Raw genomic sequence first — 56598 nt, 5'->3', positions numbered from 1 at the left:
GTCGGATCGGTCAGGGGCCCGACGATCTTCAGCTGCTCGATGATCGAGCCGGGCCAGCCGTGCGTCACGATCATCGGGAGGGCGCCGTCGTGCCGCGACCTCACATGGATGAAGTGGATGTCGAGTCCGTCGATCTCGGTCACGAACTGCGGAAGGCTGTTGAGCCTGGCCTCCACACCGCGCCAGTCGTGGTGGTCGCGCCAGTACTCCAGGAGGTCGCTCACGACCTGCAACCGCACGCCCTGCGAGTCGTCGTCGACGGTCTCCCGCTCGGGCAGCCGGGTCTCGCGGAGCCGGCGCTTCAGGTCGTCGAGATCAGCCTGCGGCGTGTCCACATGGAAGGGTCGGATGGCGCTGGGGTCGTCGCTCCGGCCGGTGCCGGGGCGCTGGGTCGTGATGGACATGTCCGGTCTCCTTCAGAGTCCTCCGGCGCACGGCGTGCGCCGCCGGGAGACACACTGCTCCGCGCGGCGGCGCGCGGGTATACGGGACAACCCGCAACCTCCCCCGCCCACACCGGAGAGGTGAGGAGAACCCCTCAACTCCCGCGCCCGGCCGCACCGGCTCAGAAGAACTCGCCGTCCTCCTCTGCGCCGGTCGCCCACTGCTCCGTGCCGGCCGCGTAATCGTAGGGGAAGAGCGCGATCGCCACGGGGGAGGCCATGATCGATCCGGCGACGACCGGGAGCAGCGGTCCGAGGGCGCGCGGGAGGGTGCCCGGCCGAGCGGCCTCCAGGTCGGTCGCCACCCGCGCCAGGGTCTCCACGCGATCGTCGATGGGCCGGTCGGCCTCCGCGGCGATCTCGGCGGAGAGACGCGCCCGCAGGTCCACGCGCTGCTCGTCGCTCAGCTCGGCGAACGCCTCCTGGTGCACCCGGTAGACCTGATCGTGCTGGCCGGTCGCGAGCACGTACTCGTACCGGTCGATCGCCGCCCGGGCGTCGCGGGGGTCGCGGTGCTTCCTGGACACGAGACCCGAGTGTAGACGCGGGTGGGGTTGGGTGGGGAGGGTCAGGTGTGCGGGCTCGGCGGCGCCCGGCCCTGGCGCCGACGGGCACGTCGTTGTCGCCTTTCCCCCACGGAAAGTGACGACGACGTGCCCCTCGGTGTCCGTTCCGGCTACTTCGCCGGAGGCATCAGCACCGAGTCGATGAGGTAGACGGTCGCGTTCGCCGTGTGGACGCCTCCGCAGATGACGTTGGCGTCGTTGACCTTCAGGGTGTCGCCCGAGCCGGTGACGGTGACCGTGCCACCCTGGACCGTCTTGTGCGTGCCGACGATGTCCTTCGGCGCGATCTGCCCCGGGACCACGTGGTAGGTCAGGATGCTGGTCAGCGTGGGCGCCCCCGCATCCGTCTTCAGGGTGTCGATGGTGGCGGGGTCGATCTTCTTGAACGCGTCATCCACCGGCGCGAACACGGTGAACTGCCCGCTGTTGAGGGTGTCGACCAGGTTCACCTTGGTGTTGAGTTTGCCGGACACGGCCGCGACGAGGGTCGTCAGCAGGGGATTGTTGCTCGCCGCGGTCGCGACCGGGTCCTGTGCCATGCCCGCCACCGAGCCCGAACCGGACGGCACCTGCTTTGCGTACGCGGCGCAACCGGGGCCGACCAGGTCGGCGGCCGGGTCCATCGACGCCGAAGCCGAGGGGGACGAGGAGGGCATGGACGAGCTGGTGTCGGTCGACGACGAGCCGGCGCCCGACGAGCAGGCTGTCAGCGCGAGCGCTGCTGCGGCGAGGATGCCTGCGGCGGCGAGACGTGTGGTGGATCGCATGTTCTTCTCCTTCGAGAGAGTGCTGGATGGTGCAGATCGGATAGCCGCTCTTCGGCGGCCGACAATAGGGTTTCGGGCCGGTCGGCCGATCGGATTGGAACCGAATCGCGGACGGTCGGGACCAATCCGGCTGGCCGCACCGCACCGAACAGCACTCGTGAGCATTCGGAGAAGAACTCTCGGCACCGCGGGCTGGGCCGCACTGGCGGGGGCGGTGAGCGGCGCACTCTTCGTCGCCGTCGCCGATGTCGTGGCGTTGGTCGTCGCGCGCGACGCCAGCCCGTTGATCGCGGTCGGATCGTTCGTGGTCGACATCGTTCCGCGCTGGGCCAAGGAGCTCGCCATCGAGCTCTTCGGCTCGAACGACAAGCTGTTCCTGATCTCCACGGTCGGCGTCGCCGCCCTGGCGGCGGCGGCCGTCGCGGGCATCCTGGAGCTGTGGCGGCGGTGGGCCGGTGTCGCTCTGTTCGCGGCGGCGGGTCTGGCGGCGATCGCCGCGACGGTGACCCGTGCCGATGCGAGCCCGGTGGCATTCCTGCCTCCGGCGATCGGCGCACTCACGGGCGCCGCGAGCGTTCACCTGCTCGTGGGCGCGCTTCGGCGCTGGCGGGAGGCCCGCGAGCGGACGGACGCGGCGGTGCCCATCGACCGCCGCCGTTTCCTGCTGCTGACCGGCGCCGGCGCCGCCGCCGCCGTGCTGGCCGGGGTCGGCTCCCGGATCGGCTCGGCCGCGACCTCCTCCATCGCCGCCGTCCGCGCGGCGCTCCGCCTGCCGGCGCCCGCGTCACGCGTCCAGGTTCCGGCCGGCGCCGACCTCCGTCTGCCGGACCTCTCGCCGCTCTTCACTCCCAACGCCCACTTCTATCGTGTGGACACGGCGCTCACGGTGCCGGCGATCGACCCGTCCGCCTGGCGGCTCACCGTCGACGGGCTGGTGGAGCACCGCGTCGAGCTGGGCTTCCACGACCTGCTCGCGCTGGGTCTCGACGAGTACGCGATCACGCTCACGTGCGTCTCCAACCAGGTCGGCGGCGACCTGGTGGGAAACGCCCGCTGGCTGGGCGTCCCCGTGCGGGAGGTGCTGGCCCGAGCGCGCCCGCGAACCGGCGCCGACATGGTGCTGTCGCGCAGCATCGACGGCTTCACGGCGAGCACTCCCCTGTCGGCTCTCACCGACCCCGGCAGGGACGCCATCCTCGCGGTCGGGATGAACGGAGAGCCGCTGCCGCTCGAGCACGGTTTCCCGGTGCGCATGGTGGTCCCCGGCCTCTACGGCTACGTGTCGGCGACGAAATGGCTGACGGAGCTGAAGGTCACGACCTTCGCCGCCGACCAGGCCTACTGGACGCCCCGCGGCTACAGCCCGAGAGCCCCGATCAAGCTCTCCAGCCGCATCGACACACCCCGCATCGACAGGCCGCTCGCGGCGGGACCGACGACGATCGCGGGCGTGGCCTGGGCGCAGACGGTCGGCATCGCGAAGGTGGAGGTGCAGGTCGACGGCGGCGCCTGGCAGGAGGCCGTCCTCGCCGCGGCGATCAACGCCGACACCTGGGTGCAATGGTCGCTCGACTGGAACGCCACGGCGGGCAGCCACACCCTGGCCGTGCGCGCGACGGACCGCGACGGCCGGCTGCAGGAGGAGAGACGCACCCCGATCGCACCGAACGGGTCGACGGGGTGGCAGTCGACGTTGGTGCGGGTGGGGTGAGGGTGGGCGGTGGCCGCGGCCTCACCGATTCTTGAAGTAGCGGAAGAGGGCACTGTCGCGGATCGCGCACACGGTCAGCGCACTCGCTGCGAGTGCAGCGCCGCCCCCTGCCACGAGGAGGACCGCGCTCTGCTGGACGATCGGCATCCTGTCCTCGACCGGCAACCTCACCGCGACCAGGACGAGGGCGAGTGAGGCGACCGCGCCCACGGCCACCCAAAGCAGTACCTGCGCGGTCTGCGAGACGACCTGGGCGGCCCGCGCGACACCGACATGTCGGTCGGAGGCGAGCGAGAGCCGACGCCGAATCACGAAGGCGACTCCCAGGAGGCCTCCGGCTGCTGCGGCGAGCGGTCCGGCGACCGAGTGATCGAACATCGTCGCGGCGGTGAACTGCGAGCCGCGGGTCTGGTTCAACTGGACGAGCGTCGGACGTTCGCCGCTTCCTGTCGCGCCGGGGAGCACGGTGCGACCGAGCGCTGCGACAGCCTTCTCGTCGTGGGGCCAGATCAACACCCAGCACTGGTCGAAGGCCGCCTTGGAATGCGGGGCCTGCCCGATCGCCGCGAATGCGAGCAGCGGATCGCGGCCGTCGTCCGGGTAGTCGAAGACCGATGCGACTTTCGTCGTCCCCCTCGTCGTCGCCATCGGGTCTCCTGGTTCGAGCCCCAGCGTGTCGGCCACCTCCTGGGACAGACCGAGGCCGCCACCGCGCGCGTCGCCGGCGCCCCGCAGCAGATCGGGGAATCCGTCCGACGCCGCGAACAGCGAGATCTGGGTCTGCGGGAGCCGCGCGGACGCGACGCCCTCGGTCTCCTCGCGCAGCGCGCCGGAGGCGACGACGTTGGCGAGCATGGACATCGCGTCGCATGATCGACCGTCGATCCCACCCGTCGCCTTCATCACGAAGACGGCCGCGCCCGATGCCACGTACGCCCGGGCGTCACGAACGGCGGCCGCGGCCGACAGGGCCGAGGCCAGGACGATCCCGCCGACGAGTGCCGTGTAGACCAGCGCGAACGCCACCGTGCGGCCGGCTCCGCTCGCGACGTCTCGCCGGCTTTCTCGAAGGGCCTCCCCCAGCCTCATCCGCGCGCTCCCTGGGGACTCATCGAGGGCCCTCGAGTCGGATGACCTCGTCGCAGGCGCGACGCGTGTCGGCATCGTGGGTTGCGATCACGACCGCCGCTCCCGCCGTCGCAAGTCTCGCGATCACCGTGTTCACGTGCGCAGCCATCGGTCGGTCGAGCTGTGCGGTCGGCTCGTCGACCAGGAGCAGCTCCGGCGCTGCCGCAACCGCCCGGGCGAGCATCAAGCGCTGGGCCTCGCCACCGGAGAGCGCCGAGAACGGCACGTCAGCGCGGTCCGCCAATCCGAAGTCCGTGAGCAACCGCTCAGCGTCGAGGTCCGCGTCCCGCCGCCGCCGGCCGGCTGCCACCAGCGGCAGACTCACGTGGTCCAACGCCGATCGCCGGGCGACCCCGTGCGGGTTCTGGAAGACCCAGACGCAGCGATCACCCGAACGCGTCACCGTGCCCACGCTCGGCCGGATCATCCCTGCGGCGATGGCGAGCAGCGTGGACTTGCCGCACCCGCTCGGACCGACCACACCCGTGATGGTGCCCGCTGCGAAACTACAGCTGATCGGGCGGAACAGTGGTCGCCCCGGATGGAACTCGTGTGAGACCTCCTCGAACGTCACCGGCATGCGCGACCCGTCGGCGGAGTGGATCGCACCGCATCCGGAGCCCGCCCCTGAACCACCCGCACATACGACTGGCCGAGCTCGGACCCGAGCACCGCGACGAGAAGAGCCCCGCCGTCGGCGGCAGCCATCACGCACGCAGTACCGTCTCGGACGTCCCACAGCGCTGAGGGCGGAATCGCCAGCGCTGCGATCGGCTCTTCGAGGGACCACTGAACGGGTATCGCCGTATCCTCACTCGCTCCGGCGCCCGCTGCCAGGAACTCCGGAGCGGATCCGATGAGCGCCAATCCGGCTGCGTCGGTCACCGCACCGTCTCCCGACACGGGGATCGACACCGAGCCGATGCGGACGACCCGCGGGCCGTCGGCCGCCGACAGCGGAAGCGTACTCAGCCGGGCGGACACCACCGCCACGGGAAGCCCGACGAGGACGGCACCTGCCTCCACCGGCGTGCCGACCACTCCGGGGCATTCGCCGACGGTCACCTCGTGCGCGGGAATCCACGCGAAGTCGACGGGACTCACGACAGTGAGGTCGCGCGTCTCGGGAGGCGTCATCCCGCGCACCGCTCCGGCCGCCCGAATCGTGGCACGGCCGACGACGCCGTCGGCCTGAACGGGCTGCCCGAGCCGCGCGAGCTCGGTCTGCAGCGCACGGACATCGTCGCCGGTGTCGCCGGCGGTGAGTTCGCGCCAGAGCGGGATCGCCGTGGCCAGCGCGACGACCGGGCCTCCGTCGATGGTCGCGAAGGTCGTGCCCGAGCTGATCCGATCCCCGCTTCGGCAGGTGAGTGCAGTGAGCCGACCCTGGCGAGGTGCGACGACGGAGCCCAGCGGACCGGTGCTCACCTGGAGTTGAGCCTGCCGCTCGTCCGCGAACGCCCTCTCGGTCACCGGGACGACGGTGTCGGGGCGCGGTGTCGAGAGAGCGCTCGGCTCAGGGACGGGAACCCAGAGCGCGACGCCCGCCCCGGCGACGCTCGCCGCCACGATCGACACGATTCCGACGATCGACCAGCGAGGCTTGGGAGCGCACGCGCTCATCCCGAGTACCAGAGGCCGAGGGGGTCGAGCTCGCACTTCGTCGCGGGCCCGCTCCGGCGTTTGAACGGAAGGGTGTCGTTCTCGTTGTCCCGTCGCCATTGCGCTTTGGTGTAGGTCTTATCGATGAGCCCCGCGTTCCTCAGGCAGGTGATCTGAAGTGCGGCTTCATCCTGCTTCTGCGGGTTCCGCCGGATCTGCTCGTAGAGAATGGGGATCCATCCGGCCCACTTCGACTCGCATTCCCGGAGGATCGGGTCGGAGCGCTCGAAGAATCCGTCCGGGTACTGGCCGTTCTTCGCGATGAGCGCGAAGCCGCCGCGCTCATCCCAGTCGATCCCGAGGCCGGAGTCGGCAAGACACGACCGGACATGGTTCCTCGACTGCTCGTACTCGGCCGCAGTGATCTCGCCGTCGGCCAACACCTCCCGCACATAGTCACTCTTCGCGTGCGCGTGTGCAGTTCGAAATTCCGAGGCCCACGGCCCGGTGATGGAGAGCGGACTCACGCTCGGTTGAGGAGCGTCGGCGCCCGAGCAGCCGACGAGACACCCCGCTGTCACGATAAGGATGCTGGCCGCTGCACCGGCCGCTCGGACGCCCACGGCCTACGCTGCCAGCGAATAGCCGTACGAGACGACGTTGGGCCAGCATGCGGCCTGGACCGACCAGTTTCCTGCTTTCGCCCAGTTGCCGTACTTCGGGGTGCTGTTCTTGATCGCATCCCAGTGGCGTGCCGGAACACCGGCGCATTTGTTGTAGGCCTGCCACTTGCTCACGTTCTGAACGCACTCGACGGCCGCGACTTCCGGCGCTCCGGTCGTGTCGACGGCAGCGCCGATCAGCAACGCGGCGGCGGCGGTGCTGCCGGCAAGCAGCTTACGAATGGACATGATCATTCTCTCCTTCGCGAATGGCTTAACTCGTAGAGAGCAATCTAGCATTTACAATTTTACTTGCATTTTCTCCCTTCCCCCGCGACCACCCCTGCGCCAGAATGGCCGCGTGACCGACGCGACCCCGACCACCGACTCCGACAAGGAGACCCGCCGCCAGCAGCGCGCGTGGCGGCGGCAGGCCGCGAGCTACGACGGCAAGGTCGAGCGAGCGGAGCGGACCATGCTCGAGGGCAGTCGCGAGTGGATGGGCGCGCGTGCACACGGGCGGGTTCTGGAGGTCGCGGTCGGCACCGGGCGCAGCCTCCCGTACTATCCGCGGGGGACCATGTTGGTCGGCATCGACCTGAGCCCGGAGATGCTGGCGATCGCCCGGGCGAGGGCAGACGGCGCCGGAATCCCCGCTGAACTGCGCGAGGGCGATGCCGAGGCGCTGCCCTTCGGCAACGGAGAGTTCGACACGGTCGTCTGCGCACTGGCGCTGTGCTCCATCCCGCGCCCGGGCAGAGCCCTCTCCGAGATGGCGCGAGTGGTGCGTCCGGGCGGCTCTGTCGTCCTCGTCGATCACACGCGCAGCGACCGCGCGCTCGTCTACGCGGGGCAGTGGGTGATTGAACGGTTCACCATCCCGCTACAAGGCGAGCACCTGACGCGCCGCCACCGCGGCGAGGTCGAGGCCGCCGGACTGAAGGTGGTCGAGCACGAGCGCCTGCGCTCCGGGGCTGTGGAGCGCATCCGCGCGACCAAGCTGACGGGATGATCGAAGGGCACGTAGACGCCCCCAAAACGCGCGGATAGGGGCGCTTGCGTGCCCCTCGGCGAGCCGCAGGCGCGCGAAAGCCCGCCCGGTGCGCTGGATGGCTGGACGCACCGGGCGGGCTGGTGTTTCACCGAGCGGGCGGGAGCGGGATCAGCCGTCCGCCCCGGCGGGCGTCGTGGTGGTCTTGAAGCCCTCCAGCTTGTTCGCCGCGTCGGCGTACTTGTTCGTGAAGGTGTCGGAGATCTTCACCTTCGAGGTGTCGACGCCGATGGTCTTCTCCATGTCGAAGATGACCTTCGGGCCACCGGCGGGCATGATGCCGTCGGGCAGGAACTGTCCCTTGTCGGTCGTCAGCCCGTCGATGTACTGCTGCTTGGTGATCGTGCTGTTCTGCACGAAGTCCTGCGGCAGCTTGTTCGCGATGTCGGCGGCCGAGTGGCTCGCGATCCAGTGCATGGTCGCGACGAGGGCGTCGACGACCTTCTGGGCCTCGTCGCCGTGGGTCTTCACCCAGCTGGCCTGCGCGAGCAGACCCGCTGCCGGCCACGCGCCTCCCAGCGCCTTGGTCGCGCCCTTGGTGGTCGCCATGTCGACGGCCGAGACGGCGAGCTTCTGCGAGGTGAGCGCGCCGACGGTCGGCTGGGTCGTCATGACGCAGTCCGCGCTCCCACGCTGGATCGCAGCGATCGCAGTGGAGCCGGCGTGCACGGCGATGGTGTTGTACTGCTTCTTGTCCACACCCGCCTTGGCGGCCAGGAACTGGGTGAGCTCGTCGGTGCCCGACCCGAGGTCGGTGACGCCCATGTTCTTGCCCTTGAAGTCCGCCGCCGAGCTGACGCCGCTCTTCGGGCTGCACATGACGCGCTCCCCGGGAGCCCCGGACAGCTGGACGAGGTTGACGACGTCCTTGCCCTTGGACTGGAAGTCGACGGTGTGGATGTACCAGGCGCCCGCGAGGTCGACCTGACCGGAGGCCATGGCGTCCTCCGCACCGACACCGCCGTTCTGCTCGGTCGACAGCTCCATGTTGATGCCGTACTTCTTGTAATAGCCGAGGCTCTGGGCGAGCTGGTACGGGAGATAGATCTGCTTGTCGATGCCACCGACCATCATCTTGACGGTGGGCAGCGGGCCGGAGCTGCTGCCTCCGGCTGCCGCCGTGCCGCCTCCACCGCCGCTGCAGGCCGCCAGGCCGAGGGCCACGACGCCCGCTGCCGCGATGGCTGCGATGCTGCGCTTCTTCATGGATGTGTTCCTTTCATCGTGCCGGCCGGGCCGGCTCTGCTTCATTGCAGGACTGGGTGGCGGGAGATCCGCCTAGATCGCCTGGGCCTCGGAGCGGCTCGGCGGACGCCACTTGAGGAGGGACTTCTCGAGGAGGGTGATCAGGTACTCCGCCACGAGCGTGACCACGGCGACGATCACCATGCAGGCGAAGACCGTGTTCGGGTCGAAGTTGCCCTGCGCCTGGCTGATGATCAGGCCGACACCGTGCTGGGCGCCGAGCACCTCGGCGACCAGCGCGCCGATGATCGCGAAGCCGAACGCCGTGTGGAGGCTCGCGATGATCCACGTCATCGCCGAAGGGATGGTCACGTGCCGCGCGACCTGGAACGGCGACGCGCCGAGCACGCGCACGTTCGCGATCAGGTTCTGGTCGACCTCCCGCACGCCCTGGAAGGCGTTGAAGAAGACGACGAAGAAGACCAGCACGGCCGCCAGCAGGACCTTCGGGAAGACACCGAGGCCGAAGGCGACGATGAAGATGGAGCCGAGCACGATGCGCGGGATGGAGTTGACGACCTTGATGTACGGGCCGAACACCGACGCGAGGTACCGGTTGGAGCCGAGCAGGATGCCGAAGACGACGCCCAGCGCGGTGCCGAGCAGGAAGCCGAGGAAGGCCTCCTGGACGGTGATCCACAGGTTCTCCCAGATGGTCCCGAACGCGGTGCCCTGCGTGAACAGGTGCACCAGGCTGTCCCAGATGCCGGACGGCTGGCCGTAGAAGAACTTGTCGACCCAGCCGACCGCGGTGAACCACTGCCAGCCGCCGAGCACGACGACCGCGACGGCCACGCGACCCGTCCACACCCAGGCGGTGCGGCGACGGTGTGTGCGCCGGGCGGAGGCCTTGAGCTCGATCTCCCGCTCCGCGGTGTTGGGGGTGAGGTTCTCTGCAATGGTCATGGTGGTCACGCCGCCGCTCCTGCCGTCTGCTCGTACGCCCTGGTCACTTCGTCGCGGAGCGACTCCCAGATGCGCCCCTGGATTTCGATGAACCGCTGCTCGTGCCTGATCTCCTGCACGTCGCCGCGCGGCCGGGGGAGGTCGATGTCGAAGACGTCCTTGACCGTGCCAGGGCTGCTGGTCATGATCACCACGCGGTCGGAGAGGGCCACGGCCTCGTCGAGGTCGTGGGTGATGAAGAGCACGGAGGGCCGCAGCTCCTCCCACAGCGTCAGCAGCTCGGTCTGCATGATCGCCTTGGTCTGCACGTCGAGCGCACCGAAGGGCTCGTCCATCAGCAGGATGCGCGGGTTGTTGATGAGCGCCGCCGCCATCGCGACGCGCTTGCGCATGCCGCCCGACAGCTGGTGCGGGTACCGGTCCTCGAAGCCGGCGAGCCCGACGCGACGCAGCCAGTCGAGCGCAAGGGCGGTGGCCTCCTTCTTGGGCGTGCCGAGGAGGATCGGGCCGATCATCACGTTGGCGAGCACCGTCTTCCACGGGAACAGCGAATCCGCCTGGAACATGTAGCTCACGCCGCTCGTGATCCCGTCGACGATGCGGCCGCCGACGCTGACGGAGCCGGCGCTCGGCCGCTCGAGGCCGGAGACCTGCGCCAGCGTCGTCGACTTGCCGCAGCCGGTCGGGCCGACGATGGCGCAGAACTGGCCGGGCTCGACCGTGAGCGTCACGTCGCGGATCGCGGTGAAGGTGTCGCCTTTCGGCGTCAGGAAGCGTTTCGTCAACCCGACGATGTCGATGCGCGCCGCCTCGTCCGCCGCGGTGGCGGCGCCGGGGGCGCTGCGGGGTCGGTGTTCACCCATGAGTCAAGACCTCTCTGTCTCTGGCGTTGCGGGGCGGCGGTCGTTCGTCGTCCGGCGCCCGTTGAAGACCGATGCTCGCCGAGCGCAGGGCGGCTGTCTCGCTTGAGGGCGATTCGTCCGGTTGTGTGCGTTGTCGCAGCTTTTGGGCGTTCTGCGCGCATGCGGTCACCAGCCGGAGATGACACAATCTCGGGTGATGCGACGACGGATCAGACGACTTTCGAGCCAGATACTGCTGGCTCAGCTGGCGATCCTGGCCGCCTCGATGCTGATCGGCTTCCTGCTCCTCGCCCAGACCGCCCGCGCCAACCTCGACGCCGACTACCAGGCGCGCGCCGCCGCGATCGCCCAGACGTTCGCCGGCATCCCCGACATCCAGAACTGCATGACGAGCGGCGGCACCGGCTGCGCCGCCACGGTCCAGGAGCTCGCCACGCAGACCGCGAACCGCACGGGCGCCGCCTACGTCGTCGTGATCGACTCGAACCGCGTGCGCCACTCGCACCCCGACGCTGCGCTGATCGGCAAGAAGGTGGAGGAGCCGCTGGTCGCGGCCGACGGCAAGGTGCACCTGGGCACCGACCAGGGCGCGACCGGCCTCAACGCCAACGCACGCGTCCCGCTCTTCGCCGCGGACTCCGACCGCATCGTCGGGGAGGTGTCGGTCGGCATCCGCGAGAGCTCGGTCGCGAGCGAGCTGCTGTCCGAGCTCCCCGCCTACGGCGCCTGGTTCGTGCTCGCGCTCGCGATCGGCGCGCTCGCGTCGTTCGCGCTCGCGAGCCTCCTGAAGCGCCGCACGTTCGGGCTCGAGCTCGACGAGATCGCCCGGCTGCTGCAGGAGCGGGAGGCCACCCTGCACGGCATCAGGGAGGGCGTCATCGCGATCGACCCGGCCGGCCGCATCACGGTCGTCAACGACGAGGCCCAGCGGCTGCTGCGACTGCCGGAAGGCGCGCGGGGCCGGCTGCTGAAGGACGTGCTCGTCGCCGGCCCGATCCGCGACACCCTGACCGGCACGACCGAGGTCAAGGACGCCATCGCCCTCACCGACGACCACATCCTGGTCATCAACCGGATGCCCGTCACCATCGGCGGCCGCCAGCACGGCGCCGTGTTCACCCTCCAGGACCGCACCGAGCTCACCGGCCTCACCCGAGAGCTCGACGGCGAGCGCAGCTTCAGCGAGTCCATCCGCGCCCAGCAGCACGAGTTCTCCAACCGCATGCACGCCGTCTCCGGCCTGCTCGAGCTGGGCAGGACGCAGGAGGCGCTGGAGTACCTCAACGAGATCCGCGGCACCACGGCCGACCTGGATGCCACCCTGCGGTCGCATATCGGGTCGCCGATGATCGTCGGCCTGCTGCTGGGCAAGGCGGCCGAGGCCAACGAGCGCGGCATCGACCTGGTGATCGCGCCGGACACGGATCTCGGGGAGGCGCCCGAGCGCGTGCAGGCGCTGACCACGGTGCTGGGCAATCTGATCGACAACGCCTTCGACGCGCTCGCCGGCGCACCGGCTCCGCGGCGGACGGTCGTGAGCGTCGTCGAGACGCGCGAGTCGGTCACGGTGCGCGTCGCCGACACCGGACCGGGCGTCCCGAGCGCCGAGCTGCCCCGGATCTTCGAGAGCGGCTACTCGACCAAACGCGGCTCCCTCGTGCGGCACAGCGGACTCGGGCTGTCGCTCGTGCACTCGACAGCGACCAAGCTGGGCGGGAGCGTGACCGTGTCGGGCGGGCCCGGCGCGGTGTTCACGGTGGTGCTGCCGCGGGCGACGACGGCGACGGCCTCCGGAGCGGCACGTGCCGGCGCAGGGTCGACCGGAGGCGCACGATGAGCGACACCGGCGCCGCCACGGCCTCCCCGTCGCTCACCGTGCTCGTGGTCGACGACGACTACCGGGTCGCCTCGGTGCACGTCGGGTTCGTGGAGGCCGTCCCGGGCTTCCGGGTGGCCGGGCAGGCGCACACTGCGGCCGACGCCCTCCGGCTCGCAGGGGAGCTGCGGCCCGACCTGGTGCTGATGGACATCTACCTTCCGGACGGCGACGGCCTCCAGGTCGTGCGGCAGCTGCTCGCGGAGCCGGCCGCGCCGGCGGTGATCGTGATCTCCGCCGCCAACGACGTCGCGACCGTGCGGCAGGCGGTGCAGCTCGGCGCGCTGCACTACCTGGTCAAGCCTTTCGGCTTCGCGCAGCTCGCCGAACGGCTGACGGCGTTCCGGCGGGCGTACGACGACCTGAACGGATTCCCCGCCGAGGCGACCCAGCACGACATCGACCGGATCTTCGACCTCCTGCGGCCCGGCACGCCGGCGCAGGCGGACGCGCTGCGCAGACTCGCACCGACCCTGCAGTCGGTCTACGACGCCATCGCGGCCAGCGACGGAAGCCTGTCGGCGAACGACGTCGCGAGCGCGATCGGGATCAGCCGGACGACGGCGCAGCGCGCGCTCACCCAGCTGGAGCAGAGCGACGTGCTCACACTGGAGCTCCGCTACGGCGCGACCGGACGGCCGGAGCACCGCTACGGCGTCAAGCGCCGCTGAACGAACGCCGCCGGGCGACGAGCGCATCGGCGGCGACCGCGGCGCCGACGACCACGAGACCGGCGACGAGTGCGCCCGCGACGAAGAGCAGTGTGCGGCTCGCACGCTGCTCGGTCGGCTGGAGGGACCTTCCGGCGACGATGACGCCGTCGCCGAGCGGCTGGGCCACGATCGCGAACCGGAGTCCCGGCTCTGGCTGCCAGCTCACGGCGTCCTCACCCGTGGCCTGCGCCGTCTGCAGCACGCCGTGCGGCACCCGGGCGAGCGACCCCCCGAGGTAGCCGTCCCCTGCGGTGGGCCTCCCGGCGGCGTCGTAGCTCACCCAGAACGTGCCGAGGTAGTGGTCGAGGTCGAGGTTGTTCGACCTCGCAGCGTTCGCGTCGGTCGCGCCCGCGGAGGTCGCGCCCGCGGAGAGGAGGGCGCGTGGCGCGTCCTCGACGGCGTGTCTGCCGTCCTGCTGCACGACGACGTAGAGCGTCGCGAGTGCGCCCGCGAAGAGCGCGTAGGCAGCCACCGCGACGATAATCCTCCTGAGCCACATGCACGAATCATGCGCCCGCGCGGTCGTCCCCGCATCCATCCCGCGACGGATCCCTCTCCCTCCTCCCCGGCCCGGGAACGCGTCCTCACTTCCTCCCGGTCGCGCTCGGCGAGTCGCGGGAGGAAGTGAGGACGCGATGGTTGGGGTGCGGCGTCAGTGTGCTGCGGTCAGCGCCTGCTCGACCTGGTCGGCGACCTGCTGGAGCTGCGAACCATAGCCGCCCGAGAGCGCGGTGGTCGCGATCCGCTGCACGTCGGCGGTGCGGTCGGCCGCGGGCGCCGAGGCGAGCTGCGACAGGTCGGTGCGCAGCGCGTCGGGGAGCTTCGCTGCGAGCTGGCTGTCGCCCGCGACGGCCGAGGCCACTCCCGCGGCGTCCGTGCCGAGCTGCGACGCCGAGCCGGATCCGAGGAGGTCGCCACCGCGCAGACCCTGAAGGAGGCCGCGGAGGTCGAGACCCTTCAGATCGACGCCGTGCTCGCCACCCTTGAGCTGAGTCGCGAGCTTCTGGATGGCGCTGCCGTAGCCTCCAGAGACCGCGGTCGACACGATCTTCTTCGCGTCGGCGATGCGGTCCTGGGCCGACGCGTGCGCGAGGGTCTTCAGGTCGCTCTGCAGACTGTCCGGCAGCAACGAGAAGACGGCGCCGTCGGAGACGATCCGCTTGGCGAGCTGCTGCGCCTTGGAGCCGTTGATGTGCCCGTTGAACAGCGCGTGGGCCTGACCCGCCAGCGAGAAACCGCGCGCGCCGTCGGACGGCGTCGAGGCGGACACGGACGCCGAACCGGAACCGGTCGCACCGGTGTCGCCGGTCGCCGCGAAGGCTCCCTGAGCCCCCACGCCGATGAGTGCTCCCGCCGCCACGACGGAGGCGGCGCCGATCACGAGGCGGCGGGCGCCGAACGTAGAGCGGGGGGAGGTGTTGCGTGCGGAGGTGTTCTGGATGGTGTTCTTCACGTGGATCCTTTCCGTCGCCCGCGACAGGGCCGGCGGGGGTGCCGGCCTGTTCCGACCGCGGGCATCCGGCGACGTTACGAGACGGTTCTGGGCCTCCCGTCCGTACCCTCTGCGAGGTCGAGAAGAGCACTTGAGGTGGCGGCGCGGTCGCGGTACAGGCGATCAGACCGCCCGGTATGCGCGGTGGCGCGCAGGGCAGGGCGGGGCGATGCTGCGACCCGGCGCATACGGGAGCCTTCGACCGAGGAAACCCTCTCCCGCCCTTGCACCGCCGGCGCGCGAGGTTCAGGATCGACGCCAGGAGGACGCAACCATGGACGATCTCGAAGGAACGGCGGCAGAACGCCTCGACCGGCTCGAACGGCTCGCCGACACCGACGGCGTCACGCCGGAGTGGACGCGCAGGCAGCTCGAGCGGGCGCTACGGGACTGGGCGCTCGACCAGGACACCCTCGCGGTGCTCGGCGAGGGGCGCGAGGACTACTGACACGCGTCCCCGCGGGGGCGGGGGCGGGGGCCGCGTGTTACGCGCGCGGTCCGAGGACCCTAGACATCCAGTGCGCCGCAGCGATAGCGTCCGAGAACGTACGTCCGTTCTCACCAGAAGGATCCAGCCGATGTCCAACTCCCAACCGTCCGCTTTCGCGTCGTTCTCCGTCAACGGCAGAGACCTGACGCCTGCGGTCATCAACAGCGTGCGCGTGGCGCTCGGGATCAGCGGTGCCGTCGCACTCATCATCGGCATCATCATCGTGTTCTGGCCCAAGACCGCGGCCGTGGGGCTCACGGTGCTGATCGCGATCTCGCTGCTCGTCTCCGGGATCGCCTACCTCGGCATCGGCATCTTCGCCAAGGGCATCGGCGGCGGAGCCCGCGCGCTCGACATCATCTTCGGCGTCCTGCTCGTGATCGCCGCGATCGTGGCGTTCGCCAACCTCGCCGGCACCACGGCCTTCCTCGCGGCCTTCATCGGCATTTTGGTCGGCATCGCGTGGATCGTGGAGGGCGCGGTCGCCCTCGCCCAGCTCGGCGACTCGACCTCGCGCGGCTGGTCGATCTTCTTCGGCATCCTGAGCATCGTGGCGGGAGTCGTGCTGCTGTTCAGCCCGCTGTGGGGGATCGTCGTGCTGTTCATCCTGGCCGGCATCAGCCTGATCGTGCTCGGGATCGTGCAGATCGTTCGCGCGATCACGTTCGGGCGCGGAGTGGCGACGCCGGCGGCGTGAGCTCCACCGCGTAGCGTCGGCGGTCGGTGCGACACTGAGGACGTGCTCCTCGACACGGTAGTCACCACCCTCGACGCGGTCGCGGCCACGCGGTCCCGGCTGGCCAAGGTCGATGCGCTCGCGGGCCTGCTCGGCGAGTTGCAGCCGGACGAGATCGCGCCGGCGGTCGGGTTCCTGGTCGGCAAACCGCGGCAGGGCCGCGTCGGCGTGGGCTGGCGCGGGGTCTCGGCCGCGATCGGTGAGCCGGCTGCCGAGCCGACGCTCACCGTCCTCGACCTCGACACCCTGCTCGGCGAGCTGGCGGCACTCGGCGGAGAGGGATCGGCACGCGACCGCAGTGCCGCACTCCGCGACTTCGCCGCGCGCGCGACGGCGGGCGAGCAGGACCTCCTCGCCCGCGTGCTCCTCGGCGAGATGCGGACGGGCGCGCTCGAAGGGGTGCTGATCGACGCGATCGCACGCGCGGCCGACCGGCCGGGCCCGAGCGTCCGGCGCGCCGCGATGCTCACGGGCGACCTCGGCGCGACCGCGGTGATCGCCCTGACCGGCACGGCCGACGAGCTCGACGCCGTCGGCCTGGAGGTCGGCAGACCGGTCCTGCCGATGCTCGCGGCCACCGCCCCTTCGGCGTCCGCGGCGCTCGAGACCACCGGGCCGGCCTCCGTGGAGTTCAAGCTCGACGGCGCCCGCATCCAGGTGCACCGCTCGGGCGACAGCGTGCGCGTGTTCACCCGCAACCTCGCCGACATCACGCACCGGGTGCCCGAGGTGGTCGAGATCGTGCGCCGCCTGCCCGCGCGCGACGTCATCCTCGACGGCGAGACCCTGTCGCTGGACGAAGACGGCGGGCCGCGGCCGTTCCAGGAGACGATGAGCCGATTCGGCGCCGAGGCTGCGCGCGAAGCCGTTCTGCACCCGTGGTTCTTCGACATCCTCCACGTCGACGGCCGTGACCTGCTCGACGAGCCGCTCTCGGTTCGTCGGCACGAGCTGGAGCGCGTGGCCGGGGAGTACCGCATCCCGGGCGAGGTCACCGACGATCCCGAGACCGCCGAGCGGGTGTCGCGGGAGGCGCTCGCGGCCGGGCAGGAGGGCGTCGTGGTCAAGGCGATCGACTCGCCCTACGCGGCGGGCCGGCGCGGATCCAGCTGGATCAAGGTCAAGCCGGTGCTCACCTACGACCTCGTGGTGCTCGCGTGCGAGTGGGGGTCGGGCCGACGGCGCGGCCTCCTGTCCAACCTCCACCTCGGCGCGCGCGACCCGGAGGGCGCCTTCGGCGAGCCCGGCGGCTTCGTGATGGTCGGCAAGACGTTCAAAGGGCTCACCGACGAGCTGCTGCGCTGGCAGACGGAGGAGTTCCAGCGCATCGAGGTGCGCCGCACCCCCGGCACGGTCTGGGTGGCGCCCACGACCGTGGTCGAGATCGCGATCGACGGCGTGCAGCGCTCCAGCCGGTATCCGGGCGGCATCGCGCTCCGGTTCGCCCGGGTGAAACGCTACCGCGACGACAAGGAGGCCGGCGAGGCGGATACGATCGCGACTCTGCGGTCGCTGCTGCGCGAGTAGCCCGGTCGGTTCGGGAGGAGTTCGTCCGCGACACGCCCGAGAATCGCAGGCAACGGAGGAGGTGCACGGCGTGTCGACCGTGCACCTCCTCCGTCGGCTCCCGGGCTAGGCGCGGGCCGGCTCGGCTGCGGCTTCAGCCTGCGCGACAGCGGGCGCGGGAACGTGTTGGCGGCGCTCCAGGGCCGCGCCCTCCACGTCGACGTTCGGCATGATGCGGTCGAGCCACTTCGGGAGCCACCAGACCGACCGGCCGAGCAGATGCATCAGCGCCGGCATGAGCAGCATGCGCACGACGAACGCGTCGACGAGCACACCGAATGCCAGGCCGAAGCCGATCGAGCGGATCATGGTCGACTCGCTGAAGATGAAGCCGCCGAAGACCGAGATCATGATGAGCCCGGCGGCGATGACGACCGAGCGGCCGGCCCGGACGCCCTTGACGACCGCGAGCCGCGCGGATGCACCGTGCACATAGGCCTCGCGCATCCCGGAGGCCAGGAACAGCTGGTAGTCCATCGCGAGGCCGAACAGGATCCCCACCAGGATCACCGGCAGGAAGCTCAGGATCGGTCCGGTGTGGATTCCGAGCGCATCGGCGCCCCAGCCCCACTGGAACAGGGCCGTGATCGCACCATAGGTCGCGAACAGCGACAGGATGAAGCCTCCGGTCGCGATCAGCGGAACCAGGATCGACCGGAACACCAGGATCATGATGAGCAGCGAGAGTCCGACGACCACGGTGAGGTAGAGCGGCAGCACTGACGCGAGGTTCGCGGAGATGTCGAGGTTGATCGCGGTCTGACCGGAGACGCCGAGTCGGTAGGCGCCGTCGATCGGGGCCAGGTCGCGCAGCGCGTTGACCAGGTTCTCCGTCGAGACGCTGTTCGGCCCTTCCTCGGGGACGACCTGGAAAGCGAACAGTGTGCGGTCGCCGGAGACGGCGATCGGGGCGACCGCGACGACATCCTTCTGATCAGCGAGAGCACGCGCGATGTCGAGCTGAACCGACGTGACATCGTCTGCGGCGACGGCCTGCTTCGCGGCCGCCGTGACGAGCAGCGGGCCGGTGGTGCCGGCGCCGAAGGCCTTCTCGGTGACCGTGAACGCCTCGTAGGTGGTCGAGCCGACCGGTTCGGAGGAGCCGTCGGGCAGGCCGACCCGCATCGACAGCGCCGGGATGGCGACGATCAGCAGCACGACGGCGGCGCTGACCGCGGTGACCACCGCGCGCCAGGTCTTCATGGGCTTCGCCGCCGTGTCGTCGTGGTGCACCTGGCCGACGCGGGCGCGGGCGCGGCGGCTGAGCACGCGCAGCTTCAGGAGGCCGAGGATCGCCGGCGTCAGGGTGACGGCGATCAGCACCGCGAGCACGACGGCGATGGCGCCGACCGTTCCCATCAGGCCGAGGAACGGCACCCCGGTGACGTTGAGCGCCAGCAGGGCGACGACCACGGTGGTGCCCGCGAAGACGACCGCGTTGCCGGAGGTGCCGTTGGCGAGGCCGATGGACTCCCGCGGCTCGGCCCCCTCCAGCAGCTGCTTGCGGTGCCGGTTGACGATGAACAGCGAGTAGTCGATCCCGACGGCGAGGCCCAGCATGATGGCCAGCACCGGGGTGACGGAGGCCATGTCGACGACGCCCGAGAACGCGAGCGAGCCGAGCGCGGCGACCGCGACGCCGAAGAGCGCGGTGACGATCGGCAGCGCAGCGGCGACGACCGAGCCGAGCACGACGATGAGGACGATCGCGGCGAAGACCACTCCGACGGCCTCGCCGAGCCCGACGATCTGGGGGACGCCCTGGGCGATATCGGTGGAGAACGAGACGGTGACGCCCGTGATCCGTGTGGACTCGAAGTGGTCGATGACCGCCTGCTTCGAGGTCTCGGACAGCTCGAGCCTGGGCTTCGTGAACGCCACGTTGACGAGCGCCGTCGAGCCGTCGGACGAGACCATCCGGATGTCCTTGGAGAGTTTCAGCAGCTCCGCGCCCTGGTCGAGCTGCTTCTGCTGTGCGGTGAGCTGCTTCTGCTGGGTCGCCAGCTGAGCGAGACCGTCGTCGATGGTCTTCTGCTGCGCGGCGAGCTTCGCCTGAGCGGCGGCCAGCTGCTCGGCGGGCATGCTCCCCGCCGGCGCGGACTGCAGCTGCGCCTTCGCGGCGTCCAGCTGCTGCTGGCCGGCAGCCAGCTGGGCCTTCGCCGCGTCGAGCTGTGACTGGCCGGCCGCGAGCCGGGTCTGCCCGTCGGTGACCTTGGCCTGCTGAGCTGCACGCTCGGCCTCCGTCGAGAACGGATCGATGACGCCGGAGACGTCCGGCAGGCCGTCGGCGTCGGCGATGAGGGAGCTGATGCCCTTCTTCTGCGTGTCGCTGAGCGCCGACCCGTCGTCGGTGCGGAACACGACCGTGCCGGACGCGCCCGCGTAGTCGGGCAGCTTGTGGGTGAGCTCCTCCACCACGGCGCCCGCTGCGGTGCCCGGGACGTCGAAGGAGGTCGTGAGGCCCTTGAACCCGATCAGGAAGCCTCCCACCGCGATGCCGAGGACGACGAGCCAGGCCACGATCACGGTCCAGGCGCGGCGCGCCGAGAACTTCCCGAGGCGGTAGAGCAGTTCGGCCATGCGCGGTCCTTTCGACGTCCCGCGAAAAGAATACGCAACGGTCCGTCTCGTTGAATGTATGTAGGCTGTGAGCATGCCTGAAGGTCGACGGGGAGCAGTGCGCAGCGAGGCGGCGCGTGTCGCCATCCTCGAGGCGACAGCGGCGCTCTTCGCCGAGCGCGGCTACGACCACCTCAGCATCGAGGGCATCGCCGCCCGCGCGGGCGTCGGCAAGCAGACCGTCTACCGGTGGTGGCCCGGCAAGAGCGCTCTCATCGCGGATTGCCTCCTCGAGGGGATGCTGCTGCCCGATCGCTTCGCCGTGCCGGACACCGGCGACCTGCGCGCCGACCTCATCGCCTGGCTGGCGGGGGTGGAGGGCGTGCTCGACAGCCCGACAGGGGAGGGACTGTACCGCTCCCTGATCGCGGCCGCCTCCGAGAACGCCGAGGTGGCCCAGCGGCTGCGCGAGTCGCTCGCCGACCCCCGGCTGTTCGCGCCACGGCTGCGGGCCGCCCGCGACTCAGGGGAGGTGCGGGCGGACCTTCCGGTCGACGAGGTCAGCGAGGCCCTCATCGGGGCGATCATGCTGCGCGCGCTGGCGCGTACACCACGCGACCCCGGCCTCCCCGAGCGCCTCGTCGACCTCACACTCGGCCCGCGCCCGTCCTGAGCCGCCCTCCCGTCGCCGAGGGGCACGTAAGCGCCCCCAAAACCGCTGGATAGGGGCGTCTACGTGCCCTTCGGCGGTCTGTTCGGGGCGGGGGCGGCGGCGTAGGCTCCTGGCATCAGCGCAGGACGGAGATCGACGTGACGAACAAGACGCCTCGCGAAGAGGAGATCCAGAAGGAGCAGGAGGCGAAGGACGCCGAGAAGGAGCGCCTCGAACGCCAGGAGGAGGAGCGCCTCCGCTGACCCGGGGCCGTTCTCCCCGCCGAGGGGCACGTTGTTGTCGCTTTCTGGTGCCGAAAGCGACAACAACGTGCCCCTCGGCTGGTGGTGAGGTGGCGCAGCGCGGCGCGGCGGGCGCAGCGCGGCGCGCTCAGCGGCGCGCGGTGGCGCGGGCGCCCGCGTCGCGCGGCAGCAGGAACGCGCCGGCGAGCGGGATCAGCAGCAGGGCGGCGGCGAGCGCGAAGGCCCAGTGGTAGCCGGGCAGCGGTGAACCGGTGACGCCCTCCGACACCGCTGTGGAGGCGCGCACGAAGACGGCCACCACGGCCAGTCCCAGCGCGGTCGCGACCTGCTGCAGCGCGGAGGCGAGCGTGTTCGCGTTGTTCGTGTCCGTCGCCTCGACGTCGGCGAACTGCAGCGTGTTGTACGCGCTGAAGCCGATCGACCGGAAGACCCCGCTCGCCACCAGCAGCGCGAGCAGCACCGGAAGCGGTGCCGCCGGACCGATGCCGACGAACGCGGCCAGCACGAGCATCCCGAGCAGGTTCGACCAGATCAGCACGGTGCGGAAGCCGAATCTCCGGATGAGCGGCGTCGTGAACGGCTTGATCGCCAGGTTCCCGACGAAGATCGCGATGACCGTGAGTCCCGCGACCGTCGCGCTCCACCCGTAGGCGAGCTGGAAGAGGAGCGTGAACAGGAACGGCGCCCCGGTGATGATCATGCGGTACACGCCGCCGCTGACGTTGCCCGCGCGGAACGAGTGGAGGCGCAGCACGCTCCAGTCGAAGAGCGCGTGCTCCCGGCCGCGCGACGCGGTGATGGCGACCCAGCCCACGGCGAGCGCGACGAGGATCGCCGCCCCTCCGGCGAGCTGGAACCGGGCGTCCTCGGCGCTCAGCCCCTCCGCACCGGCGGTCAGCAGCACCAGTGCGAGCGCGATCGCCGCGTAGCCCCGGCCGTCGAAGCGCAGCGCCGGCTCACGCGACGTGCGCGGCACCAGCATGATCCCCGCGACGAATGCGGCAAGACCGAGCGGCAGGTTGATCAGGAAGATCCATCGCCAGCCGACCGTGTCCGAGAGGATGCCGCCGAGCGCCGGTGCGATCACCGGCGCGATCAGCGCGGGCCAGGTGAGGTAGGCGATGGCGTCGAGCAGGTCGACGGGGTCGGTGTCGCGCAGCACCGCGAGCCTTCCGACCGGAACCATGAGCGCGCCGCCGATGCCCTGCAGCACACGGGCGACGGTCAGCAGCGTCAGGGAGGGCGCGAACGCGCACAGCAGCGACGCCACGGTGAAGACGACGATCGCGGTGATCAGCACCGGACGGATGCCCAGCCGCCGCGACAGCCAGCCGGTCGCGGGGATGCCGGCGGCGACGGCCAGCAGGTAGGCGACCATTGCGACGCTCACGTCCGCCGGTGCGACCCCGAACTCGCGCGCCATCGTCGGCGCGGCGGTCTGGATGATCGTCCCGTCGAGGTTCTCCATGAAGAACGTCGCGGCCACCAGCAGAGCGAGGCCGCGGCTGAACGAGACGGTGGCGCGAACCACCCGCTACACCGCGCGCCCTCGGTTGCGGCGGCGCACCTCCCGTGGCGCCCGCCCCGCGAGGAACGAGCGGCCGGGGTCGACGACGAAGCCCTGGCGGAGGGCCTCCCGGCCGACGAGCATCCGGAAACCCATCTGGTCCCGGTTGCTCAGCGTGGTCTCGGCGAGCACGGTCTGCTTGCCCAGCGAGAGCTCCAGGAGCACCACGATCCGCTCCTCGCTGTGACCGGAGGAACTGCGGACGACTCGCCGGTCGTGGATGGGTCGCTCGACGACGGTGGCATCGGTGTCGGCATCCTGCCAGGGGTGCACCGTGAACCGCACACGGTCGCCCGACAGCTCCTCCAGATCGAACGCGTGCAGCGCCGAGCTGCGGGCCCCGGTGTCGACCTTGACTTTGATCCACGGAATGCCGATGCTGGGCAGGCTCGCCCATTCACGCCACCCCACCGCCAGGGTGTTTGAATGGAGGTCACCGGCCATCCCCCTATCTTTGCAGGATCCCTCGATGAAGCTCGCCATCCTCTCCCGCGCTCCGCACGCGTACTCGACCCAGCGCCTGCGCGCCGCGGCGCGAGATCGCGGCCACACGGTCAAGGTGCTCAACACCCTGCGGTTCGCGATCGACCTCTCCGGGGACGAGCCCGACCTGCAGTACCGGGGCCGACTGCTGTCGGACTACGACGCCGTGCTGCCCCGCATCGGCAACTCGATCACGTACTACGGCACGGCGGTGGTGCGGCAGTTCGAGCAGATGGACGTGTACACCCCGAACACGGCCAACGGGATCACCAACTCGCGCGACAAGCTGCGCGCCAACCAGATCCTCTCCCGCCACAACATCGACATGCCGGCGACCACGTTCGTGAACAGCCGCGCGGACGTGCGCATGGCGATCGAGCAGGTGGGCGGGGCACCGGTCGTCATCAAGCTGCTGGAGGGCACCCAGGGGATCGGAGTCATCCTCGCGCCGGAGGCGAAGATCGCGGAGTCGATCGTCGAGACCTTGCACTCGACGAAGCAGAACGTGCTCATCCAGAGCTTCATCGCCGAGAGCCGCGGCCGCGACATCCGCGCCCTCGTCGTCGGCGACCGCGTCGTCGCGGCGATGCGCCGGGTCGCGAGCGGCGACGAGTTCCGCTCCAACGTGCACCGCGGCGGCACCGTCGAGAAGGTGGAGCTGACCCCCGAGTACGAGGAGGCCGCCGTGCGCTCCGCGCAGATCATGGGCCTCCGCGTCGCCGGCGTCGACATGCTCGAAGGCCACGACGGCCCGCTGGTCATGGAGGTCAATTCCTCCCCAGGCCTCGAAGGCATCGAGCGCGCCACCGGCCTCGACGTCGCCGGCGCGATCATCGACTTCATCGACAACCAGGTCGCGTTCCCCGAGATCGACGTGCGCCAGCGGCTGAGCGTCTCCCGCGGCTACGGTGTCGCCGAGCTGCTCGTGCACGGCAACGCGGACCTCGTGGGCAAGTCGATCAAGGAGTCCGGTCTGTGGGACCGCGACATCACGGTGCTGACCCTGCACCGCGGTGCCACGGTCATCCCGAACCCGCGCAGCGGCGTCGAGCTGCAGGCGGGCGACCGCCTGCTCTGCTTCGGCAAGCTGGAGGAGATGCGGTCGATGATCCCCGACCGGCGCAAGCGCCGCACGAAGGTGCGCCGCCTGCCGAAGGAGCCGCTGGTCGAGGCGTGAGCCGCGGCGGCGGTGGAGCGGCTGCTCGCCGCCCACCGCCGTGGCCGTCGGTCAGGACCGGCGGCGGCGCAGGTACCCGCCTGCCACGAGTGCGCCTCCGATTCCCACGAAGAGCGCCGTGAGCCAGAGGATGTCGCCGATCTCCATGCCGGTGTGCGCCAATGCCGCCGCTGCGGCCAGCGTGACGCGCGCCGAGGAGGGCGACGAGGTCACCGGACCGCCGATCGTGTCGCCTCCCGCCGTCGCGGTGTTGCTGATCGAGCCTGCGCTGCGGTCGGCAGCGGTCGTGGCGTAGGTCGCGGTGCACTCGATCGCCTCACCGGGTGCAAGGGCGCTCGCGCCGGCCGGGCAGTCGATGGCGGGGAAGCTGCCGGTGCCCGAGAACGCGCCCTCGGCGATCGTCACGTTCCGAACGGTCACGTTGCCCGTGTTCGTCACGGCGAACCGGTACGCGATCTCCGAACCGGAGACCGTCGCCGTCTTCACCAGTTCGAGGGCGGGCGCGGCGTCGTGGGGAAGGATCACCGTCGACGGCTCGCTCTCGATTGGGCTGCCGCCCGCCGGCGGGATGCCGCTCGCGGTCGCCGAGTTGGTGATTCCGCCCGCGTCGGCATCGGCCTGCGTCACGGTGTAGGTCGCCGTGCACGAGGTCTGATCCCCCGGCGCGAGGGTGGTCGCCGCGCCGGAGCAATCCGGAACCGGAGGCGCGCCTGCGCCCGTGAACCCGGAGTCCGACACCTGGATGCCGTCGAGCGTCACGTTGCCCGTGTTGGTCACCACGAAGGTGTAGGTGATGACCGCGCCGGGGACGAATGAGGCGGCGTCCGAGGGGGTCGCCGACTTGACGATGCTGATCGCCGGTTCCGGAGTCGCACCGAACCTGCTCGAGGCCGGCCCGAAGGTCATCGGCACGCCGGGCGACGACGGAGGAGTCCCCTGGACCGTGGCCGCGTTGTCGACGCTTCCGGCGTCGACGTCCGACTGGGTCGCCGTGTAGGTCGCCGTGCAGGTGATCGTGTCACCGGGAGCGAGGACGATCGGATCGGCCGGGCACTGCACGACCGGAGCCACTCCCGTGCCGGAGAACGATCCCTCGACGACCGCGACGTCCGACATCGTCACGTTGCCGGTGTTGGTCACGACGAAGCTGTAGACGACCAGTTCGCCCGAACGTGTGATCGTCGTCGGGCTGGCGCTCTTGACGATGTCGAGTGCGGGAGACTCGACGACGTTGAACGTCGCAGACGAGGACGGCGAGACGCTGGGGGTGCCTCCGGCCGGCGGGACCCCCGTCGCGGTGGCGTCGTTCGTCACCGTCCCGGCGTCCACATCGGACTGCGTCGCGGTGTACTGGGCCATGCAGGTCACCGAGGCCGCCGGAGCCAGCGATGCCGCACCTGCCGGGCAGGTGACGGTCGGCGTCGGTCCGGCACCCGAGAAGGACCCTTCGACCGCGGTCACGTCGCTGAGCGTCACATTGCCGGTGTTCGTGATCAGGAAGTGGAAGGTGACCGGCTGACCGGCGACGGTGATCGCCGCCGGAGTCACCGACTTCTGGAGCTCCAGTGCGGGGGCGGGCTGGGCGGTGACGGTGACGGTCGACGGCGGAGTCGTGATCGCCGCGCCACCGGGTGTGCGCCCGGAGACCGTGGCGGTGTTCTGGATCGACCCGGCGTCCATGTCCGCCTGGGTGACGACGTAGTCGGCCGTGCAGCTGATGCTCTCACCTGGCGCGATGGAGGTGATCCCCGGCGGGCAGACCGGGTTGAGGATCGCGTGTCCGGTGAACCGGCCTTCGACGACATCCGCGCTCGAGAGCGTGACGTTTCCCCTGTTGGTGACGAGGAAGGTGTAGGTGAGGGTCTGGCCGGCCGCCGTCACGTTGGACACGGACGCGGTCTTCTGCAGCGTCACCGCGGGATCGGGCGCGATCGGCACGACATTCTGCGACTCGTTCGAGGTGACCGAGCCACCGGAGGGCGACGTGCCGCCGGCCGTGGCGCTGTTGTCGATCCCCCCGGCGTCGGCGTCCGCCTGCGTGACGGCATAGGTCGCGGTGCAGGTGACGGTGGCTCCCGGAGCGAGGGACGCGGCCCCGGCAGGGCAGCTCGGTGTCGGCACCGAACCCGAACCGGAGAAGGCGGCTTCGGCGATCGCGATGCCGCCCACGGTCACGTCGCCGGTGTTCGTCACGGCGAACGAATAGGTGACTGTCTGCCCGGCGGCGGTCGCCTGGAGCGGGCTCGCCGTCTTCACCAGGGTCAGGGCCGGGCTTTCGCTGATCGCGACGGCGGCGGTCGACGGGGCGCTGGTCACCGGTCCTCCCGCAGACGCCGGCGGCGTGCCATTCGCTGTCGCCGTGTTCAGGAGCTGGGACTGGTCCGCGTCGAGGGCGGTGAGCGCATAGCTCGCCGTGCACACCACCCGGGCGCCGGGCAGCATCGTCGCGGCAGCAGCAGGACAGCTGACCGCGGGAACGGGACCGGAACCGGAGAACGCCGTCTCGGCGATGGAGATGTCCTTCATCGTCACGTTGCCGGTGTTGGTGACGGTGAACGTGTAGTCGACGACGTCGCCCGCGGCGGCCGCGGTGGCCGGGGTGGCCGACTTCTGGAGTTCGAGCGCCGGCGCCGCATCACTCGGAACAGCCACGGTGGACGGCGTCGAATCGACGGCGGGTCCGGTCGGGGGCGAGCCGTGCGCCGTCGCCGTGTTCGTCAGATCGCCCGCGTCGATATCGGCCTGCGTGAGGGTGTAGGTCGCGGTGCAGCTGACCTGGCCCAGCGGCGGGATGGGCGCGCCGGCGGGACAGACGGGGTTCACCGCACCGCCGGTGCCGCTGAAGGCCTGTTCGGTGATGCCGACGTTCGTGAGGGTCACGCTGCCGGTGTTCGTGGCCACGAAGGAGTACGTCAGCTTCTGTCCGACCACGAAGGACGCGGCGTCATCGGGGGTGACCGACTTCGTGAGCGAGATGCTCGGGGTCGGTGTCGCGGTCACCGTCGCCGACGAGTCCGGGGAGTCGACCGTTGCGCTCTGGGGGTCGCGGGCCGTGGCATGGGCGGTGTTGGTCACCGCTCCGGCATCGAGGTCGGCCTGGGTCACGGTGTACGTCGCCGTGCAGGTGGTGGAGGTGCCCGGAGCGAGCGCGGTGACCGGGCAGACCGGCACCGGACGGGTGCCCGACCCGGAGAAGGCCGACTCGACGATCGCGAGGGCGCTGACATCCACATTGCCCGTGTTGCGGACGGCGTAGTCGTACGTGATGACGCTACCGGGCGCGCCGATCGTCGCCGGGTCGGCCGTCTTGGTGAGGGCCAGGGCCGCATTCGCGGTCTCCAGCGTCGTCGTGGTGGCCGAAGAGTTCGACGTGACGACCGTCGAGCTTCCCAGGGGATTGCCCGTGGCTGTCGCCGTGTTCGTGAAGGAACCGCGTGCGACGTCCGCGGCGGTGAAGGTGTACGGATTGACCGCCGCGCAGGTCGTGGTGGCGCCGGGTGCCAGGGTCGTCGCCGAGCACGTGACAGGGCCGACACCCGGGTCGCCGACCGCGACGTTCTCGATCGGCATTGCGCCCGTGTTCGTCACGCTGAACACATAGTTCGCCTGGTCGCCGGCGTCGCGGATCCCGTTTCCGTTGACGTCCACGATGGAGCCGACGTCCTTCTGGAGGCGAAGGCTGCCGGACAGGGCGGTGTTCGTGATGGTGCAGTCGACGATGTCCCCGATCGAGAGGATCACCTGCGCTGAGGCGCCCGCCGCGCCCGAGGGCAGCGAGGCGTCAGGCGCCCCGTTCCTCGTACACGACCAGGACTGGTCGTACGCGGTGATCGGATTCCCTCCGGTGGAGGTCTCGGCGAGCGTGAAGGGATCGGACGGCTCGGCGGCGATGGTCTCGACCTCACCCGTCGTCGCTGTCGAAGCCGTCCCCGTGTTCGCCGACGCGAGCTCGAGCCCTTCGTGGGACGTCACGCTCACCCCGAAGGAGTCGGACGGGCTCACGCGACTGGCGACGGTCTTGCTGAGGACGACCTTGGAGATGAGGACGCCGAACGCGACGCCCTGGATCATGGTGCTCTTCAGAGTCTGGGTCAGGGTCGTGGGGCTGTCCGCCGCGAGCATGGCCGTCCCGGTGCGCGGTACGCCGTCGGTGCTGTGACACGTGACCGTGGTCGTCCCGAGCCCGGAGAACTCGTCCGGGCAGGCGTTTCCGATCGGTGCGATCTGCCGCATCGGCTTGTCGGAGGAGAACACGAGCGATTCGCCGCTGTCCGTCGATTCGGCGTCGGCCGCGACGATCGCGAATGCCCTGACCGCATTGCCATCCGCGTCGGTGAGGGTGATGTTGCTCATGGAGATGCTGGAGTCGGTCGTCGGGCTCGCCACCTGATAGAGAGCGGGACGCCCGGAGACGCCCTGGTACTGGCCGGGCGACCCGGGGATGGCGTCGTCGTCACGCCCCAGGAAGGCGTTCCTCCACGTCGGGAAGGTGGTCGCCGTGAGCGTTCGGCCCGTCTGGATGATGTCGTACGTCAGGGTGTAGCCGCCGGGGAGCTTGACCTGCATCTGCTGTCCGCCGGCCGCGGCCTCCGCCGCCGAGTAGGCGCTCATGTCCAGCCAGCACAGCGTACGGGCGTAATCTCCCGTGCCCGGGGTGGCGTAGGCGCACTGCTGATCCGTCGGTGCAGCGCTTGCCGTCTGGGTCACAGCGACCAGCCCGACGACCACGAGCAGTAGGCTCACGAGACCTGCCGTCACACGCCCGAGCATCGACTTCGTTCTTCTCAGCTTCGCCACCGGATCCGGTTTCCCCCCTGTTGGTTAGGGGAACGGTAGTGGCGCTCGGCGGAGGGGGTGCGCTCGGTTCAGCGCCGCGAACAGACCGGCGAGTCGTCGGAGGCTGCCCGATCAGCGAGGATTTCCGTGGATGCTGACACGGCGGGGGAACGCCGCGGCCGGTCGTGCCGAGAGGCGTCGCTCACGACTGCTTCATGCCGTGCTTCACCCGACGATCACCGCACGTGACACGGGCCTCCCCCGGCCCGATGCGCGTCGAGCGGGTCACTCCGGAGCGGCGTCCCACCACCGGAGGACGCGCAGGGCCCGCAGAGTGAGCCAGCGGCTGGGCATGCCCTCGTTGTCGCCGAAGTCCATCCAGGTCGGTCCCTCGTGCCGGTTCTCGAGGTTCCAGCGGCCGTCGGCGTCGGCCTTCGAGCGCAGCAGTTCCGCGGCCTCCTGCAGCCGAGGGTCCCTGCGGCCGACGCTGCGGAAGTGCTCGAGCCCGCGGAGGATGTCGTGGAACCAGCGCACCGGGTTGCTCAGCAGGGTCATCCGCGGGTCGGCGACGGCGCCGGTGCTCAGCCGGCGGAAGAGCCGTCGCTCCAGGAGGTACTCCTCGCCCGTCCGCAGCGCATCGGCCGTGGCCTCGGCGGAGGCGCCCTCGGCGAGGCCGGTCGCGAGCCACGCCGCGAGCCCTTCGACCGCGCAGATCGTCGAGTGGAACGACGACACCCGGGCCCCGTAACCGGCCCAGCAGTTCCAGGCCCCGTCGGCGAGCCGGTCGGCGGCCAGCGTGCCGGCGACGTGCGAGCCGTCCAGCCCGAAGTAGGCCGCGGCCGAGAGCACCATCCCGTTGATGCAGGGCTCGGTCTCCCCGTCGAAGTACGGCTCGCCCGCGTGATCCCAGCGCACGTGGTCGCGCACGTGCGAAACGGCCTCGATGGCGCGCGGATGCTGCGGGTCGAGGCCGAAGGCGATGAGCTGCTGCAGGACGAAGTGGGTCGCGGTCCACGCGTCGAAGAACGGGCGGTCCTCCTGCGCCCATCCCGGACGGTAGACGCCGCCGTCCCAGGTGCCGTCCGGACCCTGCAGGTTGAGCAGGTGAGCGCCCCAGCCTTCGGTCGCCACGCGGTCGCGTTCGGCCGTGACGGTCTCGTCGGACGCACCGGCCAGATCGCGCAGCACCTGCCAGCGGATGCTCGGATCGGAGTCGAGGAGCCACTCGATGGTGTCCATGGCAGGCATGGTACTCAGGTACGCCGACGTTCGCCTCACCCGTCTGCGGGGCCGGGGCCGCGACCCCGACGGCAGTGCCGGCGGTGCCGGCGGTGCGCCCTAGGCTGGTGCCCATGCCCTCAGCTTTCGTCGCCGACCCCGCCCGCTACGACTCGATGACCTACCGCCGCGCCGGGCGCAGCGGGCTCCGGCTGCCTCCGCTGTCGCTCGGCCTGTGGCAGAACTTCGGCACCGCCCGTTCCTTCGACACGCAGCGCGCGATCGTGCTGCGCGCGTTCGATCTCGGCGTGACGCACTTCGACCTCGCGAACAACTACGGGCCGCCTCCGGGGGCCGCCGAGGAGTTCTTCGGTCGCATCCTCGCCACCGACCTCCGCGCGTATCGCGACGAGATCGTCGTTTCCACCAAGGCCGGTTACCTGATGTGGCCCGGCCCGTACGGCGATTCCGGCTCGCGCAAGTACCTTCTGTCGTCGCTCGACCAGAGCCTGAAGCGGCTCGGTCTCGACTATGTCGACGTGTTCTACCACCACCGCCCCGACGCGGAGACTCCGCTCGAGGAGTCGATGGGCGCGCTGACGACCGCCGTCGCCCAGGGCAAGGCGCTCTACACCGGGATCTCGAACTACGACCCGGCGCAGACCGAGGCGGCCGCCGCACTGCTCGCGGCCGCCGGCACGCCGCTGCTGCTGCACCAGCCGCGCTACTCGATGTTCGACCGGCACGTCGAAGACGGCACGCTGGAGGCCGTGGAGAGTGCGGGCGCCGCGGCGATCGTGTTCTCTCCACTCGCCCAGGGGATGCTCACCGACCGCTACCTGAACGGCGTGCCGGAGGGCTCGCGAGCGGTCACGAGCGTGTTCCTGCACGAATCCGACCTGACCGACGACCTGCTGACGAAGGTGCGCGCGCTGAACGGGATCGCGGTCGGCCGCGGTCAGACCCTCGCGCAGCTGGCGCTGCAGTGGGTGCTGCGGGAGCCGGTCGTCGTGTCGGCGATCATCGGCGCGAGCAGCGTCGCGCAGCTCGAGCAGAACCTGGGCGCCCTCCGCGGGCCCGCCCTCACCGCGGACGAGCTCGCCGCGATCGACGCCGCCCTCGCCTGAGTGACGACGGCCCACGCCTGAGCCGAGACGAGCCGGCGGGACGCGCCATGACGGCGTGCCCCGCCGGCCCGCTCGCGGAGTGCGTCAGGCGAGAGTCGGGAGGACGCGCAGGGCGGCGTCGACGTGAGAGGCGAGAGTGGCGTCGACGGGCCCGGCGATCCACTGGGCGAAGCCGACGTGGAAGGCGCCCACCGCCGCCTGGCCCGCCAGGCTGGCCGCCGGCTCGGCGACGCCGCGGGCGCGCAGGGCCTCGCCGCTGGCCGAGGCGAGCGACGCCAGCTTGAGCAGCTCGCGCTCCTGGAGGCTCGGGTTCGCCGCGATCACCGCCGAGCGCCTGCGCGGGAAGTCACCGCCGCCGCTGTCGATGAGCGCGGCGGCCGCGCGCATCCCGTCGGCCGCGACCGCGAAGGGTGGCGCGTCGCGCGGCGCGGCGGCGATCGCCGCCAGCACGGCCTCCTGCATCGCCGACGATCCGGCGAAGAGCACCTCGCGCTTGTCGGCGTAGTGCCGGAAGAACGTGCGTTCGGTGACGCCCGCGCGCTCGGCGATGTCGGCGACCGTGGTGCCTTCGTAGCCGCGCTCGGCGTACAGCTCGATGGCCGCCTGCGCAAGGCGGCCGCGCGCGTCCGGTGTCCAGCGTCCCACCCCGCAAGTGTAGCGGCTCCCAACCAGGTGATGACAGGTTCTGACATCAGTGGTATCGTGACGTCAGTCACTGACGACAGTCACTGACATCATCGCACCACCGACTCTGGAGGTCATCCTCATGCGCGTCTTCGTCACAGGAGCATCCGGCTGGATCGGATCCGCCGTCGTCCCCGAACTCATCTCCGCCGGCCACGAGGTGACCGGCCTCGCCCGCTCCGACGCCTCCGCCGAGCGCATCCTCGCCACCGGCGCGACGCCGGTACCGGGCTCGCTCGACGACCTGGAGAGCATCCGGTCGGGCGCCGCCGCAGCGGATGCCGTCATCCACCTGGGCTTCAAGCACAACTTCTCCGACTACGCGGGCGCCGGCCGCACCGAGCGCGCCGTCGTCGCCACGATCGGCGACGAGCTCGCAGGCTCCGACCGGCCGTTCCTCTTCGCGTCCGGCATCGTGGCGCGCCCGGGCGAGGTGCTGACCGAAGACGTCGCCTCCCCGTACGTCGGCGTCGACGCTCCCCGTGGAGGCGGCGAGGCGTTCGCGTTCGAGTACGCCGACCGCGGCGTGCGGCCGGTCGCCCTGCGGTTCTCGCCGACCGTGCACGGCCCCGGCGACCACGGCTTCAGCGCCGAACTCGTGCGCGTCGCCCGGGAGAAGGGGGTGGCCGGCTACGTCGGCGACGGCGGCAACCGCTGGCCGGCCGTGCACCGGCTCGACGCGGCGCACCTCGTGCGGCTCGCGCTGGAGCAGGCGACACCCGCGGCCCGCGTCCACGGCGTGGGCGAGGAGGGCATCCCGACCCGCGAGATCGCGGAGGCGATCGGGAGCGGGCTCGGCCTCCCGGTCGAGTCGATCGCACCGGAGGACGTCGACGCCCACTTCGGCTGGATCGGCCGCTTCTTCGGCATGGACATCCCGGCCTCCAGCGCGATCACCCGCGAGCGCTACGGGTGGGAGCCGACCGGGCCGACCCTGCTGGAGGACTTCGCGTCGGGGGCCTACTTCGACGCGGTCGCCGCGCGCTGACCGCCAGCCCGGGACGGCGTCGGCAGGAGCCCGAGAAGCGCCGCCACCAGGAAGCACAGTGCGCCGCCCACGGTGCCGACCCCGGTCCAGAACGGGCTCAGGAGGGCCTGCGTGCCTGGCAGCACGAACGCCCCGACGGCGGCGAAGCCGAACAGCACGGAGCCGGCGAGGTTGAGCCAGCCTCCCGCGGTGTCCCGCGCGTCGGCCCGCTGCCGCGCGAGCGCGACCACGGCGAGCACGCTCGACACGAGGAAGCAGATCGAACCGTAGACATCCGGGCGCCAGCCGCTGTTGCCGGCGGCTCCGGCCGGAATCGCCGCGGCGAGCGCGAGCGACGTGCTGACGTTGAAGAACAGTGTGCCGACGAACTGGATCACCGACGAACTACGGTTCGGGAGGCCGAGCGCCAGCCCGGCTCCCGCCGTGAAGAAGATCGACCCGATCACGAACACGACGTTCGTGGCGATCGCCCCGAGCGCGGCGGCGATCGACGGGAGCGCGGCGAACGCGAAGCACACCGAGCCCACGGCGAAGGAGGCGTCCGAGAGCAGAACGCGGTTCCGCTCCCAGGCGCCTCCCTCTCCGCTCACGCCCGCTCCGCTCAGTGCGCGAAGTGCGCCTTGGTCCTGGCCGACTCGGTCGCCTTCGCGCCCGCGTCGGTCGCACCCGCCTTCTGCGCCTGCTCGCCGAGCTCGGCGCAGACCGCGCGCACGTCGTTCACGAGGTCGTCGGCCAGATCGGCGTTGAAGCCGTCGCGCACGACGATCCGCAGCACGGCGACGTCCGTCGCGTCGGCGGGCATCGTGTACGCCGGCACCTGCCAACCGCGGGCGCGGAGCTCGTGCGAGACCTGGAAAACCGTGTAGGGAGTGCCCTCCTTCAGAGCGAAGGACAGCACGGGGATCGCCGACCCGTCGGTGATGATGTCGATCACCGGGTCCTCGGCGAGGCCCGACGAGATCCGCAGAGCGATGTAGCGCAGCGCCTCCATGATCGCGGTGAACCCCGCCCGGCCCAGCCGCACGAAGTTGTAGTACTGCCCGACGATCTGGTTGCCCGGTCGCGAGAAGTTCAGCGTGAACGTCGGCATGTCGCCGCCGAGGTAGTTCACGCGGAAGACGAGGTCGTCCGGCAGGTGCTCCGGCGACCTCCACACCACGAACCCGATGCCCGGGTAGGTGAGTCCGTACTTGTGGCCGCTGACGTTGATCGAGACCACACGCGGCAGGCGGAAGTCCCACTCCAGGTCGGGGTCGAGGAACGGCACCACGAAGCCGCCGCTCGCGGCGTCCACGTGCACCGGCACGTCCGGGCCGCCCGATGCCGCCAGCGCGTCGAGGGCGGCGCAGATCTCGGCGATCGGCTCCAGTTCGCCCGTGTAGGTCGTGCCGAGGATGCCGACGACGCCGATGGTGTTCTCGTCCACCGCGTCGACCACCTGCTCCGGCGTGATGACGTACCGGCCCTTCGCCACGGGGAGATAGCGCGGCTCGACCTCGAAGTAGCGGCAGAACTTCTCCCACACCACCTGCACGTTCGCACCGAGCACCAGGTTGGGTACGCCTCCCTGCCCCGTACCCCCTGTCGTCCCGGAGCGGCGTGCACGCCAGCGCCACTTGAGCGCGAGGCCCGCCAGCATGACCGCCTCGCTCGAGCCGATGGTCGCGGCGCCCGTCGGTTCCCCCGGCTCGGCGTGGAAGAGGTCGGACACGATCGAGACGCAGCGGCGCTCCATCGCGGCGGTCGCCGGGTACTCGTCCTTGTCGATCATGTTCTTGTCGAACGCCTCGGCCATGAGGATCTCGGCCTCCGGGTCCATCCACGTCGTGACGAAGGTCGCGAGGTTGAGCCGCGAGCTGCCGTCGAGCAGGAGCTCGTCGTGGATCAGCCGATAGGTGGAGGCCGGGTCGGTCGCGTCGTCGGGCAGGGTGCTCGGCGGGCTCTTGCGCGAGAGCCGCCCGGTGTAGGCGGGGGCGAGCCGGGTGTCCCCGCTCGTCGATGGGATGTCTGACTCGAGCCGCGCCATGCGCGCCCCCTTCCGGTCCCGCGGATCACTTCTTGTCGAGTGTTCCGATCTGGTTTCCGCTGAGGTCGTAGACGACCAGGGTGCTGCCCTTGGCCGTTCCGGTGACGGCCTTGCCCAGCCACTCGTCGACCCCGGTGCACGCCATCATGGTGCTGGCGATGGGCCCGAACGTGATGCTGTCGCCGTCGATCGAGCCGCGGCCGGTGAGCCGGTTGCAGCCGTCGGTGCCCGAGAAGGCGCCGTCGTTCTCGATCGTGAGGTTGGGCTGCTTCGCGGCGGTCGACCCCCAGCTGCCGACGACCGCCGCACCGCTCGGGGTGCCCGCGCAGCCCGCGAGAAGACCGATGACGGCGACGGCGACGGCGCAGGTGCCGAGCAGGCCGGCGGGCGCCCTCCGGATCGTTCGCGTCATGGTCGCCCTCCCCGTCCGCCGTCCGCCGCGCGGGCGGACCGTCCTTCACGAGGCCGAGGATAGCGGTGTGCGGCGAATGCGCAACAGGGTGCGTCGCGAGCGGGTCAGCCGCCGCCGGGCCCGTCGCCGGTGTCGTCCGTGAGGTCGTCCACGAGGGCGAGCACGCGCGGGCTGCCCAGGATGCGGAAGTGGCCGCCGACAGGCACCTCGATGTTGCGCGCGCCCGGCAGCGCACAGCCTCCCGGGATGTGCGGGTCGAACCACCCCCAGATCGAGACGATGCGGGTGACGTCGACGTCGGCCGCCGCCAGCCGGGCGAGGTCCGGGCCGTCGGGCCGCAGCGCGCGAACGGCGGGGATCGGGATCCAGCCGGCCAGCACCGACCCGGAGAACGGAGTCGAGATGGCGACGACGCGCCGGATGCGCGCTGCCGTCTCCGGCCGGCTGAGGAGGGCGCGCGCCACGAGCCCGCCCTTGCTGTGGGCGACGATCGTCACGTCGCCCAGGTGGTTCTCGAGCAGATGGCGCTCGACTCGGTCGGTGGCCTGCTGCAGCGACATCCGGTTGTCACCGAGGGCGGCGACGACGTGCACGGGATGCCCCGCGGCATGGAGGCGGCGGGCCAGCGGGTGCAGGAATCGCCAGGTCTCGTAGATCCCCGGCAGGAGCACGACGGGTTCCCCGGTGCCGTTGTCGTCGACGAGCGCCGCGGGCTCGCCGCGGTCGAACGCCGCCCGCAGCTGGTGCCGCAGGACGTACTCCCAGTCGGCCAGCAGCACCCCGATCCTGCGGAGCAGGTGGAGCCTGTGCACCCGGCCCGGCCGCGTCTGCGTCGTTCGCTGCTCCACCAGGCCAGCTTCGCGCGTGCGGGCGCTCTTGCCAAGCCGAGGGGCGGGGTGGATAGTTGCGGCATGGGCGATGTGATCGCATTCATCCTGTGCTTCCTCCTCTTCCTGGTGGGGCTCTTCCTCCTCGGCCTGGCCGACACCCTGCCCGCGTGGGAGGGGCTGGTCTTCTTCGCCGGGATCGTCTGCGTCGCGCTCTCGTTCGGCATCCCGGTGCACGCGCTCGGCCATTCGGAGCACCAGTAGCGGTACCCGATGCCGCAGAGGGGCACGTCGTTGACCCTTTCGGCGTTCGGAAGGGGCGTCTACTCGCCCTTCGCGGACCTAGGGTGTGGGGATGGTGCGAGTTCATGAGACGGCGACGGTGGCGCCCAGCGCGGTGGTGAGCGGGGACGTGACACTCGGCGCGGGCGTGCGCGTACTGGCGGGGGCGGTGCTCGACGGCTCTGGAGGCCCGATCACGCTCGGGGAGGACGTGCTCGTCATGGAGCACGCGGTCCTGCGGGGGCGGGCCGAGCATCCCCTGACGGTCGGCGACGCCGTGCTCATCGGCCCGCACACCAATGTCACGGGATGCCGCATCGGGGACGAGGTGTTCGTCGCCACGGGCGCGTGCGTGTTCGCCGGCGCGGTCGTCGGCGCACGGTCCGAGTTGCGCATCCACGCGGTGCTCCAGGTCAACTCCGTGCTGCCGCCCGACTCCGTGGTCCCGATCGGCTGGATCGCGGCCGGAGATCCGGCTCGGCTGTTCTCACCCGACCGTCACGACGAACTGTGGACGGTTCAGCGCGAGCTGGACTTTCCGGGGACGATGTACGGCGTGCCGCGCGACACCTCCATGCGCGAACTCATGCGACGGCTGAGCGCGGGCTTCGACGACTAGCGCTGCGCCGTCGGCCGGTCGAGGCTCAGATGGAGCAGCGGGTAGGGGCGCCCCGCGTCGTCGCGCTCGCTGCGGCCGACCACCTCGAATCCGCGGCGCTCATAGAAGGCGGCGGCGGGCCCGTTCTGCTCGTTGACGTCGACCCGGGTGACGCCCTGCAGCTCGACGGCGTGTGCGAGGAGGGCGCTGCCGACACCTCCGCCGCGTTCCGTGGCGTCGACGAACAGCATCTCGAGGCTGTCGCCGTGCACTCCCGAGAACCCCACCGGCCGGCCGTCGCGCTCAGCGACCGACAGCGTGACGGCCGGGAAGTAGTCGGCGGGGAGACGCGCTTCGATCTGGTCGCGATCGGCGTCGTCGAGGAAGTCGTGCGTCGCATCGACCGCTCGACGCCAGATCGCCACGAGAGATGGATACTCGACCGGCCCGAGCGTCGGCCGGATCTTCACGGCGGGTATGGCGTGGCTCCTCTGGTGACGGCGGGAGCCACCACACTACCGAACGCCCGCGATCACAGGTCGGCCGGGGTGTGCACGCCGGTGTCGGCGCGGAAACCGGCGGTGGCCTCCTCGTAGGTGGTGTGCTTGCGGGCGGGATGCGACTCGGCGGGAGGCGGCACATCGGTCCGGCTGAGCGCGTGCAGCACCAGCTGTTCGACGAGCTCTGCCGCCGTGGTCTCGCGATGGCGGGCGATTCGGACCAGCGCTGCGAACTCGCGCTCGCCCAGGCGGATGGTCAGTGGGATTCCTGCAGGCGCACGACCGGGGCCGTGAGCGGACGCGGGCTCAGCGACATCAATACCGTGAGAATCCTTCATGTGGGCATGGTCTCACGGACGCGCCCTGTTTAGAAGAACCCAAAAATGCGAAACATACTCCAGAATCCGCGGCCGTCACAGTAGACAGCGCGGATCGATCACCCGAAGCGGCCGTTGACGTAGTCGAAGGTGCGCGGGTCGAGCGGGTCGCCGAACATGGCGTCGGTGTCGCCGTACTCCACGATGGCACCGGGACGCCCGGCTCCCGCCAGGAAGAACGCGCAACGGTCGGACACCCGCTGGGCCTGCTGCATGTTGTGCGTGACGATGACGATGGTGACCTCGGAGACCAGCTCGAGCATGGTCTCCTCGATGACACGGGTGGAGGTCGGGTCCAGCGCGGAGCACGGCTCGTCCATGAGCAGCACGCGCGGGCGCACGGCCAGGGAGCGGGCGATGCAGAGGCGCTGCTGCTGCCCTCCGGACAGGCCGCCGCCGGGCGAGCGCAGGCGGTCCTTGACCTCGTTCCACAGACCCGCCTTGGCCAGGCAGCTCTCGACCAGCTCGTCCTTCTCGCCGCGCGTCGCCCGCATCCCGGTCAGCTTGAGCCCGGCGACGACATTGTTGTAGATCGACATCGCCGGAAACGGGTTGGGCTTCTGGAACACCATCCCGATGCTCTTCCGCGCGTCCACGAGGCGCCGGCCGCGGTCGTAGATGTCCTCGCCGTCGAGCAGGACCTCGCCGGCGAGGGAGGCCGACGGGATGAGCTCGTGCATCCGGTTGAGGATGCGCAGGAACGTCGACTTGCCGCAGCCCGACGGGCCGATGAGCGCGGTGATCTCACCGGCGTTCATGGTCAGCGAGACCCGGTCGAGCACGAGGTGGTCGCCGAACCACGCCGAGATGTTGCGCGCGTCCAGCCCGGCGAGGGCGGAGGTCGGCGGTGGCGGTGCGAGCGGGGCGGTGGCGGACATCGAGGGCTTCTTTCGACGGGACGGGGATCAGAGAAGATTGGGCAGCAGCCGCGACACCTGGTCGGCCGCGATGATCCCCGCGGCTAGCAGGATGGGCGCGAACACGATCCAGGTGCGCTGCGCGCCGAAGCGGTGCAGGGCGCGGGTGCCGAGGAGGAGCGCGGCAACGAGGGCCTGCAGCGCGAAGACGAGCAGCCAGGCGGTGCTCGGGTCGCTCGCGAGTTCGCGATCGGCGAGCGGCAGAGTCTTGGCGGTGGTCTGGCGGACGCCCGGGTCCTTCGCCTTCGAGATGAGCTCGGCGTCGACGCGCACGACGCCAGAGGGCACGTAGGGCAGTCCTCGCGCGGTCTCCAGCGTCAGCCTCCCCTCTGACGAACGGAGCGCCGGGAGGTCGGGGTCGCCGGCGTAGCGCACGCCGATGACCCGGTAGACGCTCTTGCCCTGCCCGGTGATGGCGACGATCCTGGCGCCGGGCGCGAGTCCCTGGATGCCCGAGAACGGGCCGCCGTACGCCGCGGCCCGACCGAGGACGACGCTGGTCCCGGCCTGTCCCGGAAGCACCGTGTCGCGGCGGTGACCGGGGCCGTTCGCCGTGACGCCGGAGGACGAGCCCTCGAGGACCACCTCGTTCAGGCCGATCGACGGGATGGCGATGACCGCCACCGGCACGCCGTCCGGCAGCAGCACGCCGTCCACGTCGCCCTCGCTGACGGGAGCCGTTGCCGCTGCGAGCTCCTCACGGAACGTGTTGCCGGCGACCTGCTGACCGACCAGGTGGTGCACATGGCTGAGCAGCAGGATGTTCGCCGCGAATCCGATCAGCACGATGGCGGCGAGCAGAGCGATGGCGCGCGCGGTCTTCTGTGCGGGGCTGAGGAGAATCGGCTCGCGCGGCGGCGCCGGCGGGCGGCGCGGCGGCTTCGGCGGCCGCGGAGGCTTCGGCTGGCCAGGCGGCCGGGTCTGGACGTCCTCGCTCATGCGCCGGCCCCGGCGGCCACCAGCCCGAGCCCGAGCGAGCTGCGCACGACCACGATGATGGCCGCAGCACCCGCCATCAGCACGATCGAGACCGCGCCCACCCACGGGAAGGCGAAGACCAGTGTGTCGCGGAGCACCGGCTTCATCGTGTGCCCGTCGAGCACGGCGGGCGGCGTGATCGTCGCGTGGGCGGTGACGAACGTCCACTGGCCGACGCCGTCGAGGCGCTGGGTGAGCTGGGCGGTCTTGCCCGGCTGGATGGTCGGGCCCGCGATCAGCCCCGAGTCGGCGATGGTCGTGCCGAACGAGTTCGTCAGCGTGAAGCGGGCCTTCGGGGCGAAGGCCGTCGACGATCCGTTGTGCACCGCGATCGTCGCGACGATCGTCCCGTGCCCGGGGTTCAGGTCGGGAACGAAGCGGGCGCTGAGCCCGCCGACGTTGAGCGGCCCGTTCGAGCCTCCGGTCGTCGCAGGGGCAGTCGGCGTCGGCGTCGGACCGGTGCCCGCGACATCGGACGGGGTGTCGGAGGGCGTGCTCCCGCCGCCGCTGGAGGCGCCGCTGCCCCCGTCTCCCACACCCGGCGTCGGGGTCGCCCCGGGGATGTCGACCGAGATGCCGATACCGCCGCCGTCGCCCTGGTCGGCCGAGGCCGGCGCGGAGACACCGCCGAGCCCTCCGACGGCGAGCAGGAAGCCCAGACCGACGACCAGCGCGAAGCCGGGACCGCGCTTACGCACTGCCGCCCTCCGTTCCGGTGGAGACCGCTTCGCGCTCGTCGCTCGCCTTGCGGCGGGCCTCCTCCTCCGTGTAGGCGATCCAGGCCGCGGCCCGCTTGCGGTCGCTGCGGCGGCGCAGGCGGAGGTAGAGCAGCACGCCGCCGGCGACGACCAGCGCTGCGAGGAGCCACCACGGCATCGCGAAGGCGAGCGTGTCGCGCGAGATCGGGCGCAGCGGTCCGGGGTTGAGGGCGTCGGGCGAGACCGTCGGCTGCAGTTCGACGTACGGGTTGAGATAGCCGACCTGGCCGACGTGCGGGACGACCACCGTCATCGACCGGGTGTTGCCGGGGAGCAGCTCCGGGAGGTCCTGCCGCACCGAGCCGGCCGGGATGCCGAAGAGCGCCTTCGCCCCCACCACGAGATGCGCGCCGAGAGCGACGTTGCCGTTGTTGCGCACGGTGAAGGTCACTGCCGTGCTGCCGTCGAACGGGTTCAGCGTCGCACGGTAGTCCGCGGCGACGTCGGCCACCGTCAGCGCGGGCTGGAGGTCGCCGGGGACGCGCACGTAGAGGCGCGTCGCGACCCGGCGGTCGACGAGGATCTGGCCGTCGCCCTTCTGGCTGGAGACGACGATCCCGCCGGCGTGGTCCCCCGGTCGCGCGTCGGCGGGGACGGCGAGCGTGAACGGGACCGTCTTCTGCTGCCCGGGCGGCAGCGTCAGCTTCTCCGAGGTCTGCGAGCCGTCGAAGAGCACCCAGGTGCCGACGCCGGTCGGCTTCTTCGCCGTGTCGAGGAGGGCGTACTGGCCGTCGTCGGTGTTGAACGCGTCGGTGGCGAACAGGGTGATCGTCTGCTCGGTGGTGCCGGTGTTGCGGACCACGTACTCGTCGTCGAGGTGCTGGCCGGGCTGCAGCTGATAGCTGAGCCGCGTGCGGTCGTCGCCGGGGCCGGCGGAGATGGCGTCGGTGTCGTCCGCGAAGGCGGGGGCCGCCCCGAGCAGGGCGGCGAGGAGGCCCGCGGCGAGAGCGGCGAGGAGTCGGGAGCTCCGGGCGCTGAGGGGGTGTCGAGTGAGCACGCTCTATTGATCCGAATCGCGGTGGCCGGTCGATTGCGCCGACGTGAACGGGCTGCTAACGGGCGCGTGTCGGGGCTTCGCAGCGCGTCCGCGGACAGCGGAAGAGGGGCCGCGCAGGTGCGCGGCCCCTCCCCTGGTGGTGCCTACGGCTACTTCGAGACGAGCGTCAGCGTCATCGTCGAGTCGTAGGTGCCGGCCGGGGTGCTGGCCGGGGCGACGAGCGTCAGGTCTGCGCTGAGGTTCGTCGTGCCCGTTCCAGAACCCGCGGCGGCCGACGCGAAACCGCTGAACGCGGTCGCGTCACCGGCGACGTGCTCGGCCCCGGCGAGCACGCCTCCCGGGTTGGTGACCAGCTTCGGCTTGACGCCGAGCTGCTTGGAGTCGATCGTCTTCGTGGAGTCCGCGGCGTTGACGAAGTCGGCGGTGGAGGCCGTGAGGTCCCAGCCCGGCTTGGTGACGACGCGCTGGTCGGCGACCTGGAACTGCGGAAGGGCGCCCGTGGAGGTCGACAGCTGGTTGACCAGGGTCGCCGTTCCGAGAGTGGCCTTCGCGCCGGACGGGACGACCAGGCTGAGCGTGCCGTCCTGAGCGCCGACCGTGGTCGCCTCGATGCCGATGCTGCCGGTGCCCGACGGCGGGTTGCCCGGGTCGGTCGGGGTCGAGGTCACCGGGTCGAAGGTGTACTTGCCGGTGCCGACGCCGACGTGCGCGGTGAACCACCACGCGCCGGACGAGGCGAAGTTGACGCCGTTGTCCTTGGCGCAGATGACGCCGATCGAGTAGTCGCCGCCGGTGGATCGGATGGTCGACATCGAGCCGCTGAGGGTCTGGTCGGGCGAGATGTCCGGGGCGATGATCGTCTTCTGGGCGTTCAGGCTGAGCAGGTTCCACGCCTTGTACGACTTGGGGTCGCGCTCGGTGCCGGGGGTCGTCCAGAACGAGATCGAGTGCGTGGCGTCGGCCGGGCACTGGTACGGCTGGAACGGGTCGGTCTTGCTCGGGCTGATCAGGATGTCCTGCGACCAGTCGAGGGTGGCCCCATCGGCCACGTATGCGGCCGCGTCGTTGTCGAACAGGTACGCGGGCCCGTCCGTGGGCGTCGCCGCGACGGCGGCCGAGGCCGCGCCCGCCACGAGGGCGGTCGTCGCACCCATCGCGGCGAACGCGATGAAGAGCTTCCTGGTGTTCATAATGTCCTTTTCGTCTGACTTCGGGTGGATCAGGAGAGGTTGGCGCGGATGGGCGTGGTGCTGGACGGGGCGAGGAAGCCGAACTTGCTCTTCACCGCACCGGAGGTGGAGGCGATGGTGCCGAAGTTGGTCAGGCTCTTCGCCTTGGTCGGGTCGACCAGGGCGGCGAGTCCGGCGTCGTAGCTGGCGCTGGTGGAGTCGATGCGCGCGTACTGCACGACGACGTAGGTGTCACGACCCCAGGTGGCGTCGTTGTAGTACGCCGGGTTCGGGACGAGAGCCGAGCCGCTGCCGGTGTACGGAGCGGTGGCGCCCTGGGCGCTGCCGAGGACGGCCGTTCCGGTGCGGTTCTGGGCGGCGCCGTTCTTCTGTGCGACCCAGCTGGCGACCGAGAACGGGATGATCTGGCCGGGGGTGGTGAGGACGGTGCCGTCGTTCTCGGCGAGCGTGCTCTGGTTGACGCACGCGCCCGGGGTGCTGACGCCGATGGCCGAGAGGAAGAACTTGCGGGTTCCGGAGGCCGACTGCGGGAGGACGGGCGAGATGGCGACGCCGTTCACCGAGGTGAGCGTGCAGTTGTAGATCTGAGTCAGCTGGGCGGTGCTCAGCTGCTCCAGACCCGTGGCGGTGCCCGGGGCGATCGCGTACGAGACGGCGTCGCGGCCGAACGGGATGTAGGCGAGCGGCCCGGTCGGGTTGGTCGCGGCGCCGGGGCCGGACGAGGAGCGGGCGATGTCGACCTGGCCGGTGATCGCGGTGGCGGGGGTGGTGTTGCCCGCGACGGAGTACGGCGCGCCGTCGATCGAGCGGCTGAGGGCCTTCACACCGTCGCCCGAGCCGGCCGGACGCGCGAAGTACGGGCCGTTCGGCTTGGTCTGGATGGCGGGCGAGCCGAAGGCGTCGAACGAGCCGATGGTGCCGGCGGACGACGAGACGCGCACGCTCGGGCCGGTGAGCTGGGTTCCGTTGGCCAGGGCGTTGGCGACGTCCTGGAGGGTGTCCGAGCCGGCCAGCACGTAGCTGTTCGACACGGGGTCGGCGTTCGCAGGAGTAGCGAGCAGCAGACCGGCGACGGCGGTGCCCACGACGGCGCAGACGGCCGCTGCCTTCTTGATCTTCACTCTGGTGATTCCTTTCGGGTCGGGCGCGAGCCGAGCGGCTCGCGCTGGTCCGGCCGTCACGAGAACCTCCGCAGACGACCGAAGATGGGGATGGCGGCCGCGGCGGCGACGCCGCCGACGAGTCCGCCGGGGAGCACCGCGGGGATCCCGCCGGTGTCCGGGTCCTTGACGGTCTTGCCCGCGCTGAGGCTTCCCGCGGGGCTACCGGTCGCTGTCGGCCCGGTGGACGCGCCGGCGGGGACGACAGAGCCGCCGGTCCCTGCGGAGGAGTCCGAGCCGTACGCGGAATCGCCCCCCGTGGCTCCGAGGCCGGCGTCGCCGCCGGTCGAGCCGGAGGGGACATCGGTCGTCGCGCCGGACTGGATCGCGGCGGCCGCCGAGAGCGCCTGCGCCTTCCAGGCCGCCGGGATCGGCGCGTAGCCGGGAGGCAGCTGGCCGGCCTCCACGCCGGGCGCCTGGCCGGTCGTGGCCGCATAGCGGATGAAGGCCGCGTAGTCGGCGCGGGTGGAGGTGTCGCCCTGCGCGGGATTGCTGGCCGCGTAGACCGGCAGCGCGAGCGGGTACGCGGCGGCGGCGGATTTCGCCCCGGCTCCCGCCGGGTCGTACTCGAGCACCTGCGGCTGGCCGGCGACCGGCGTCATCGCGGAGGCGGCCGCGGTCAGCGAGTCCGTCGTCGGCAGGACGAACTTGCCTGCGGCGTTCTGCAGGCTCGCCGTGATCACCTGGTACCTCGCTGCCGAGCTGGTGTCGGTGAGCGCCAGCACCTTCTGGTATCCCGGCAGGTTCCGCACGCTCTTGCCGTACTTCGGGGGCGCCGAGGTCGGGTCCCAGAGTCCGAGGGTCTGCCCGTCGCCGCGCAGTGTGTAGTAGGCCGCCTGGTCGAGGTCGTTCGTGTACGGCCTCCACGTGACGAGGTTGACCTCACCGCCGGCGTTGCCCGCGGGCTGCGTGATCGGGTCGGCCTTCGGGAAGTCGTCCCGTGGCAGCTCGAGCGCCGAGCCGGACGGGTTCACCTTGGCCGTCGTCGAGCTGTTCGGGTTGACCTTCATGCCCCACGGGTCGGCCGAGCCGGCGAGGAACGCGCGTGCGTCGGGGTCGGCGAGCACGTACCGCCACAGTTGCCAGGCGGCATCGGAGCGGCCCTGTGGAACAAGGAGGTCGGAGATGGAGGGCGCGACGATCGCCTGGTACTTCCAGTCGGGGTTGTCCGCGTTGACCGCGCGGAAGTCGGGGTCGTACAGGAGGTTGCGCGGGTTGGCGCCGAGTTCCGCGTGGTCGGCGTAGGTCGGGATCGCGTCCTGGTAGGAGGCCGTGAGCAGCTTGGCGATGAGACGCGGAGTCAGCTTCATCGCGTCGAACGACAGCCCCGCGCGATCCAACTGGTCGGCGGGAGTGGAGCCGTCGGCGGCGGGTGATCGATCGACCGCGAACGCCACGGCCAGGCCGCCGACGGCGATCGGGGCGTATTCGAGCTCGTCCGTGTCGCCGGTCGACAGCGCTCGGGAGGTCAGGGCGAGCGGCGCGGTGTCGGTGCCGTTCGCGGCCTGGAGCGCGTCGGACTCGGCGCTGTTGCTCATCGTGTAGGTCGCCCCTCCCTGCGACGCGCACAGCACCGGTTGCCACGATGCGACGGCGCCGGCGACCAGCTCGCTGCCGCGCAGCTGACGCTCGGCCGCACCGATCGCGCAACTGACCCCGAGCGGCTTGAAGGTGAGCTTCACCGCGATGTTGTGCTTCCAGGCGTCCCAGCGCAGGCCCGACTGCGTGATGTGCTGCTCGCCGGAGTCACCGGTTCCGCGCGGGATGATCACGAGCCAGCACGACCGCGGCGCGGTCGTGGAACCGGAGGCGACCGGGGTCCCGCAGCCGAGCCCGTCGGCCTGGAGGGCGGTCTGCACCTCGAACTTCACCGAACCGGCCCCGTTGGAACCCGACCCCGCCCAAGGGACCTCGTTGGACGAGCTGGGGTTGAAGAACTGGTTGACGTTGACGTTCTCGGTCGTCTGCTTGTGGTCGACGACGGACGACACGAGAGTGCCGTCGACGCCCTTGAACGGCACGGACGTGTAGGCGGGCGAGAAGATGCCGGTGCGCGGCGCCGTGTAGTCCTGATCCTGGTCGGCGACGGTGCCGTCGGTCACATAGCCGTCGCGCGTAGCGCCAGGGGTGTTGAACGCCCCGTACGTGCAGGTCGTGCGGTCCGGGTGGCCGGGGTGCTGCGGGTCCTCCCCCCAGCACTGGGCGAGCTGCAGGAAGTTCTCGCCTCCGGTGCTGCCGCTGGGCGGTGTGGACTTCTTGCCGCCGGTCCAGCTGACGGTGACGCCCTGGGAGATGAGGTCGGTGGTCTGGGAGACGGTCACCGCGAGGTTCGGGAAGGGGGCGTTCGCGGCGTCCGGGTCCTGCTGCGCGGCGGTGACGGTCACGGCGGTGGTCTCTGCGGCGCTCGCGCTGCCGCCCTGCGACCCGGCCGCGGCGAACGCCGCGGTGGCCGCGATGCCGACCAGGGCACCGAAGGCGAGGGCTCGTGCGATCGTTCCGCGACGCACCTGCTGCCCGCTCGATTCCATGTTTCTCCAGGGGTTTTCCTGCCGTCTCATTGGCGGCCGGGCGTCAAGCTATGGGCGGAGTGTGACGCCGGGATGAACGACTCGGGAACGGGCCGCCGCCAGCACCTTCTCCACCGGATTCGCCCACGCCGAAGGGCTTCACGGGTGTGGGTGGGGTGGGGTGCGGCAGGGCGTCAGTCGCCGGAGCCGTGGGAGCGGCGGAGACGGCCGAACACGAGCGGCGGGAGGACGATCGCGAGCACGAGCAGGGCGCCGGCGATCAGCATGACGGTCTGCTGGCCTCCCCAGCCGTCGTCGGCGAGCGCGAACGGCGTCGCGCGCGCGGGGTTCGCGATGTTGACCTGGACTCCGCCCAGGGAGACGTCGGTCACCGAGCCGGTTCCGGTTCCGGTGTCGGTCGCGCCCGTGCCGGTCCCGGCGCCGGCGCCGCCGCTGCCGCCACCGGCCTCCGCCGCCGCGCCGCCCGACCCCGAGCCCGTCACGGCCGTGTCGGTGCCCTTGGCGCCCGCGGTGCCGGTGGTGCACTGGTTCGGACCCTGCTTGTCGCACGCGGCCGGCTGCGGCGCGCTGGCGGCGAGCTGGTTGTTCGACGGGGAGTCCCCCGGCTTGAAGGTGGGGTTGCGGCAGGTGTTGACGTCCACGTTGGAGGCGTCTGCGCCCGGAATGCGTTTGATCTGCTCGAAGCCGGCGAGCACGAGGTTCATCGGCAGCGGTGAGTAGCCGAGCGTCGCCGCCTGTTGCTGGCCCTCGCACAGCATGTAGTGGGTGAAGGTGCCGAGGGTCTTGCCCTTGGCTGCGGTGAAGATGCCGCCTGCCTGGGTCGGCACGATCATGTACGAATAGCTCGACAACGGGTAGGTGCGCGGATCCGCACTGTTGTAGACGCCGTCGAGGATCTGGGTCAGGTAGTCGGGCGACGACGAGTTGTTGTTGATGGCCGCCTTCATCAGTGCGACCGCGACCGAGGAGGCCGTCGGCTCGATGTAGTAGCCGGCCGAGTTCAGCACCTTCGCGACCGGGAAGCCCGACTTGAGCGCGTAGGAGTACTCGACGTAGGTGATCGCTCCTTCGCCGTAGGACTGGCTGACGTACCCGGCGACGCCGAGCGAGCCGCTCTGCAGCTTGAAGTTGCCGTACGACGGGAACTGCGAGGTCAGGCCGCACGGCACCGGCCTGCCGACCTTGCCGCAGAAGGCGTTCCACAGGCTCGAGTACTGCTTCGACATCCACAGGGTGAACTGCGCGGTCGACCCGGAGCCGTCGGAGCGCACGACCGGCACGATCGGCTTGTCCGGCATGGCGAGACCCGGGTTGTCCTTCTGGATCTGCGGGTCCTTCCAGTTGGTGATCGCGCCGGTGAAGATCTTGCTGATCGTCTCGCCGCTCAACCGCAGATTGGTGACGCGCTTGCCGCCGATCTTGAGGTTGTACATGAACGAGGTGCCACCCGCCACGATCGGCATGTAGGCGAAGCCGGTGGAGGGGACCTCGGGAGCCGAGCCGTCCTCCGGCTTCGACTGGAACGGGATCTCGCTGACCGCGAAGTCGACCGTGCGGGCGATGAAGTCACGACGCCCGGCGGACGAGCCGGTTCCGGAGTAGTTCACGGTCATGCTGTAGTTCGTTGCCACGTTGCGCCGCCACTGGTCTAGCGCGTTCTGCGACCAGGTGGAGCCGGTACCGCTGATCGGCGCCCAGCTGGCGGCCTGCGCCGTCTCGGCGGCCTGGGGCGCGAGCGGCGCGGCGAGCGCCAGCACGGCGGCGGCCGCGGCGAGCGCCACGCGGAGGACGCGGGGGAGGGTGCGGGAGGTGCTGGTGCTGGTGCTCACGAGTGGTCCTCGGGGGTCGGGGAGACGGTATCGGTCGGGGAGTCGGTGGGGCTCGTGGGTTCGACGGGTGCCGGCTGGGCGGCGATCCGTGCGGCATCCCGCCTGCTCGCAGCAGCGGCCCGCCGCCGGCCGCGATCGGACAGCTGACCCGGCGCCTTGCCTCCGATGAGCCGCGCGACGAAGAACAGGGCGAGCACGAGCAGGATGAGCACCGCAGCGGCACCGAAGCCGCGCGCGATCATGTTCGGCTCCGGGCTCTTCACGAAGTCGAAGACCTGCAGCGGAAGCGAGATCATCGGGCCGTTGAACGGGTCGACGTTCATCTCGGCGGTGATGCCGGAGGTCAGCAGTACGGGGGAGGTCTCACCGATGCCACGCGCTGTGCCGAGGATGACCGCCGTCACCAGACCCGAGCGGGCCGTGGGGAGGACGACGTGCCAGACCGTCCGCCAGCGCGTCGTCCCGAGCGCGTAGGAGGCCTCGCGCAGGTTCTGCGCCACGAGCCGGAGCACGACGTCCGACGCCCGGATGATGATGGGCAGCATCATCACGCTGATCGCGAGCGATGCTGCGAATCCCGAGCGCTGGTGCGTGACGAACACGATGATCGCGGAGTACACGAACAGGCCGGCGACGATCGACGGGAGGGCGGTCATCGCGTCGGCGATCGTCCGTACGAAGCGCGCGAAGCGGCCGCCCACCTCGTTGAGGAACACCGCGGTCGCGATGCCGAGCGGGATGGTGATGGCCAGCGCGATGCCGATCTGGATGAGCGTGCCGACGAGCGCGTGCAGGATGCCGCCGTCGCTGAGCGGATCGAGCGGACCCGCGAACTTCATCGTCTGCGTGAAGAAGTTCAGGTGCTGCACGGCCGCCCAGCCGCGCGCGAGCGCGAAGAGCACGACGAACACGAGGGCGGCGAGCAGCAGCACGCCCGCACTGACGAACAGCACGGTCATCACCCGGTCGGCCACGTCTTCGCGTGTCGAGCGCAGCGCGACGAGCAGTGCGTACAGGCCGATGAAGATCAGGTAGGCGACGATCGCCCAGCCCACCTGACCGGTGAGCGGCGTGAACCAGCCGAACAGGAGGAGGGCCAGCGCGGCGGCCGAGAGCAGCGAGCCCCACAGGTTGAAGCGGTCCTCGGCCGACGTGCGGCGCAGGTCGCGCCGAGGGCCGGTCTCGCCGCGGTCCTCCGGCGGCAGGTCCGTGCCTCCCGCGGCCGCGGGCGCTTCGGCCGCGGCCGGCGCCGGCTCCGCGGGAGCAGCGACGATCGTGATGTCTTCGAGTTCGGTCAGTGTCATGGCGGGCCTAGCTGGTCTGCGCCCCGGAGCGCGAGCGCGCCACGATGGACGACGCGGTGAAGTTGACGACGAGGGTCATGAGGAACAGCACGAGTCCCGCGGCCATGAGCGCAGAAAGGCCGAACGTGCTCGCCTCTCCGTACCGCGTGGCGATGAGGGCCGACACGGAGTTGGAGCCCGTCTTGAGGATCTCGAGGTTGATGTCGAAGGTCGGCGAGATGATCAGGTAGACCGCGATGGTCTCACCGAGGGCGCGGCCGAGCCCGAGCATCGTGCCGCCGATGATCCCGCCTCGGCCGAACGGGAGCACGACGGAGCGGATCATCCCCCAGCGCGTGGAACCGAGAGCGTACGCACCCTCGCGCTCGCCGGCCGGGGCCTGCGAGAACGCCTCCCGCATGACCGAGGTCTGCGTCGGCACCACCATCAGCGCCACGACCAGCCCCGCGATGAACGCCGACGACGTGAAGGCACTGGCCTCGGTGAGCTGTCGCCCCTTCTCGTCGGTGACGGCGAAGATCGGGATCCAGCCGAAATGCGCCGAGATCCACCGCGACACCGGGACGATGTTCTCCTGCAGGAAGAACAGGCCGAAGAGCCCGTAGACGACGCTCGGGACGGCGGCCATCAGATCGACGAGGCTGATCAGCAGGGTCCTCACCTTGGGAGGCACGATCTCGGAGATGAGCAGGGAGGTGCCGAGCGCGAGTGGGATGGCGACGGCCATCGCGATGAGGGCGATGGTGACCGTACCGGCGAGCACGGCGGCGATCCCGAACTTGTGCGTCTCGGGCGACCACTCCGTCTCGGTGAGGAACGAGAAGCCGGTCACCTTCAGCGCGTCACCGGCGCGGATCGCGAGGAACAGGCCGACGGCGAGCATGATGCCGACCGTCACCGAGCCCGCCGAGTAGCTGACCCAGCGGAACACGGAGTCGGAGCGGGAGGGCCGGGCGAGCAGGGAACGCTTGCGCGGACGGCCTCCCGCGGAGTCGCCGTCGACGCCGGGCAGCGTCGTGCGCGCGGCGGGCGCGTCGGGGAGTGTTCTGGTCATTCGGGTTCACCTCGGGTCACGGGCGCGACGGCAGAGCCGCACGCGCCTGGCGAAAAGCGTGGACACACCGGGTGAACTCCCGGCGACGTCCGTGTGAAGGGGCTGCATCCGGGTCGGCCCCGTGCGGGGGACGGCAGCCGTCGTCGCCCGACGCCCACGCCCGTGGCGCTCACGGCGACCGCGACGGGGTCGGCGCGGCCGTCGGCCCGGAGGGTGTCGGCGCGGGAGTGGAGGGCGCCCGGCTGAGCACCACGGTGACGGTGGAGCCGAGCGCCAGCCGGGCACCGGCGCCCGGCTCGGTGCCGAGCACCGTGCGGTCGGGCACGGTGGCGTCGGCCACCGTGCGCTCTGCGACGGTGAAACCGGCGGCCGAGAGCGTGGCCCCGGCGGCGACGCCCGCGCGACCGGCGACGTCCGGGACGGTCGTGAAGCCGGAAGCGACGACGATGACCACCGCCGAGCCCCGCGGTGCCGCCGCGCCGGCTTCCGGGCTGGAGGAGAGGACGGTTCCTGCGGCCGCCGTCGAGTCCTGCTCGCGGACGGCCCCGGTGGTCAGACCGGCGGCGGCGAGGCGCGCCTGGGCGTCCGGGCGCGTCGCGCCCGCAAGATCGGGCACAGCGACCGACACGGGAGGTGCCGCCATGGGGGCGGGCGGGGTCGGGCGCGTGGTGGCGACGGGGGTCGCCGCCGGCGACGGGGCATCCGTCGACGACGGCGCCGCGAGCGGCGGCGGCGCGGTCGTCGCGCTGGAGGCGATGAGCCAGATCGTCGCGACGACCGCCGTCGTGACGGCGAGCACGCCGACGGCGAGACGGCCTGGGCGTCCCCGCCGGGAGGCGACCCCCGGCGCGGCAGCGGGCGCCGCGGACAGCGTGCTGCGCGTGAGCGCCGCTGTCGCCTGCGGGCGGGCAGCGGGCGTCGCACGCACGGCCGCCGCCGAGGACGGGGAGAGGCCGCTGCGCGCCTCATCGCCGGAGCGCCGCCGCGGCAGCACCTCCGTCCGCCCGCCCACCGGCAGGACGCGCGTGCGGGAGGACGCGAGCGCCGGTTCGGCGAGCGCGGCGAGCGCGGCGCGCACGGCCCGGGCCATGGCCGCGGCGGATGGGAAACGTGCGGAAGGATCCTTCAACAGCCCGCGCACGACGAGGTCGTCGGTCGCCCGGGAGAGGCGCGAGTCGTGCGCCGACGGGACGCTGGGAGGTGCGCCGACGTGGGCGGCCATCGTCTGCTCGACGCTCGCGCGCGCGAACGGGGGCCGGGCGGTGAGCGCGAAGTGCAGTACTCCCGCGACTTGATAGAGGTCGCCCCGCTCGTCCACCGGCTCTCCCAGCGCCTGCTCGGGCGACAGGTAGTTGACGCTGCCGATGACACCGCCTCCCGTGCCGGAGGAGCGCAGTACGTCGTCGCCGGTCGCCGCCCGGTCCGGTTCGTCCGCGAGACCGAAGTCGAGGAGCGCGACCTCCCCGTTCCCGCCGATCATCACATTGCCCGGCGCGATGTCCCGGTGGACGATGCCCGCCGCATGGACGGCGACGAGCACGTCGAGGAGGCCCGCCGTGAAGTCGAGGGCCTCGGCTTCGGGAAGCGCTCCGGTGCGCTCGACCCGGTCGGCGAGGGTCTCGCCCAGCGCCAGGGCCGAGGCGATCCACGCGCGCTCCTCCTCCGTCGTCGCAGCGTCCTCGCCGGTCGCCACGATCGCGGGGACACCGGGATGCGCCACCCTCCGCATCGCGTGCGCTTCCGCGTAGAACGACGCGCGCTGCGCCGCCGTCCCGGCGAGCTGCGGATGCAGGACCTTGACGGCGACCCGCCCGCCATCGGGACGGCCGGGATCGGCGTCCCGGTCGCGGGCGCGGAACACCGTCGCCGTGGCACCGGAGCCGAGCAGAGCCTCCAGCTCGAACCGGCCGGCCAACGCACGGGAGTCGTCGGGCGCGCTCACCGCGCCTCCGCCGCGATCGCGTTGGCGGCGGACGCGACCGCGTCCACGTACGAGTCGACGTGGTTGTAGCCGTAGATCGCGGCGCGCCAGCGGTCGGCGCGCGACAGGTCGCCGTACGAGCACAGCATCCGTCCCGCCGCGAGCGCCGCGTCATCGAGCTGCTGGGGGTCGGCCACCCCGTCCCCGTTCCCGTCGGCGCCCCAGGTGCGCCAGGTGGAGGGGAGGAACTGGAACGGCCCGACGGCGCGGTCGCCCGACGGGTCGCCGTCGAGCGCACCGCCATCGGTGTCCGCCACGGCGTCATAGCTGCCGCCGTCGAGATCGGGGCCGAAGATCGGTGGCGATACGCGGCCGTCGGGGCCGACGCTCGAACCGCCGGAGGTGCCATGGTGCGACTCCACCGCGGCCAGACCGGCGAGGGTGCTCCACCCGAGCCGGCAGCCGGGCTGCTCCGATGCGATGGCGATGGCCGCTCCGGAGTAGGCCATGACAGCCCTGGCCGCGACCCCGGTCCGCCGGGAGACGTCGACCGCCCACCGCTGATCGACACGGTCGGCGATCGCTGATGCGGCGGCCGCTGCGGTCTCCCGCCGGGTGGCCGCGCCCGCCGGCGCCGACGCCGCGATCGTCCCCGGGTCGGAAGCCGTTGGCGCGATGCTCCAGCCTGCCGGCGGCGGCGCGGCGCTCAGCGCGGTCACCGCCGCGACGGCGATCAGCACGGCGGCGCCGACGGCGACCCCGACCGACCGCATCATGAGAGCGACCGCATCACGAGACCGACCGCATCACCACACGACATCGTCCGACGCCACTCCGGCGCGACGCGGCGGCTCGAGACGGCGCGGGCTGTCCTCGACGACGGCCACGGCCAGGGCGTCGAGGGTGGCGAGCGCCGCAGTCGCGCCGGAGGCGGCAGCGCCGTACCAGCGGCCGCACGTGATCACGGGAAGCCCCTTGCGGGTCACGTACCAGCCGCTCATGCCGGCCCGCTCGCCGTTCACGGCGACGACGCCCAGCTCGTCGACGGACGCGCGGAGTGCCGTGACATGGGCACGGGCGCTCGCGAACGACGTGTACGCGCGCGCGCTGCGGCCGAGCTCACGATTGTTGGGGGCGAGCACCCGCCACACTCCGCACGGCGCGGTGGCAGGAACGGCGCGCACCACCGGCTGCGCGCGGCGCACCTCCTCGAGCGGGCGCGACGGCACTCCGGGCGCGACCGTCACCACAGCGGCGGTGCGGCGGGCGCCGGCCTCCACGGCCTGGAGGAACCGCGCCCACGCCAAGAACATGGGGTCGGAGCTGGAACGGAACATCGAGAACACGATGCGCGGCGTCGCGGACATGGGCAGCCTTCGGGAGGGGGCGGTCGTGGCGCTCTGGTGTGCGTCTCGGGGCAACCGTCGAGAACAAGGTGGAAGGCACGGATGACGGAGGGACGTCCGGAAGATGAAGGAGAGGTGTACGCGGGACCCCCAATCTGTGGGCATTCTCAGTTGTCCGCCGCGTGTTTCGCAGGGCTCTCCAAGCGGTCCACCCCCGTTCGGGGCTGTTGCTGTGACGGTCTGGTGAACAGCGGGTGAAGCCCCGTTCAGGAGCACACAGGTGGCTCCTAGGCTCGCTCCTGTCCACGACCTGGAGGCCACAGCCGATGTCAACGCGCGCCCGACTCACGGCGCTCTTCGGTGTACTGGCCGCCGTGGTCGCCGTCGTGATCGTGCTCGCCCTGGCCGCCCGGCCGGCCGCGGTCAGCGCGGCGCCGTCCTCCGAGATCGCGGTCGCGGCCGGCCTGGACGACTGCGGCGACGGGTGGGGCGACGGAGGCAGAGCAGCGGGAGGCACGGCCGCCTTCGACGTCGACAACACGACCGTCGGCGGTGTCGAGGTGTACCTCCAGGCCGTCGACACCCAGAAGGTCTACCTCGACCTGGAGAGCATCGGTGCCGGCGCGCACGCCCACGCGCGCGTCACGCTCGGGTCCGGCCGCTACCGATTCGTCTGCCTGCCCGCCGACGCCGACCCGGTGCGTGGGCCGACCGTCGCGGTGGGCCCGGCACCGAGGGGCTCAGCGCTCACCCCCGGCATCGTGCCGGTGACGCGCGCCGACCTGATCCCCGCGGCACAGGCCTACGGCGCCTGGGTCGCATCGCGCCTCCCCGCCCTGCGCCGGCAGGCCGCCGCCGTCGCGGCCGACGCCGAGGAGGGCGACTTAGCGGCCGCACGCCGCGACTGGCTCACCGCCCACAGCACCTATGAGACTCTCGGCGCCGCTTACGGTGCGTTCGGCGAGGTCGGCGACGCGATCGACGGGCTCCCCGGCCACGGCTTGACGGGCTTCCACGCTGTGGAGGCCCCGCTCTACACCGCCGCACCGGCCTCCGCCGTCGTCGGGCCGGCGCAGAAGCTGGTCGCCGACATCGACAGGCTGATCGCGGCCTTCCCGTCGGCACAGATCGACCCGGGCGACATGGGACTCCGCGCACACGAGATCGTGGAGGACGCCCTCCGCGACGTGCTCGCCGGAGCGGCCGACGCGGGATCGGGGACCGAGCTCGCCACGATCGACGCGAACCTCTCCGGTGCGAGGCAGGCTTTGGCCCCGCTCCACGACATCCTCGCCTCCCGCTACCCCGACCTGGCGGCGACCCAGCAGTCGATCACCACCACCCAGACGCTCGTGGAGGGCTTCCGCGGGGCCGACGGCACCTGGACGCGCCTCTCCGCCCTGACGACCGCCCAGCGCGAGCACGTCGACGCGGCGCTCAGCGAGACCGCCGAGCTGCTCGCTCCGGTCGCGGCCATCTGCGCCCCGAGGAGGAACCCGTGACGGGCATCGGACGACGGGACTTCCTGCATGCGGGCGCCGGAGTCGCGGCCGGTGTCGCGGCCGCGGGCGGGGTGAGCGCGGGACCGGGCGCCACGCGCCGCGCGGTCGCAGACGCAGGCACCTCACGCTCCGCCGCCCCCGCCTTCCACGGCGACCACCAGCAGGGAATCCTCACGCCAGCGCAGCGGTCGGCGGCGTTCGTCGCACTCGACGTCACCACGGCCTCCCGGGCCGAACTCGGCGACCTGCTGCGTACGATCACCGAGCGCGCACGCTTTCTGACCACGGGAGGCACACCTCCCGACCCCGGGCTGACGGCACCGCCGCGCGACTCCGGTGTCCTCGGCCCCACGGTGGTCCCCGACGGCCTCACCGTCACCCTCTCCGTCGGCGCCTCCCTGTTCGACGGCCGGTACGGGCTGGCGTCCGCCAAGCCGGTGAAGCTGCGGACGATGGACGAGTTCCCCGACGACTCGCTGCGCCGCGAGGTCTGCGACGGCGACCTCCTGCTGCAGGTCTGCGCCGACGACCGCGACGCCGTCACCCACGCCGTCCGCGAGATCGCCCGGGCCACCCGCGGCGGGATGGGCGTGCGCTGGCGACAGGACGGCTTCGTCTCGCCGCCGCGGCCCAGCGGAACCCCGCGCAACCTGATGGGGTTCAAGGACGGAACCAGCAACCCCGACACCGGCGACGCCGCCCTGATGAAGCAGCTCGTGTGGGCGCACGGCGGCTCGGGCGAGCCCGCCTGGGTGACCGGCGGCAGCTACCACGTCGTCCG

Annotated in this window: 53 protein-coding genes (2 of these 53 only partly in view); 15 read left to right on the top strand and 38 right to left on the bottom strand. The window is 71.2% G+C overall.

Translation table 11 applies throughout. The features are described 5' to 3' along the window. The 3 genes from KNO15_RS10145 to KNO15_RS10135 form a co-directional block, all read right to left on the bottom strand. Positions 1-404: the 5' end (the start) of an epoxide hydrolase family protein gene (locus KNO15_RS10145; protein ID WP_241703601.1), read on the bottom strand. The gene continues 817 nt to the left of window position 1, outside the view; the window shows 404 of its 1221 coding nt (coding positions 1-404); it begins with the start codon at positions 402-404; its stop codon lies beyond the left edge, outside the window. Between the two features lie 161 nt (positions 405-565). Further along, on the bottom strand, positions 566-970 hold the full coding sequence (locus tag KNO15_RS10140; RefSeq protein ID WP_241703600.1) for a hypothetical protein: 405 nt from the start codon (positions 968-970) through the stop codon (positions 566-568). A gap of 149 nt (positions 971-1119) precedes the next feature. Next, on the bottom strand, positions 1120-1776 hold the full coding sequence (locus KNO15_RS10135; protein ID WP_241703599.1) for a fasciclin domain-containing protein: 657 nt from the start codon (positions 1774-1776) through the stop codon (positions 1120-1122). 157 nt (positions 1777-1933) lie between these two features. On the opposite strand from KNO15_RS10135, the gene KNO15_RS10130 reads away from it, so the two are divergent. Next, positions 1934-3487 (top strand): molybdopterin-dependent oxidoreductase, encoded by a 1554-nt coding sequence (locus KNO15_RS10130; protein WP_241703598.1) that lies wholly within the window; start codon positions 1934-1936, stop codon positions 3485-3487. A gap of 21 nt (positions 3488-3508) precedes the next feature. Here the strand turns inward: KNO15_RS10130 and KNO15_RS10125 are convergent, their stop codons facing one another. The 5 genes from KNO15_RS10125 to KNO15_RS10105 all read right to left on the bottom strand — a co-directional run bounded on the left by KNO15_RS10125 (position 3509) and on the right by KNO15_RS10105 (position 7128). After that, complete coding sequence (locus tag KNO15_RS10125; RefSeq protein WP_241703597.1) at positions 3509-4576, bottom strand: hypothetical protein; 1068 nt, start codon at positions 4574-4576, stop codon at positions 3509-3511. 19 nt (positions 4577-4595) lie between these two features. Further along, a complete protein-coding gene (locus tag KNO15_RS10120) occupies positions 4596-5195 on the bottom strand; it encodes an ABC transporter ATP-binding protein (protein ID WP_241703596.1) in 600 nt (199 codons plus the stop codon). Further along, a complete protein-coding gene (locus KNO15_RS10115) occupies positions 5186-6238 on the bottom strand; it encodes a peptidoglycan-binding domain-containing protein (RefSeq protein WP_241703595.1) in 1053 nt (350 codons plus the stop codon). Before KNO15_RS10115 ends, KNO15_RS10120 begins: the two co-directional genes overlap by 10 nt. Beyond that, positions 6235-6669: a hypothetical protein gene (locus KNO15_RS10110; RefSeq protein WP_241703594.1), complete on the bottom strand. Its 435-nt coding sequence runs from the start codon at positions 6667-6669 to the stop codon at positions 6235-6237. Before KNO15_RS10110 ends, KNO15_RS10115 begins: the two co-directional genes overlap by 4 nt. A gap of 174 nt (positions 6670-6843) precedes the next feature. Further along, positions 6844-7128, bottom strand: a complete 285-nt coding sequence (locus tag KNO15_RS10105) for a hypothetical protein (RefSeq protein ID WP_241703593.1) — start codon at positions 7126-7128, stop codon at positions 6844-6846. A gap of 112 nt (positions 7129-7240) precedes the next feature. Between KNO15_RS10105 and KNO15_RS10100 the strand changes: the two genes are divergently transcribed. Further along, entirely contained in the window at positions 7241-7891 is a 651-nt protein-coding gene (locus KNO15_RS10100) for a class I SAM-dependent methyltransferase (RefSeq protein ID WP_241703592.1), read from the top strand. Between the two features lie 150 nt (positions 7892-8041). Here the strand turns inward: KNO15_RS10100 and KNO15_RS10095 are convergent, their stop codons facing one another. The 3 genes from KNO15_RS10095 to KNO15_RS10085 all read right to left on the bottom strand — a co-directional run bounded on the left by KNO15_RS10095 (position 8042) and on the right by KNO15_RS10085 (position 10944). Further along, positions 8042-9136, bottom strand: a complete 1095-nt coding sequence (locus KNO15_RS10095) for an ABC transporter substrate-binding protein (RefSeq protein ID WP_241703591.1) — start codon at positions 9134-9136, stop codon at positions 8042-8044. 72 nt (positions 9137-9208) lie between these two features. Continuing rightward, on the bottom strand, positions 9209-10081 hold the full coding sequence (locus tag KNO15_RS10090; protein WP_241703899.1) for an ABC transporter permease: 873 nt from the start codon (positions 10079-10081) through the stop codon (positions 9209-9211). Positions 10082-10086: 5 nt separating this feature from the next. Then, on the bottom strand, positions 10087-10944 hold the full coding sequence (locus tag KNO15_RS10085; RefSeq protein ID WP_241703590.1) for an ABC transporter ATP-binding protein: 858 nt from the start codon (positions 10942-10944) through the stop codon (positions 10087-10089). 196 nt (positions 10945-11140) lie between these two features. Between KNO15_RS10085 and KNO15_RS10080 the strand changes: the two genes are divergently transcribed. Further along, entirely contained in the window at positions 11141-12781 is a 1641-nt protein-coding gene (locus KNO15_RS10080; protein WP_241703589.1) for a sensor histidine kinase, read from the top strand. Beyond that, entirely contained in the window at positions 12778-13491 is a 714-nt protein-coding gene (locus tag KNO15_RS10075) for a response regulator (protein ID WP_241703588.1), read from the top strand. The genes KNO15_RS10080 and KNO15_RS10075 overlap by 4 nt, the downstream gene beginning before the upstream one ends. On the opposite strand, the gene KNO15_RS10070 is transcribed toward KNO15_RS10075, so the two are convergent. Both KNO15_RS10070 and KNO15_RS10065 read right to left on the bottom strand, forming a co-directional pair. Continuing rightward, the gene (locus KNO15_RS10070; RefSeq protein WP_241703587.1) at positions 13478-14005 is read right to left on the bottom strand and encodes a hypothetical protein; all 528 of its coding nucleotides are present in this window, start codon (positions 14003-14005) and stop codon (positions 13478-13480) included. The two genes, KNO15_RS10075 and KNO15_RS10070, sit on opposite strands and share 14 nt — an antisense overlap. A gap of 180 nt (positions 14006-14185) precedes the next feature. Continuing rightward, the gene (locus tag KNO15_RS10065; protein ID WP_241703586.1) at positions 14186-14986 is read right to left on the bottom strand and encodes a hypothetical protein; all 801 of its coding nucleotides are present in this window, start codon (positions 14984-14986) and stop codon (positions 14186-14188) included. 313 nt (positions 14987-15299) lie between these two features. Between KNO15_RS10065 and KNO15_RS10060 the strand changes: the two genes are divergently transcribed. The 3 genes from KNO15_RS10060 (at position 15300) to KNO15_RS10050 (ending at position 17778) form a co-directional block, all read left to right on the top strand. Continuing rightward, positions 15300-15473, top strand: a complete 174-nt coding sequence (locus tag KNO15_RS10060; RefSeq protein WP_241703585.1) for a hypothetical protein — start codon at positions 15300-15302, stop codon at positions 15471-15473. A gap of 130 nt (positions 15474-15603) precedes the next feature. Further along, the gene (locus KNO15_RS10055) at positions 15604-16212 is read left to right on the top strand and encodes an HdeD family acid-resistance protein (protein ID WP_241703584.1); all 609 of its coding nucleotides are present in this window, start codon (positions 15604-15606) and stop codon (positions 16210-16212) included. Positions 16213-16254: 42 nt separating this feature from the next. Next, positions 16255-17778, top strand: coding sequence for an ATP-dependent DNA ligase (locus KNO15_RS10050; RefSeq protein ID WP_241703583.1), 1524 nt, complete (start codon positions 16255-16257; stop codon positions 17776-17778). Between the two features lie 105 nt (positions 17779-17883). On the opposite strand, the gene KNO15_RS10045 is transcribed toward KNO15_RS10050, so the two are convergent. Further along, the gene (locus KNO15_RS10045; protein WP_241703582.1) at positions 17884-20397 is read right to left on the bottom strand and encodes an MMPL family transporter; all 2514 of its coding nucleotides are present in this window, start codon (positions 20395-20397) and stop codon (positions 17884-17886) included. Between the two features lie 73 nt (positions 20398-20470). Here KNO15_RS10045 and KNO15_RS10040 point away from each other — a divergent pair, with 73 nt between their 5' ends. Then, positions 20471-21049, top strand: a complete 579-nt coding sequence (locus KNO15_RS10040) for a TetR/AcrR family transcriptional regulator (RefSeq protein WP_241703581.1) — start codon at positions 20471-20473, stop codon at positions 21047-21049. 369 nt (positions 21050-21418) lie between these two features. On the opposite strand, the gene KNO15_RS10035 is transcribed toward KNO15_RS10040, so the two are convergent. Beyond that, positions 21419-22822 carry an MFS transporter gene (locus KNO15_RS10035; protein ID WP_241703580.1) on the bottom strand — a complete coding sequence of 468 codons (1404 nt, stop codon included), beginning with the start codon at positions 22820-22822 and terminating at the stop codon, positions 21419-21421. Positions 22823-22825: 3 nt separating this feature from the next. Next, a complete protein-coding gene (locus KNO15_RS10030; protein WP_241703579.1) occupies positions 22826-23302 on the bottom strand; it encodes an ATP-dependent zinc protease family protein in 477 nt (158 codons plus the stop codon). Positions 23303-23327: 25 nt separating this feature from the next. On the opposite strand from KNO15_RS10030, the gene rimK reads away from it, so the two are divergent. After that, a complete protein-coding gene (gene rimK / locus KNO15_RS10025) occupies positions 23328-24518 on the top strand; it encodes a 30S ribosomal protein S6--L-glutamate ligase (RefSeq protein WP_241703578.1) in 1191 nt (396 codons plus the stop codon). A gap of 51 nt (positions 24519-24569) precedes the next feature. Here the strand turns inward: rimK and KNO15_RS10020 are convergent, their stop codons facing one another. Both KNO15_RS10020 and KNO15_RS10015 read right to left on the bottom strand, forming a co-directional pair. Next, the gene (locus KNO15_RS10020) at positions 24570-29276 is read right to left on the bottom strand and encodes a DUF7507 domain-containing protein (protein ID WP_241703577.1); all 4707 of its coding nucleotides are present in this window, start codon (positions 29274-29276) and stop codon (positions 24570-24572) included. Between the two features lie 303 nt (positions 29277-29579). Further along, positions 29580-30533, bottom strand: coding sequence for a hypothetical protein (locus tag KNO15_RS10015; protein WP_241703576.1), 954 nt, complete (start codon positions 30531-30533; stop codon positions 29580-29582). A gap of 113 nt (positions 30534-30646) precedes the next feature. On the opposite strand from KNO15_RS10015, the gene KNO15_RS10010 reads away from it, so the two are divergent. Further along, positions 30647-31639 carry an aldo/keto reductase gene (locus KNO15_RS10010; RefSeq protein WP_241703575.1) on the top strand — a complete coding sequence of 331 codons (993 nt, stop codon included), beginning with the start codon at positions 30647-30649 and terminating at the stop codon, positions 31637-31639. 84 nt (positions 31640-31723) lie between these two features. On the opposite strand, the gene KNO15_RS10005 is transcribed toward KNO15_RS10010, so the two are convergent. Next, entirely contained in the window at positions 31724-32284 is a 561-nt protein-coding gene (locus KNO15_RS10005) for a helix-turn-helix domain-containing protein (protein ID WP_241703574.1), read from the bottom strand. A 121-nt stretch (positions 32285-32405) separates the two neighbouring features. Between KNO15_RS10005 and KNO15_RS10000 the strand changes: the two genes are divergently transcribed. Continuing rightward, on the top strand, positions 32406-33311 hold the full coding sequence (locus KNO15_RS10000; protein ID WP_241703573.1) for an SDR family oxidoreductase: 906 nt from the start codon (positions 32406-32408) through the stop codon (positions 33309-33311). Here the strand turns inward: KNO15_RS10000 and KNO15_RS09995 are convergent. The 4 genes from KNO15_RS09995 to KNO15_RS09980 all read right to left on the bottom strand — a co-directional run bounded on the left by KNO15_RS09995 (position 33284) and on the right by KNO15_RS09980 (position 36597). Continuing rightward, positions 33284-33901, bottom strand: a complete 618-nt coding sequence (locus KNO15_RS09995) for a YrhK family protein (protein WP_241703572.1) — start codon at positions 33899-33901, stop codon at positions 33284-33286. The genes KNO15_RS10000 and KNO15_RS09995 overlap by 28 nt on opposite strands. 11 nt (positions 33902-33912) lie before the next feature. Then, positions 33913-35337: a glutamate decarboxylase gene (locus KNO15_RS09990; protein ID WP_241703571.1), complete on the bottom strand. Its 1425-nt coding sequence runs from the start codon at positions 35335-35337 to the stop codon at positions 33913-33915. Positions 35338-35362: 25 nt separating this feature from the next. Beyond that, the gene (locus tag KNO15_RS09985; RefSeq protein WP_241703570.1) at positions 35363-35749 is read right to left on the bottom strand and encodes an META domain-containing protein; all 387 of its coding nucleotides are present in this window, start codon (positions 35747-35749) and stop codon (positions 35363-35365) included. A gap of 104 nt (positions 35750-35853) precedes the next feature. Continuing rightward, a complete protein-coding gene (locus KNO15_RS09980; protein ID WP_241703569.1) occupies positions 35854-36597 on the bottom strand; it encodes an esterase/lipase family protein in 744 nt (247 codons plus the stop codon). Between the two features lie 63 nt (positions 36598-36660). Between KNO15_RS09980 and KNO15_RS09975 the strand changes: the two genes are divergently transcribed. Both KNO15_RS09975 and KNO15_RS09970 read left to right on the top strand, forming a co-directional pair. Continuing rightward, entirely contained in the window at positions 36661-36840 is a 180-nt protein-coding gene (locus tag KNO15_RS09975; protein ID WP_241703567.1) for a hypothetical protein, read from the top strand. A 91-nt stretch (positions 36841-36931) separates the two neighbouring features. Continuing rightward, complete coding sequence (locus tag KNO15_RS09970; protein WP_241703565.1) at positions 36932-37477, top strand: gamma carbonic anhydrase family protein; 546 nt, start codon at positions 36932-36934, stop codon at positions 37475-37477. On the opposite strand, the gene KNO15_RS09965 is transcribed toward KNO15_RS09970, so the two are convergent. The 15 genes from KNO15_RS09965 to KNO15_RS09895 all read right to left on the bottom strand — a co-directional run bounded on the left by KNO15_RS09965 (position 37474) and on the right by KNO15_RS09895 (position 54336). Next, positions 37474-37926, bottom strand: a complete 453-nt coding sequence (locus KNO15_RS09965) for an acetyltransferase (RefSeq protein WP_374113159.1) — start codon at positions 37924-37926, stop codon at positions 37474-37476. The genes KNO15_RS09970 and KNO15_RS09965 overlap by 4 nt on opposite strands. A gap of 62 nt (positions 37927-37988) precedes the next feature. Further along, positions 37989-38294, bottom strand: coding sequence for a hypothetical protein (locus tag KNO15_RS09960; RefSeq protein WP_241703561.1), 306 nt, complete (start codon positions 38292-38294; stop codon positions 37989-37991). Positions 38295-38392: 98 nt separating this feature from the next. After that, on the bottom strand, positions 38393-39211 hold the full coding sequence (locus KNO15_RS09955; RefSeq protein WP_241703560.1) for a phosphate ABC transporter ATP-binding protein: 819 nt from the start codon (positions 39209-39211) through the stop codon (positions 38393-38395). Between the two features lie 27 nt (positions 39212-39238). Beyond that, the gene (locus KNO15_RS09950; RefSeq protein ID WP_241703557.1) at positions 39239-40189 is read right to left on the bottom strand and encodes a sortase; all 951 of its coding nucleotides are present in this window, start codon (positions 40187-40189) and stop codon (positions 39239-39241) included. Next, complete coding sequence (locus KNO15_RS09945) at positions 40186-40926, bottom strand: hypothetical protein (protein ID WP_241703556.1); 741 nt, start codon at positions 40924-40926, stop codon at positions 40186-40188. Before KNO15_RS09945 ends, KNO15_RS09950 begins: the two co-directional genes overlap by 4 nt. Beyond that, a complete protein-coding gene (locus tag KNO15_RS09940) occupies positions 40919-41983 on the bottom strand; it encodes a WxL protein peptidoglycan domain-containing protein (protein ID WP_241703554.1) in 1065 nt (354 codons plus the stop codon). The genes KNO15_RS09945 and KNO15_RS09940 overlap by 8 nt, the downstream gene beginning before the upstream one ends. 149 nt (positions 41984-42132) lie before the next feature. After that, positions 42133-43173 (bottom strand): hypothetical protein, encoded by a 1041-nt coding sequence (locus tag KNO15_RS09935; protein WP_241703552.1) that lies wholly within the window; start codon positions 43171-43173, stop codon positions 42133-42135. A gap of 29 nt (positions 43174-43202) precedes the next feature. Further along, positions 43203-44294, bottom strand: coding sequence for a substrate-binding domain-containing protein (locus KNO15_RS09930; RefSeq protein ID WP_241703550.1), 1092 nt, complete (start codon positions 44292-44294; stop codon positions 43203-43205). A 56-nt stretch (positions 44295-44350) separates the two neighbouring features. Then, complete coding sequence (locus tag KNO15_RS09925) at positions 44351-46861, bottom strand: hypothetical protein (RefSeq protein WP_241703548.1); 2511 nt, start codon at positions 46859-46861, stop codon at positions 44351-44353. Between the two features lie 173 nt (positions 46862-47034). Beyond that, positions 47035-48690 carry a phosphate ABC transporter substrate-binding protein PstS gene (pstS, locus tag KNO15_RS09920; RefSeq protein WP_241703546.1) on the bottom strand — a complete coding sequence of 552 codons (1656 nt, stop codon included), beginning with the start codon at positions 48688-48690 and terminating at the stop codon, positions 47035-47037. Beyond that, positions 48687-49994, bottom strand: a complete 1308-nt coding sequence (pstA, locus tag KNO15_RS09915) for a phosphate ABC transporter permease PstA (RefSeq protein ID WP_241703544.1) — start codon at positions 49992-49994, stop codon at positions 48687-48689. The genes pstS and pstA overlap by 4 nt, the downstream gene beginning before the upstream one ends. Positions 49995-50001: 7 nt before the next feature. Beyond that, the gene (gene pstC, locus KNO15_RS09910) at positions 50002-51048 is read right to left on the bottom strand and encodes a phosphate ABC transporter permease subunit PstC (RefSeq protein WP_241703543.1); all 1047 of its coding nucleotides are present in this window, start codon (positions 51046-51048) and stop codon (positions 50002-50004) included. A gap of 169 nt (positions 51049-51217) precedes the next feature. Further along, positions 51218-52990 (bottom strand): protein kinase domain-containing protein, encoded by a 1773-nt coding sequence (locus KNO15_RS09905; RefSeq protein WP_241703541.1) that lies wholly within the window; start codon positions 52988-52990, stop codon positions 51218-51220. Next, on the bottom strand, positions 52987-53745 hold the full coding sequence (locus KNO15_RS09900; protein WP_241703539.1) for a lytic transglycosylase domain-containing protein: 759 nt from the start codon (positions 53743-53745) through the stop codon (positions 52987-52989). The genes KNO15_RS09905 and KNO15_RS09900 overlap by 4 nt, the downstream gene beginning before the upstream one ends. Positions 53746-53775: 30 nt before the next feature. After that, positions 53776-54336 carry a hypothetical protein gene (locus tag KNO15_RS09895; protein WP_241703538.1) on the bottom strand — a complete coding sequence of 187 codons (561 nt, stop codon included), beginning with the start codon at positions 54334-54336 and terminating at the stop codon, positions 53776-53778. 305 nt (positions 54337-54641) lie between these two features. Here KNO15_RS09895 and KNO15_RS09890 point away from each other — a divergent pair, with 305 nt between their 5' ends. Together KNO15_RS09890 and efeB are read left to right on the top strand one after the other, a co-directional pair. Beyond that, on the top strand, positions 54642-55817 hold the full coding sequence (locus tag KNO15_RS09890) for an EfeM/EfeO family lipoprotein (RefSeq protein ID WP_241703537.1): 1176 nt from the start codon (positions 54642-54644) through the stop codon (positions 55815-55817). Next, positions 55814-56598 carry the 5' portion of an iron uptake transporter deferrochelatase/peroxidase subunit gene (gene efeB / locus KNO15_RS09885; RefSeq protein ID WP_241703534.1) on the top strand. The gene runs 451 nt beyond the window's last position, so only the first 785 of its 1236 coding nucleotides appear in the window; its start codon is at positions 55814-55816; the stop codon falls past the right edge of the window. Before KNO15_RS09890 ends, efeB begins: the two co-directional genes overlap by 4 nt.

Source organism: Leifsonia shinshuensis (assembly GCF_022606355.1).
Lineage (GTDB): Bacteria > Actinomycetota > Actinomycetes > Actinomycetales > Microbacteriaceae > Leifsonia > Leifsonia shinshuensis_B.
Note: the sequence above shows the minus strand (reverse complement) of the source record. Positions and strands in the feature narration are given on the sequence as shown.

What these genes read in the sequence shown, in the direction of transcription:
- KNO15_RS09990 (WP_241703571.1), bottom strand. Translation starts at nt 35,337, where the DNA reads ATGGCGCGGCTCGAGTCAGACATCCCATCGACGAGCGGGGACACCCGG.
- KNO15_RS10125 (WP_241703597.1), bottom strand. Translation starts at nt 4,576, where the DNA reads ATGAGGCTGGGGGAGGCCCTTCGAGAAAGCCGGCGAGACGTCGCGAGC.
- KNO15_RS10030 (WP_241703579.1), bottom strand. Translation starts at nt 23,302, where the DNA reads ATGGCCGGTGACCTCCATTCAAACACCCTGGCGGTGGGGTGGCGTGAA.
- KNO15_RS10080 (WP_241703589.1), top strand. Translation starts at nt 11,141, where the DNA reads ATGCGACGACGGATCAGACGACTTTCGAGCCAGATACTGCTGGCTCAG.
- KNO15_RS09890 (WP_241703537.1), top strand. Translation starts at nt 54,642, where the DNA reads ATGTCAACGCGCGCCCGACTCACGGCGCTCTTCGGTGTACTGGCCGCC.
- KNO15_RS10075 (WP_241703588.1), top strand. Translation starts at nt 12,778, where the DNA reads ATGAGCGACACCGGCGCCGCCACGGCCTCCCCGTCGCTCACCGTGCTC.
- KNO15_RS09955 (WP_241703560.1), bottom strand. Translation starts at nt 39,211, where the DNA reads ATGTCCGCCACCGCCCCGCTCGCACCGCCACCGCCGACCTCCGCCCTC.
- KNO15_RS09975 (WP_241703567.1), top strand. Translation starts at nt 36,661, where the DNA reads ATGGGCGATGTGATCGCATTCATCCTGTGCTTCCTCCTCTTCCTGGTG.
- KNO15_RS09895 (WP_241703538.1), bottom strand. Translation starts at nt 54,336, where the DNA reads ATGTCCGCGACGCCGCGCATCGTGTTCTCGATGTTCCGTTCCAGCTCC.
- KNO15_RS09900 (WP_241703539.1), bottom strand. Translation starts at nt 53,745, where the DNA reads ATGATGCGGTCGGTCGGGGTCGCCGTCGGCGCCGCCGTGCTGATCGCC.
- KNO15_RS10085 (WP_241703590.1), bottom strand. Translation starts at nt 10,944, where the DNA reads ATGGGTGAACACCGACCCCGCAGCGCCCCCGGCGCCGCCACCGCGGCG.
- KNO15_RS10055 (WP_241703584.1), top strand. Translation starts at nt 15,604, where the DNA reads ATGTCCAACTCCCAACCGTCCGCTTTCGCGTCGTTCTCCGTCAACGGC.
- rimK (WP_241703578.1), top strand. Translation starts at nt 23,328, where the DNA reads ATGAAGCTCGCCATCCTCTCCCGCGCTCCGCACGCGTACTCGACCCAG.
- KNO15_RS10135 (WP_241703599.1), bottom strand. Translation starts at nt 1,776, where the DNA reads ATGCGATCCACCACACGTCTCGCCGCCGCAGGCATCCTCGCCGCAGCA.
- KNO15_RS10120 (WP_241703596.1), bottom strand. Translation starts at nt 5,195, where the DNA reads ATGCCGGTGACGTTCGAGGAGGTCTCACACGAGTTCCATCCGGGGCGA.
- KNO15_RS10095 (WP_241703591.1), bottom strand. Translation starts at nt 9,136, where the DNA reads ATGAAGAAGCGCAGCATCGCAGCCATCGCGGCAGCGGGCGTCGTGGCC.
- KNO15_RS10010 (WP_241703575.1), top strand. Translation starts at nt 30,647, where the DNA reads ATGCCCTCAGCTTTCGTCGCCGACCCCGCCCGCTACGACTCGATGACC.
- KNO15_RS09960 (WP_241703561.1), bottom strand. Translation starts at nt 38,294, where the DNA reads ATGAAGGATTCTCACGGTATTGATGTCGCTGAGCCCGCGTCCGCTCAC.
- KNO15_RS10090 (WP_241703899.1), bottom strand. Translation starts at nt 10,081, where the DNA reads ATGACCATTGCAGAGAACCTCACCCCCAACACCGCGGAGCGGGAGATC.
- KNO15_RS09925 (WP_241703548.1), bottom strand. Translation starts at nt 46,861, where the DNA reads ATGGAATCGAGCGGGCAGCAGGTGCGTCGCGGAACGATCGCACGAGCC.
- KNO15_RS10105 (WP_241703593.1), bottom strand. Translation starts at nt 7,128, where the DNA reads ATGTCCATTCGTAAGCTGCTTGCCGGCAGCACCGCCGCCGCCGCGTTG.
- KNO15_RS09985 (WP_241703570.1), bottom strand. Translation starts at nt 35,749, where the DNA reads ATGACGCGAACGATCCGGAGGGCGCCCGCCGGCCTGCTCGGCACCTGC.
- KNO15_RS10045 (WP_241703582.1), bottom strand. Translation starts at nt 20,397, where the DNA reads ATGGCCGAACTGCTCTACCGCCTCGGGAAGTTCTCGGCGCGCCGCGCC.
- KNO15_RS10015 (WP_241703576.1), bottom strand. Translation starts at nt 30,533, where the DNA reads ATGGACACCATCGAGTGGCTCCTCGACTCCGATCCGAGCATCCGCTGG.
- KNO15_RS10040 (WP_241703581.1), top strand. Translation starts at nt 20,471, where the DNA reads ATGCCTGAAGGTCGACGGGGAGCAGTGCGCAGCGAGGCGGCGCGTGTC.
- KNO15_RS10115 (WP_241703595.1), bottom strand. Translation starts at nt 6,238, where the DNA reads ATGAGCGCGTGCGCTCCCAAGCCTCGCTGGTCGATCGTCGGAATCGTG.
- KNO15_RS09970 (WP_241703565.1), top strand. Translation starts at nt 36,932, where the DNA reads ATGGTGCGAGTTCATGAGACGGCGACGGTGGCGCCCAGCGCGGTGGTG.
- KNO15_RS09950 (WP_241703557.1), bottom strand. Translation starts at nt 40,189, where the DNA reads ATGAGCGAGGACGTCCAGACCCGGCCGCCTGGCCAGCCGAAGCCTCCG.
- pstC (WP_241703543.1), bottom strand. Translation starts at nt 51,048, where the DNA reads ATGACCAGAACACTCCCCGACGCGCCCGCCGCGCGCACGACGCTGCCC.
- pstA (WP_241703544.1), bottom strand. Translation starts at nt 49,994, where the DNA reads ATGACACTGACCGAACTCGAAGACATCACGATCGTCGCTGCTCCCGCG.
- KNO15_RS09935 (WP_241703552.1), bottom strand. Translation starts at nt 43,173, where the DNA reads ATGAACACCAGGAAGCTCTTCATCGCGTTCGCCGCGATGGGTGCGACG.
- KNO15_RS10060 (WP_241703585.1), top strand. Translation starts at nt 15,300, where the DNA reads ATGGACGATCTCGAAGGAACGGCGGCAGAACGCCTCGACCGGCTCGAA.
- KNO15_RS10000 (WP_241703573.1), top strand. Translation starts at nt 32,406, where the DNA reads ATGCGCGTCTTCGTCACAGGAGCATCCGGCTGGATCGGATCCGCCGTC.